Origin of the sequence: Streptococcus sp. SR1 (assembly GCF_000526075.1) — a bacterium.
In the GTDB taxonomy this organism is placed as follows: domain Bacteria; phylum Bacillota; class Bacilli; order Lactobacillales; family Streptococcaceae; genus Streptococcus; species Streptococcus halitosis.
The window spans coordinates 1-57,671 of sequence record NZ_JATR01000003.1 but is presented as its reverse complement, the minus strand read 5'-3'; the positions used below and the strand labels follow the sequence as shown (position 1 = coordinate 57,671).

52 protein-coding genes, 1 tRNA gene, 1 other RNA gene and 3 pseudogenes (1 of these 57 running past the window's edge) are annotated in these 57,671 nt (G+C 42.6%); 7 read left to right on the top strand and 50 right to left on the bottom strand.

What is annotated here, in order from left to right; translation table 11 throughout:
- Positions 1–1,136 carry the 5' portion of a carbohydrate-binding domain-containing protein gene (locus HMPREF1518_RS01230; protein ID WP_033583587.1) on the bottom strand. 112 nt of this gene lie to the left of the window's left edge, so the window shows 1,136 of its 1,248 coding nt (coding positions 1–1,136); its start codon is at positions 1,134–1,136; its stop codon lies beyond the left edge, outside the window.
- 284 nt (positions 1,137–1,420) lie between these two features.
- A complete protein-coding gene (locus tag HMPREF1518_RS01225) occupies positions 1,421–1,984 on the bottom strand; it encodes a sugar O-acetyltransferase (protein ID WP_033583585.1) in 564 nt (187 codons plus the stop codon).
- A gap of 175 nt (positions 1,985–2,159) precedes the next feature.
- On the opposite strand from HMPREF1518_RS01225, the gene HMPREF1518_RS01220 reads away from it, so the two are divergent.
- The 3 genes from HMPREF1518_RS01220 to HMPREF1518_RS01210 are packed head-to-tail and all read left to right on the top strand — an operon-like array spanning position 2,160 to position 4,427.
- Positions 2,160–2,465, top strand: coding sequence for a rhodanese-like domain-containing protein (locus HMPREF1518_RS01220; RefSeq protein WP_033583583.1), 306 nt, complete (start codon positions 2,160–2,162; stop codon positions 2,463–2,465).
- A gap of 20 nt (positions 2,466–2,485) precedes the next feature.
- Entirely contained in the window at positions 2,486–4,141 is a 1,656-nt protein-coding gene (locus tag HMPREF1518_RS01215; protein WP_033583581.1) for an FAD-dependent oxidoreductase, read from the top strand.
- On the top strand, positions 4,131–4,427 hold the full coding sequence (locus tag HMPREF1518_RS01210; RefSeq protein WP_033583579.1) for a rhodanese-like domain-containing protein: 297 nt from the start codon (positions 4,131–4,133) through the stop codon (positions 4,425–4,427). The genes HMPREF1518_RS01215 and HMPREF1518_RS01210 overlap by 11 nt, the downstream gene beginning before the upstream one ends.
- A 311-nt stretch (positions 4,428–4,738) precedes the next feature.
- Here HMPREF1518_RS01210 and HMPREF1518_RS01205 read toward each other — a convergent pair whose 3' ends face one another.
- The 14 genes and pseudogenes from HMPREF1518_RS01205 to HMPREF1518_RS01140 form a co-directional block, all read right to left on the bottom strand.
- The gene (locus HMPREF1518_RS01205; protein ID WP_033583577.1) at positions 4,739–4,996 is read right to left on the bottom strand and encodes a metal-sensitive transcriptional regulator; all 258 of its coding nucleotides are present in this window, start codon (positions 4,994–4,996) and stop codon (positions 4,739–4,741) included.
- Between the two features lie 196 nt (positions 4,997–5,192).
- Positions 5,193–5,735, bottom strand: a complete 543-nt coding sequence (locus HMPREF1518_RS01200; RefSeq protein WP_007522615.1) for a DUF3592 domain-containing protein — start codon at positions 5,733–5,735, stop codon at positions 5,193–5,195.
- A gap of 76 nt (positions 5,736–5,811) precedes the next feature.
- On the bottom strand, positions 5,812–6,450 hold the full coding sequence (locus HMPREF1518_RS01195; protein ID WP_007522613.1) for a hypothetical protein: 639 nt from the start codon (positions 6,448–6,450) through the stop codon (positions 5,812–5,814).
- Positions 6,451–6,466: 16 nt separating this feature from the next.
- The gene (locus HMPREF1518_RS01190) at positions 6,467–7,132 is read right to left on the bottom strand and encodes a hypothetical protein (RefSeq protein ID WP_007522611.1); all 666 of its coding nucleotides are present in this window, start codon (positions 7,130–7,132) and stop codon (positions 6,467–6,469) included.
- A gap of 1 nt (position 7,133) precedes the next feature.
- Positions 7,134–7,706: a hypothetical protein gene (locus HMPREF1518_RS01185; protein WP_033583574.1), complete on the bottom strand. Its 573-nt coding sequence runs from the start codon at positions 7,704–7,706 to the stop codon at positions 7,134–7,136.
- 317 nt (positions 7,707–8,023) lie between these two features.
- Positions 8,024–8,878, bottom strand: a complete 855-nt coding sequence (locus tag HMPREF1518_RS01180) for a VOC family protein (protein WP_033583572.1) — start codon at positions 8,876–8,878, stop codon at positions 8,024–8,026.
- Positions 8,879–8,988: 110 nt separating this feature from the next.
- The gene (locus tag HMPREF1518_RS01175) at positions 8,989–10,026 is read right to left on the bottom strand and encodes an aldose epimerase family protein (RefSeq protein ID WP_033583570.1); all 1,038 of its coding nucleotides are present in this window, start codon (positions 10,024–10,026) and stop codon (positions 8,989–8,991) included.
- Positions 10,027–10,172: 146 nt separating this feature from the next.
- Positions 10,173–11,203 (bottom strand): annotated as a pseudogene (gene lacD / locus HMPREF1518_RS01170) (tagatose-bisphosphate aldolase).
- Positions 11,204–11,213: 10 nt separating this feature from the next.
- Positions 11,214–12,380 carry an SIS domain-containing protein gene (locus HMPREF1518_RS01165; protein ID WP_033583568.1) on the bottom strand — a complete coding sequence of 389 codons (1,167 nt, stop codon included), beginning with the start codon at positions 12,378–12,380 and terminating at the stop codon, positions 11,214–11,216.
- Positions 12,381–12,484: 104 nt separating this feature from the next.
- On the bottom strand, positions 12,485–12,889 hold the full coding sequence (locus HMPREF1518_RS01160) for a PTS sugar transporter subunit IIA (protein ID WP_000167445.1): 405 nt from the start codon (positions 12,887–12,889) through the stop codon (positions 12,485–12,487).
- 3 nt (positions 12,890–12,892) lie between these two features.
- Positions 12,893–13,714: a PTS system mannose/fructose/sorbose family transporter subunit IID gene (locus tag HMPREF1518_RS01155; protein WP_000185293.1), complete on the bottom strand. Its 822-nt coding sequence runs from the start codon at positions 13,712–13,714 to the stop codon at positions 12,893–12,895.
- Positions 13,701–14,606 (bottom strand): PTS mannose/fructose/sorbose/N-acetylgalactosamine transporter subunit IIC, encoded by a 906-nt coding sequence (locus HMPREF1518_RS01150; protein ID WP_000615901.1) that lies wholly within the window; start codon positions 14,604–14,606, stop codon positions 13,701–13,703. Before HMPREF1518_RS01150 ends, HMPREF1518_RS01155 begins: the two co-directional genes overlap by 14 nt.
- Before the next feature lie 26 nt (positions 14,607–14,632).
- A complete protein-coding gene (locus HMPREF1518_RS01145) occupies positions 14,633–15,109 on the bottom strand; it encodes a PTS sugar transporter subunit IIB (RefSeq protein WP_000156968.1) in 477 nt (158 codons plus the stop codon).
- Positions 15,106–16,893, bottom strand: a complete 1,788-nt coding sequence (locus HMPREF1518_RS01140; protein ID WP_033583566.1) for a glycoside hydrolase family 35 protein — start codon at positions 16,891–16,893, stop codon at positions 15,106–15,108. The genes HMPREF1518_RS01145 and HMPREF1518_RS01140 overlap by 4 nt, the downstream gene beginning before the upstream one ends.
- A gap of 321 nt (positions 16,894–17,214) precedes the next feature.
- Between HMPREF1518_RS01140 and HMPREF1518_RS01135 the strand changes: the two genes are divergently transcribed.
- Positions 17,215–17,931, top strand: a complete 717-nt coding sequence (locus HMPREF1518_RS01135; protein WP_001007181.1) for a GntR family transcriptional regulator — start codon at positions 17,215–17,217, stop codon at positions 17,929–17,931.
- A gap of 294 nt (positions 17,932–18,225) precedes the next feature.
- The gene (gene strH, locus HMPREF1518_RS01130; protein ID WP_033583564.1) at positions 18,226–21,981 is read left to right on the top strand and encodes an LPXTG-anchored beta-N-acetylhexosaminidase StrH; all 3,756 of its coding nucleotides are present in this window, start codon (positions 18,226–18,228) and stop codon (positions 21,979–21,981) included.
- Between the two features lie 57 nt (positions 21,982–22,038).
- Here the strand turns inward: strH and purB are convergent, their stop codons facing one another.
- From purB to HMPREF1518_RS01095, 8 genes and pseudogenes are all read right to left on the bottom strand, one after another.
- A complete protein-coding gene (gene purB, locus HMPREF1518_RS01125; protein ID WP_033583562.1) occupies positions 22,039–23,337 on the bottom strand; it encodes an adenylosuccinate lyase in 1,299 nt (432 codons plus the stop codon).
- A 60-nt stretch (positions 23,338–23,397) separates the two neighbouring features.
- A complete protein-coding gene (locus HMPREF1518_RS01120) occupies positions 23,398–24,807 on the bottom strand; it encodes a hypothetical protein (protein ID WP_004262537.1) in 1,410 nt (469 codons plus the stop codon).
- Positions 24,808–25,168: 361 nt separating this feature from the next.
- Positions 25,169–26,260, bottom strand: a complete 1,092-nt coding sequence (gene purK / locus HMPREF1518_RS01115; protein WP_033583560.1) for a 5-(carboxyamino)imidazole ribonucleotide synthase — start codon at positions 26,258–26,260, stop codon at positions 25,169–25,171.
- A complete protein-coding gene (purE, locus tag HMPREF1518_RS01110; RefSeq protein WP_000802563.1) occupies positions 26,247–26,735 on the bottom strand; it encodes a 5-(carboxyamino)imidazole ribonucleotide mutase in 489 nt (162 codons plus the stop codon). Before purE ends, purK begins: the two co-directional genes overlap by 14 nt.
- A gap of 19 nt (positions 26,736–26,754) precedes the next feature.
- Complete coding sequence (locus HMPREF1518_RS01105) at positions 26,755–27,948, bottom strand: ATP-grasp domain-containing protein (protein ID WP_033583558.1); 1,194 nt, start codon at positions 27,946–27,948, stop codon at positions 26,755–26,757.
- A 54-nt stretch (positions 27,949–28,002) separates the two neighbouring features.
- Entirely contained in the window at positions 28,003–29,262 is a 1,260-nt protein-coding gene (purD, locus tag HMPREF1518_RS01100; RefSeq protein WP_033583556.1) for a phosphoribosylamine--glycine ligase, read from the bottom strand.
- Between the two features lie 121 nt (positions 29,263–29,383).
- Positions 29,384–29,458, bottom strand: a pseudogene (locus HMPREF1518_RS11080) (IMP cyclohydrolase); the annotation flags it as partial.
- Between the two features lie 59 nt (positions 29,459–29,517).
- The gene (locus HMPREF1518_RS01095; protein WP_007522577.1) at positions 29,518–30,027 is read right to left on the bottom strand and encodes an HXXEE domain-containing protein; all 510 of its coding nucleotides are present in this window, start codon (positions 30,025–30,027) and stop codon (positions 29,518–29,520) included.
- A gap of 167 nt (positions 30,028–30,194) precedes the next feature.
- Between HMPREF1518_RS01095 and HMPREF1518_RS01090 the strand changes: the two genes are divergently transcribed.
- On the top strand, positions 30,195–30,737 hold the full coding sequence (locus HMPREF1518_RS01090) for a TetR/AcrR family transcriptional regulator (protein ID WP_000456532.1): 543 nt from the start codon (positions 30,195–30,197) through the stop codon (positions 30,735–30,737).
- Positions 30,738–30,919: 182 nt separating this feature from the next.
- Here HMPREF1518_RS01090 and purH read toward each other — a convergent pair whose 3' ends face one another.
- From purH to HMPREF1518_RS01015, 15 genes and pseudogenes are all read right to left on the bottom strand, one after another.
- On the bottom strand, positions 30,920–32,467 hold the full coding sequence (gene purH, locus HMPREF1518_RS01085) for a bifunctional phosphoribosylaminoimidazolecarboxamide formyltransferase/IMP cyclohydrolase (protein WP_000166543.1): 1,548 nt from the start codon (positions 32,465–32,467) through the stop codon (positions 30,920–30,922).
- A gap of 15 nt (positions 32,468–32,482) precedes the next feature.
- Positions 32,483–33,028: a phosphoribosylglycinamide formyltransferase gene (purN, locus tag HMPREF1518_RS01080; protein ID WP_007522571.1), complete on the bottom strand. Its 546-nt coding sequence runs from the start codon at positions 33,026–33,028 to the stop codon at positions 32,483–32,485.
- Positions 33,025–34,047 (bottom strand): phosphoribosylformylglycinamidine cyclo-ligase, encoded by a 1,023-nt coding sequence (purM, locus tag HMPREF1518_RS01075; RefSeq protein ID WP_033583554.1) that lies wholly within the window; start codon positions 34,045–34,047, stop codon positions 33,025–33,027. Before purM ends, purN begins: the two co-directional genes overlap by 4 nt.
- A gap of 214 nt (positions 34,048–34,261) precedes the next feature.
- Positions 34,262–35,704, bottom strand: coding sequence for an amidophosphoribosyltransferase (gene purF, locus HMPREF1518_RS01070; RefSeq protein ID WP_000220657.1), 1,443 nt, complete (start codon positions 35,702–35,704; stop codon positions 34,262–34,264).
- Positions 35,705–35,797: 93 nt separating this feature from the next.
- Positions 35,798–39,523 carry a phosphoribosylformylglycinamidine synthase gene (locus tag HMPREF1518_RS01065; protein WP_033583552.1) on the bottom strand — a complete coding sequence of 1,242 codons (3,726 nt, stop codon included), beginning with the start codon at positions 39,521–39,523 and terminating at the stop codon, positions 35,798–35,800.
- 14 nt (positions 39,524–39,537) lie between these two features.
- Positions 39,538–40,245, bottom strand: a complete 708-nt coding sequence (gene purC, locus HMPREF1518_RS01060) for a phosphoribosylaminoimidazolesuccinocarboxamide synthase (RefSeq protein ID WP_033583550.1) — start codon at positions 40,243–40,245, stop codon at positions 39,538–39,540.
- A gap of 166 nt (positions 40,246–40,411) precedes the next feature.
- A pseudogene (comB, locus tag HMPREF1518_RS01055) lies at positions 40,412–41,762 on the bottom strand (competence pheromone export protein ComB).
- 12 nt (positions 41,763–41,774) lie between these two features.
- Positions 41,775–43,928 carry a peptide cleavage/export ABC transporter ComA gene (comA, locus tag HMPREF1518_RS01050; protein WP_033583548.1) on the bottom strand — a complete coding sequence of 718 codons (2,154 nt, stop codon included), beginning with the start codon at positions 43,926–43,928 and terminating at the stop codon, positions 41,775–41,777.
- Between the two features lie 435 nt (positions 43,929–44,363).
- Complete coding sequence (locus HMPREF1518_RS01045) at positions 44,364–44,552, bottom strand: hypothetical protein (protein WP_033583546.1); 189 nt, start codon at positions 44,550–44,552, stop codon at positions 44,364–44,366.
- A gap of 38 nt (positions 44,553–44,590) precedes the next feature.
- The gene (locus tag HMPREF1518_RS01040) at positions 44,591–44,761 is read right to left on the bottom strand and encodes a H354_08695 family bacteriocin-like peptide (RefSeq protein ID WP_007522555.1); all 171 of its coding nucleotides are present in this window, start codon (positions 44,759–44,761) and stop codon (positions 44,591–44,593) included.
- 231 nt (positions 44,762–44,992) lie between these two features.
- The gene (locus HMPREF1518_RS01035) at positions 44,993–45,169 is read right to left on the bottom strand and encodes a class IIb bacteriocin, lactobin A/cerein 7B family (protein ID WP_007522553.1); all 177 of its coding nucleotides are present in this window, start codon (positions 45,167–45,169) and stop codon (positions 44,993–44,995) included.
- 441 nt (positions 45,170–45,610) lie between these two features.
- Positions 45,611–45,847 carry an acyl carrier protein gene (locus tag HMPREF1518_RS01030; protein ID WP_000136441.1) on the bottom strand — a complete coding sequence of 79 codons (237 nt, stop codon included), beginning with the start codon at positions 45,845–45,847 and terminating at the stop codon, positions 45,611–45,613.
- Between the two features lie 4 nt (positions 45,848–45,851).
- A complete protein-coding gene (plsX, locus tag HMPREF1518_RS01025; protein ID WP_033583543.1) occupies positions 45,852–46,844 on the bottom strand; it encodes a phosphate acyltransferase PlsX in 993 nt (330 codons plus the stop codon).
- A complete protein-coding gene (recO, locus tag HMPREF1518_RS01020; RefSeq protein ID WP_000616151.1) occupies positions 46,841–47,611 on the bottom strand; it encodes a DNA repair protein RecO in 771 nt (256 codons plus the stop codon). The genes plsX and recO overlap by 4 nt, the downstream gene beginning before the upstream one ends.
- Entirely contained in the window at positions 47,608–48,777 is a 1,170-nt protein-coding gene (locus tag HMPREF1518_RS01015; RefSeq protein ID WP_033583540.1) for a pyridoxal phosphate-dependent aminotransferase, read from the bottom strand. The genes recO and HMPREF1518_RS01015 overlap by 4 nt, the downstream gene beginning before the upstream one ends.
- A 148-nt stretch (positions 48,778–48,925) precedes the next feature.
- Here HMPREF1518_RS01015 and HMPREF1518_RS01010 point away from each other — a divergent pair, with 148 nt between their 5' ends.
- The gene (locus tag HMPREF1518_RS01010) at positions 48,926–49,936 is read left to right on the top strand and encodes a YeiH family protein (protein WP_033583539.1); all 1,011 of its coding nucleotides are present in this window, start codon (positions 48,926–48,928) and stop codon (positions 49,934–49,936) included.
- A gap of 29 nt (positions 49,937–49,965) precedes the next feature.
- Here HMPREF1518_RS01010 and HMPREF1518_RS01005 read toward each other — a convergent pair whose 3' ends face one another.
- The 11 genes from HMPREF1518_RS01005 to HMPREF1518_RS00960 form a co-directional block, all read right to left on the bottom strand.
- The gene (locus tag HMPREF1518_RS01005; protein ID WP_033583537.1) at positions 49,966–50,403 is read right to left on the bottom strand and encodes a CoA-binding protein; all 438 of its coding nucleotides are present in this window, start codon (positions 50,401–50,403) and stop codon (positions 49,966–49,968) included.
- Positions 50,404–50,522: 119 nt separating this feature from the next.
- A complete protein-coding gene (locus HMPREF1518_RS01000; RefSeq protein WP_000010177.1) occupies positions 50,523–51,491 on the bottom strand; it encodes a ribose-phosphate diphosphokinase in 969 nt (322 codons plus the stop codon).
- Positions 51,492–51,705: 214 nt separating this feature from the next.
- On the bottom strand, positions 51,706–52,200 hold the full coding sequence (locus tag HMPREF1518_RS00995; protein WP_033583535.1) for a beta-class carbonic anhydrase: 495 nt from the start codon (positions 52,198–52,200) through the stop codon (positions 51,706–51,708).
- A 72-nt stretch (positions 52,201–52,272) separates the two neighbouring features.
- The gene (gene radA, locus HMPREF1518_RS00990) at positions 52,273–53,634 is read right to left on the bottom strand and encodes a DNA repair protein RadA (RefSeq protein ID WP_081730775.1); all 1,362 of its coding nucleotides are present in this window, start codon (positions 53,632–53,634) and stop codon (positions 52,273–52,275) included.
- 13 nt (positions 53,635–53,647) lie between these two features.
- Positions 53,648–54,187, bottom strand: coding sequence for a histidine phosphatase family protein (locus HMPREF1518_RS00985; RefSeq protein ID WP_000691249.1), 540 nt, complete (start codon positions 54,185–54,187; stop codon positions 53,648–53,650).
- A 1-nt stretch (position 54,188) separates the two neighbouring features.
- Positions 54,189–54,632: a dUTP diphosphatase gene (locus tag HMPREF1518_RS00980; RefSeq protein WP_000701988.1), complete on the bottom strand. Its 444-nt coding sequence runs from the start codon at positions 54,630–54,632 to the stop codon at positions 54,189–54,191.
- Positions 54,633–54,690: 58 nt separating this feature from the next.
- An RNA gene (gene ffs, locus HMPREF1518_RS10490) (signal recognition particle sRNA small type) lies at positions 54,691–54,784 on the bottom strand.
- 32 nt (positions 54,785–54,816) lie between these two features.
- Entirely contained in the window at positions 54,817–55,284 is a 468-nt protein-coding gene (gene tadA, locus HMPREF1518_RS00975; RefSeq protein WP_033583534.1) for a tRNA adenosine(34) deaminase TadA, read from the bottom strand.
- A gap of 197 nt (positions 55,285–55,481) precedes the next feature.
- Positions 55,482–56,768, bottom strand: coding sequence for an adenylosuccinate synthase (locus tag HMPREF1518_RS00970; protein ID WP_033583615.1), 1,287 nt, complete (start codon positions 56,766–56,768; stop codon positions 55,482–55,484).
- 242 nt (positions 56,769–57,010) lie between these two features.
- The gene (gene comW, locus HMPREF1518_RS10955) at positions 57,011–57,247 is read right to left on the bottom strand and encodes a sigma(X)-activator ComW (protein ID WP_000939505.1); all 237 of its coding nucleotides are present in this window, start codon (positions 57,245–57,247) and stop codon (positions 57,011–57,013) included.
- A 266-nt stretch (positions 57,248–57,513) separates the two neighbouring features.
- Positions 57,514–57,587: transfer RNA gene (locus HMPREF1518_RS00960), tRNA-Asn, on the bottom strand.
- Positions 57,588–57,671: the final 84 nt, after the last annotated feature.

Below are 57,671 nucleotides of genomic sequence, written 5' to 3'. Positions count from 1 at the left end.
TTGAGGTAGATATCTCCACCTGTGTAGGTCGCAGTTCCATCAAAGTCAAAACCTGTCTGACCAGTCATTTTAATGGTTCCGCCTGTGACCGTGATATTGCCGTTTGAGTCAATTGGGTCTGTATCCCCTTGACCAACTTCTACTGTCAGGTTACCACCGTTCATGGTAAAGAAAATCTCACTTTGTTGGGCGTTTTTATTAGCTGCATTGACTCCATCATCTGTCGAATAGATGGTAATGTCCCCACCGTTGATAGTGATGGACTTACCTTCAAGTCCTTCTGTCGAATTCTTGACGGTGTAGGTCCCACTATCGATGACGAGGTCTCCAGAAGCGTGGATGCCATCATCTCCTGCTGTAACGGTGATGTTGTTATTAGATAGGTACATGGTTCCGACTGAAGTATCCTCATCATTATCCACCTTGACTCCGTCTTCTTTAGCATCAATGATCATGGTCGTACCAGTGATGTTGAGCTCATCATTGACATTAAAGGCATCGCCAACTGCTGTGATGTTATAGGTTCCACCAGTGATGTGGAGGGTGTCGTTGGCCTTAATACCATTATTTTTCTTTCCTTCTACATTAAGAGTTCCTTTCCCGTTGATGGTTAAATCCACCTTAGAAAAGAGAGCTGCGTCGGCTTTTTCGTCACTGTTCGAGCTTGAGTCAGAGAGACTGTTGGTGGTTCCTTCTGCCAGAGTCAGGTAGACGTGGCCGACTGATGTCGCAGATATCGCTGCATTGGTATTGGTCATGGTTGCACCTTTTAGGACTAGGTGAACATCTGCTGACTTATCTGCCTCGACCTTGATCTGAACTCCGTCAGACTGACCTGAAATTACATAGGTGCCAGATTTTGTGATGGTCACTGTTGAGCCAGAAACTGTCACGCCATCTCCAGAGACGTTTGCAGATGAGCCAGATAGCTCAATCTTAGAAGCTGTGCTTTCATCATAAGAAGTATCATAGTCCTTCTCTGTAAAATAGGATGATTGATTTGTCTTTGTTGAAGTTGTTGTGGCACTATTTGTCGTTTCATTGGTAGTGGATGTAGTTGTTGACTGGGCACATGCTGCCATCAGCACCATTGCCGTTAAACTCGTTGCGAGTAGGGTCCATTTTTTTGATTTCATACCTTTTTCCTCTCCTTCGTATGATATAGCTAGACAGTCTACTGAAGATTCCTGAAACAAAACTAAAACTTTTCTGAAAGTTTCCTTAAATTCAGTTTGGATTAGATTTCGCCTAGTAATTTTTTAGAAAGGGCTGCTAAAACAATTTTTGAACTCTAGACTACCTTTAATAGATTTTTAAAACCAACATCCCTCAGTGCGATGTTTCCTTGACCAAGAAAGCAAAAAAGAAGAAAAATTTATAAGATTAGAGTTCATAAAAAGAACAGCCCTAGCTGTTCTTTTTAATTTTCTTTTACAGGAATTTCCTTGATAACACGTGCAGGATTGCCAGCTAGGACGACATTGTCTCCAAAGGACTTGGTAATCACGGCCCCTGCTCCAGCGACGACATTATTACCCAGTGTCACCCCAGGAAGGACAATGACGCCACCTCCAGCCCAGAAATTGTCTCCGATGATGATGGGCTTGCCGTATTCGACACCTGAATTACGTTCATCCGGATCTAGTGGATGGAGGGGAGTTAAAAACTGACAGTTGGGACCAAGCATAGCGTTGTCTCCGATGCGAATCTGACAAACATCCAGCATGGTCAAGTTCCAATTAGAATAAAAATTTTCCCCTAGATGGATATTGACCCCATAATCGACCACCAAGCGTGGATTGACATAGAGATTTTGCCCAGTTGAGCCAAACCAAGTCTTGATAATATCCGCTCCCTTCAAGGGATCTTCTTCCTTGTTAAAGGCAGCCTGTTTCTGACGTGCTGTCTGAGCCAAGGCCCGTAACTCTGGGTCAAATGGATGATAGGGGTCCCCTGCTATCATTTTCTGGTATTCGCTAGCCATCTCATCACCTCACACTTACTTTGGACCCATCATATCAAAAAGCCTTTGAAAGGTCAAGAATAGCCTGCTTTCTGGACTCTCGAAACTAATTCCCTCCCAAGTCAAAACAACTTGCTTGACAAAATGTTGACTTCATGGTTTAATATACCCCATAAGGGTATATTTGGAGGTGCCTATGTTTCACTTATTTACAAAAATTGACAGTATTTCTACCAGCGAGTTAGAAGCTAAACTCAGAGAACCGATTCAGCTACTGGATGTTCGGACGCCTACGGAATTTCACAGAGGTCATATCAAAAATGCCAAGAATGTCCCTCTAACCGAAATCGGTTCCTACACACCTGCGACAAAAGAAACACTTTATGTCATTTGTCATTCTGGTGTGCGAAGCAAACTAGCCGCTAAAAAGCTTAAGAAAAAAGGCTACGATGTCATCAATGTCCGAGGCGGTATGAGCGCTTGGACAGGCAAGGTCATCTAGAAGTATAAAGGAGAAAGTCAATGAAAATTATCATTGTCGGAGGAGTTGCAGGCGGTATGTCAGCAGCAACCCGCCTCAGACGTCTCATGGAAGACGCTGAAATCACTATTTTTGAGAAAGGTCCCTTTGTTTCCTTTGCAAACTGCGGACTTCCTTACTATGTTTCAGGAGAAATTGCAAACCGTGATAGTTTATTGGTCCAAACTCCTGAAAGTCTCAGGGCACGCTTTAATCTCGATGTGCGGCCATTTCACGAGGTTATCCAGATTTCGCCAGAAGAACACACTGTGACGGTGCGACACGATGAACAGGAATTCACGGAAAGCTACGACAAGCTGATCCTCTCTCCAGGAGCTAAACCGTTTGTTCCTGCCATTGAAGGTTTGGCAGAAGCTAAGAACGCCTACACGCTCCGCAATGTTCCCGATCTCGACGATATTATGGCGGCCTTGGACAATCATCCAAAAGAAGCTGTCGTCATCGGTGCAGGCTTTATCGGGCTTGAAATGGCTGAAAATCTGGCGAAACGGGGCTTGCAAGTCACCATCGTGGAGAAAGCACCACATGTCTTGCCACCATTAGATCAAGAAATGGCGGCCTTTGTCCAAGCAGAATTGGTCAAAAACGGCATCCGCGTTATCACTTCCCAGTCTGCGACTCGATTTGAAGACCAGGGAAAAGTCATCGTTCTCGAAAACGGTCAAAAGATCACTTCTGACCTCACCATCCTTTCTGTCGGTGTTGAACCTGAAAATGAACTAGCTAAAGTTGCGGGGATTGAACTGGGACTACGTGGCGGTATCTTAGTCGACGAACACTACGAAACCAGTCAAAAAGATATCTTTGCAGTCGGGGATGCCATCGTCGTCAAGCAAGAGATTACAGGCCAAGATGCCCTCATCTCTCTCGCTTCTCCTGCCAATCGGCAAGGACGCCAAGTGGCGGACGTCATAGCAGGACTCGGTCGTACAAACAAGGGCAGCATCGGCACTGCTATCGTTCGTGCCTTTGATATGACAGCCGCTTCGACTGGTCTCAGCGAACGCATCCTTCGCATGAATCAACTCCCTTACAAGGCGCTTCATGTCAGTGGGAAAGACCACGCTGGTTATTATCCTGGCGCTACTGATCTCACCTTGAAACTCCTCTTTGACCCGACCACTGGAAAAATCTACGGTGCTCAAGGAGTTGGGAAGAAAGGCGTTGACAAGCGAATCGATATCCTGGCAACTGCTATCAAGGGAAATCTCACCGTCTTTGACTTACCAGAATTGGAGTTCACCTATGCACCACCATTTGGCTCTGCCAAGGATCCCGTCAATATACTGGGCTACGCAGCCTTGAACCTTATCGAAGGTCTCAGCGACAATATCCAATGGTACCAGCTCGAAGACGAACTGGCTAAGGGCAAGAAATTCTTAGATGTACGGACAAGTGGCGAATTCCAGAGTGGTCGACTCAGAGTCGATACCATCCACATCCCCCTAAACGAACTACGGGAACGCTTGGACGAACTGGATAAGAACCAAGCCTACATCGTTAGCTGCCACAGCGGTTTGCGTAGCTATATCGCAGAGCGTATCCTCAAACAAGCAGGATTTACCGTCCAAAACCTTGACGGCGCTTATTCACTATACAAAATGGCTAAACCAGAAGGAGTCGAATATGGTAACTAATATCAGCATGGCTGACTTTTATGAAAAATATCAAAATGAAAATCTAGATCTTATCGATGTTCGTGAAGTACATGAATTCCAAGCAGGACATGCACCAGGTGCAAGAAATCTGCCTTTAAGCACCTTGGAACAAGGCTACAAAGAACTCAAGCCTGACCATGCATACCATGTTATCTGTCAAGGTGGAGTACGTTCTGCATCTGCCTGTCAATTTCTCAGTGCCCAAGGCCTCACCGTTATCAACGTAGAAGGTGGTATGAATGCTTGGCCCGGTCAAGTAAAATAAGCAAAAGAAGCTGAGCAACAACTCAATTTCAGGAGAAAATGAAGTAATACTCAATGAAAATCAAAGTGCAAACTAGGAAGCTAGCTGCAGACTGTACTTGAGTACGGAGGTGAAGCTGACGTGGTTTGAATTTGATTTTCGAAGAGTATAAATCTCCCCACAATAAAACGCATACTATCAAGGTTTTTCAACACCTGATAGTATGCGTTTTTTAATTTTAAAGACTTTTTACCCAGCCTCTTTTGATTCAAATTAAACTATTCTATTAATAGTTAGATATACCTTTGCAACTATCGTCTCAAAAAATTAGTTCATTTCCGTTTAATCAAGTAGCGGATGGCCTTTTCTAGGCGTTCCTTTTGAGCCTCGGGATCATCTAGTGGTTGGTTGATGCAGGCGGTGAGATTTTCCGTAATCATCATCTCAATCACGCGCTCAACACTGGAGCGAACTGCTGTCAACTGAGTAATGATATCTGCGCAGTCACGATCTTCATCGATCATCTTTTGAATCCCACGCAACTGGCCCTCTGAACGTTTCAGGCGTGTTATATACTTTGAGTTTGTCATTGATTTATCCTTGGTCACTTTTTCTTCATTATATCTCGAATACGGTTCTTTGTCAAAATTCTCATCCTATCTGTCTTTATAGGAGGCAAGCTTTTCTCTGGATTGGATAGAAAAATCTGCTGAACAGGAAAAAGGAGAACTAAGGCTGTTCTCCTTGAAGTACGATTGGGAAATCAAGTTTCCGATTAGTTATGCCTTATATCTTGGACAAAAAGGCTAGGATCACTATCCCATAGACTAGAACTAGAGCCAGCCCAAATCCGATACCAAACCACTTGTAAAACTTGTCCATTCCACTGTAACGTTCGACATAGGCCCTGGCCGGCTTGTCTGGATCATACCAGACCGTCAGCTCCGAATGAAGGGGGAAATGGGTCTGCATCAAGCGTTTGAAGGAAACAAAGGAGTTACTGTAGCGAGTGATTGAAGGCGCTAGCATATCTTCTCTTGTATAGTCCTTTAAAAATTTAGTAGTCCCCCACGGAATTGTGACCGTTTTGAACATAAAATACTGCAAGGTTTTCTTATAAGCAATCCCATCCACCGTGTATTCGACGATAGGTGGATACCCCTCACGAAAACGGCTATAGCCGATAACCGTTCCAGGAACGGATGACTTGGCAAGGCGGACCAACTTCTGATCCCGAAGATAGAGGAAAAGAAAGGTCCCACACACAAATACAAAAGATAGGAAGATGACGATTGTTCCAACTATCAAACCAATCACTTCTTTAGTCATATGAACTCCTCCTGTTATTCTATACAGTAAAATCTCAAAACTAACTCATCCAGAAAAGACATCGAAGCCCTGGAGTCTACTCTTCGGATTTTTCTTTTGACTGTTTTTCTCTTAAATCTTTCACAGATTTCGATATGATATCTCTCACCTGTTCGTCAGTAAGTCCTGGAATCTGGTAATAGGGATTATTGGACTCGCTTTTTGACGGTTTTGTTCCTGAATTTTCGGTTTTAGAACTTTGTTCAGTCGAAGACGAGGATTTCGACTCTGAGGAACTGGACGACTCAGACTCAGAAGGCTTGGACGTTTCAGGCGTTTTAGAATCAACCTTAGGTGGCTTGTTTACTTGGTCGTTCGGCTGTTTCACAGGTTTATAGAATAGCCCAAAAGACAACAGCAAGGCTATCAAGATCCCAATACCAGCCAAGGTTCTTTTATTTGCTTCAGCCGAGGGAACCTTTACTCCCTTTGTACTGAGTATTTTCCATTCTGGATGCTCTTTTTCTATAGCTTTTTTCTGTCTCCTAAGAGGACCAAGTAGAAAATGATTAAAAGGCACAATCGTTACCATAGCCACCGTTATAAGCGGGACATAATTGGAATGACTTGATACCAGTAGAACATCGAGGATAGCGAGAAGAATGAAGAGGAAACGCCCCACAAACTTACGAACTTGATGCTCTTTTTTGATTTGCAAATATCTCTCTTGTGACATCATTATCTCCTCTTTTCTATTTCTCTTCCCTAAATAATACTTTTCCCTGCTTGTATTTTCGTACGGCTAAAATCCAGCGGATTGGATTGTTTTGAAATAGTAGAAGAACCACGCTAATTGGGACGATCGTTGCTCCGATTGGTACCATGAACATGGACGGCTTAAACCATTCCTGTTCATAGTAAGGAATGAAAGTCGCAGGTATAGCAAAAAATACAACAATAACAAAAACAAATAGAAGAACGAGGATAACAAATAGATACAAGATGATTTTATCAACTGTTGGTTCCTTATCTGGTGACTTCCTCCAAAAAGTACTACTTTCAACCGCATCTTTAAACTGTTCTTCACTTGCTGGAACAAGCGACTTAGCCCCACTGTAGAAAAGTTTTTCAAATCCATAAACACTTCCGATAAAAACAAAAAGGATTGCGGCTAGATGGATAGGAATCATCCACTCACTCAATCTAAAGGGCATTATCAAGGAACGAATCCAAATACTGATGATAGCAACTAGCAAGAAAGCAAAAAAGAGAATCCAAGACCACTTGGATTTCTTTGAACTGATGGCGCCTTCACTATCTGGCAAGTTGCTAGATTCTGTCGTTAATGCCTCTCTCGTCCTTGTGTTATAGTAGATGGATTGCTGGCTTCCTTGGCCTATATAAATGATTTTTCTCATCTTACATTTCTCCCTCTTTTCCTCGGCTATCGTCCTGTAATGTCTCCATCAGCTCTTTGAACAGTCGTTTGCGCGTTTTCATCTGAAATTCATAGACAATATAAACAAGTGAAAAAATCCCTAACATATACATCATCAAGAACAGAAAATCAGAGTAGGTAAAATAACGATAGATGGAAAACAGAATCATGAGAAAACAAAAAACCTCAACTAGGACTGTCCATCTAGATTTTCTTCTAAGTGTTTTAATATTGGCTTTTGTTAACCTAACTTTTCTAAATCTATCTGTCTTCATTTTACGTCGGGTAGATTTGGCAAGGAGAATTGTCCCGAAAATTAAAAACAGAGACATCAAGATAAAGAAAAGCAGATTGAAAGGTGATGAGACATCTCCAAAGGTTTGGTTGAGCAACTTCGACAGCCGTTGCAAGGAAAAGACTGCAATAGGAGCTGCAATGGCTGAATAATTCATGCCTTGTTTTACTTCATAGAATACTTGATTTCTCAGATCATAATAAATAAAATAGTCCTCCAGAGGGCCCATATTGATTAATTTTTTTACACTTGTGTCCATCTTATTTCCCGTCTCCTAAACTCAATACGGATGTTCAAACAGAGTTCGACTTTCTCTTAAAAGCTTCGTGACAACGATTGCGAGCATTCTAGCCGATTTTTCGGCCTTTGCCTTCCTAGAGAAAGAAAAGTTTATTAGTATTATAGCATGAACCCCCAGAAAAGGGAAAATATCCCTGACCGATACCTTAGCTAGAGTCAAAAAAGGCTTCGTCATTTCATTTCGTCATTTCATACAAAAGCGAACAAGTCCGCGTTCTAAAAACAGAATGCGAGCCTGTCCGCCTTTTTCTATGTATATGATGTGTTTTCTTCATCTCATCGTGCCAAGCGAATGCGGGTCACAATCCCGTCTGGGTCTATAAGATCCAACTCACTCGAATGTAACCACTTGATCGGAGCTTCCACCTCTTGTGCTTGCTCAACGATGGCTAAGAGTTCTTCCTTGCTTTCGACCTCAAGGACGTAGTAGGACAAGCCCGGCAAGCCTTGTTCACGCGGAGCTAGCCCTTTTCCAGCCCATTCGTTGACAGCCAGGTGGTGATGGTACTGACCAGCCGCTATCCAACTAGCACTAGGAATGCTAAATTTATCTTCTAGCCCTAACACCTTTTGATAAAACTGACTCGCCGCGCGGCTATCCTTCACCGATAGATGGATATGCCCCATTCTCGTCCCTTCAGCTAGGATAAAGGGATCCACCTTTTCCCCTAACTCATAGATATCCTGTGCCGCAAGGGCTTCGGTCACACCGATAATGCGGCCGTCTTCTCGAATATCCCATGAAGACACTGGCTTATCACGGTAGAGTTCAATGCCATTTCCTTCCAAATCCTCTAGATAAAGAGCCTCGCTGTATCCATGATCTGCACCCCCAACCAGAGGAATGCGTAAATCACTTAGGTGTCTCAAGACATCTGCCAAGGCTTTTCGTGTCGGCAACAAAATCGCCAGATGGTAGAGTCCATAATACTCCCTTACTTCCCCTGTCTTTTCTGCCTGAATCAAGTGAACCAAGGCTTTTCGACCAAGTCCCAAAATCGCTTCTGTCTCTGTTTGGGATAAAATCTCCAAGCCAATAATCTGGTGATAAAAAGCCGTTTGACTCGTCAAATCCTTGACATTTAAAACAGCCTCTGCTAGATAAATGTGGCTTTGGTATGCATAAGTCATCGGGTGTCTCCTTTCGTTTGTTGTAACTTAATTAATTACATCAATTATACACTATTGAGATAGAATGTCAACGAAGACAACTCAAAAGAGCTGGAAACCAGCTCTTCTTTTTATTTAACAACAAGCTCGTAACGAGTTTTGCTGGTGAAGGTTTCCCCTGCTTTGAGAATGACTTGGTCTTTGAGGTCGCTATGAATAGCATCTGGTAAAGCCTGCGCTTCAAGGGCAATCCCATTGTGCTGTACCATTGGCTGACCTCCTATGATGACACTCTCATCCACAAAGTTTGCTGTGTAGACCACAAGGCAAGGGGCCTCTGTCTTGAAAAGCAGGAAACGACCTGAGTTTTGATCATAAAGGAAACCAGCATTGTCATGACCTGCAGGGAGAGCAAATGGGTGATCCAAACCAGATACCAACTGGATTTGCTCATCGTTCTCTGCAAAGATATCCTTGAGCAAAGCACCATTGTAGATGTGTTTCACCACATCGCGATCAGCATCTGGAGTCTTAGCTGGAACACCGTCTGGAGCGATTGGGTAAATGCCCTCCGTATTTAGCTGGAAGACATGGCGATCAATTGTCTGCGTGAAATCACCAGATAAGTTGAAGTAGCTATGATTAGTTGGATTGACCAGCGTATCCTGATCTGTCGTCACCTTATAGCTGACTTCGTAGGCACCAGTTTCTTCCAAGTGGTAGCTAATCCAAATCTTGAGATTACCAGGAAATCCTCCTGTCCCGTCTGTACGCTCTGTGTAGAGAGTCAATCCATGGTCGCTCACCTCAACCAATTCAAACAAGCTCGAATCCCAACCTGTTGAACCACTATGGTTGCAGTTGCTAGCATTATTAACTTCAAGCTCATAGGTCTGGCCATTGAGTTCAAATGTCGCTCCAGCAATACGGCCTGCTACCGGCCCCACACTAGCTCCATGCTTGGGACTATTCCCCACATAACTCTCAAAATCATCAAAACCCAAGATGACATTAGCAAAATTACCAGCCTTGTCAGGTGTGACATAGCGCAAAATGGTCGCACCATAAGTCATAACTTCAAGCTGGTAACCACCATCAGTTTCAAAGCGATAGGCCAAGACATCCTTGCCCTCATGATTTCCAAATACACGCTCTGTGTATGCTTTCATTTTCATCTCCTTTTTTCTATTTCTATTAAGTAAACAAACCATAGAAAGTGTATGTACCATCTATGGTTGTAGTTTCTATTTTCAGAATCCTTTGTCAGAAAACCTTAAGTAGCTTCTTAACAAAAAGGGATTCTTCTATTCTTATTTTATGCTTCTACACGTTCAGTCCATGAAGTCGCTGTTGTTTGAAGAACCTTGTTGAGTTCGTCAATGTTCTCAAATCCAGTTGTGCGAAGCCAGTCGCGAGCTGCTGCTTCACCATCTTTGATGTAAGCTTCAACTGATCCAGCCCATGTAGCACGGCCACAAAGAACACCATTGAAATTCGCGCCTGATTCGTGGGCACAGACAAGGGTTTCTTGGAAGAGTTTGGCTGATACACCTGCACTCAAGTAGATATATGGCAAGTTAGTCGCTTCATCTTGTGCTTTGAAGAAAGCTGCTGCTTCTTCGCGTGTATGCACGATTTCACCATCACCAAAGCCTTCAACGTATTTGACGTTGACTGGAACTTCCACTTTCAAGACATCGATGTTGAAGCGTGGGTCTGAGAAGACCTTCATAGCACCGATAACCTTGTGTGGTTTTACTTTTGCGTATTCAGCAGAGCCAGCGTCAGCGATTTTTTCATCGTAAGCGAGGATTTCAAGGAAGAATGGAATGTCTTCCGCCACACACTCTGAACCGATGCGTTCGATGTAGGCTTGTTTACACTCGAACCGATGCGTTCGATGTAGGCTTGTTTTTCTTGGTTGAGTTCGTCAGAGCTGTCTACGTCATAGTAAAGCAAGAATTTGACTGCATCCGCACCTTGTTCTTTGATGCGTTTGGCAGACCAAACATCCAAACAGTCAGGCAAGCGTTTGGTACTTGTTGTGTCATAACCCGTTTTCTCATAAGCAAGGAGAAGACCAGCATTTGGATCAAGCGCTTTTGTAGCTGGAAGGCCATATTCAGGGTCGAGAAGCATAGAGGATGCGTATTTTGTCAATTCATCTGCAACCAAGACCTTGAGTTCTTCCATTTGAGCGACTGTTGGCTCTTCTGTTTGGTATTGAGCCATGAGGCGTTTCAAAGCGCCACGTTGGTCAAAGGCAAGAGCTGAGATAATGCCGTTCTCGTCAGAGAGTTTTTGCAAGCAAGCTACTTTATTGGGACTTAATTGTAATTTACTCATAGACACTTCCTTATTTTTGATAGTCATGAATGATCACACCTTGTACCACACGGTTTACAGTGCCAGTAGGAGATGGTGTATCTGGTTTATTTTCTACCTTGAGTGAAGTCAATAGGGCAAAGAGTTGGGCATAAACGATGTAAGGGAAGACACGGTAAATATCGTTCAAGACACCGCCACAACCAAGTGCTACTTCTTTGACATTTTCAAGACCAAAGGCTTGATCACTCAAGAGCACAACACGACGAGCAATCTGATCACCAGCCACTTCACGAACCAAGTCCAAGTCGTACTTGCGAGTGTAGTCTGTCGTTGTACCAAATACCAAAACAACGGTATCTTCGTTGATCAATGATTTTGGACCGTGACGGAAGCCAACTGGGCTTTCATACATGGTAGCCACTTGACCAGCTGTCAATTCCAAAATCTTGAGCTGAGCTTCATGAGCAAGTCCAAAGAAAGGACCAGCGCCCAGGTAGATAACACGGTTAAAGTCAAGGTCAACAAGCTCTTTAACATCTTCTGCATTGTCTAGAACTTTACGCGCAAGGCTAGACACAACTTCAAAACGTTCAGCTTTCACAGCAAATTCTGTAGGATCAAAAACCAAGAGAGCTGTTAGCATCATGGACGTAAAGCTAGAAGTCATGGCAAATCCAGCGTCATTGGAAGCAGCTGGTTGCAAGAGTAAAAGATTGCGCTCATCGCCATGAGCTTGAAGAGCCAATTTACCATCTGCAGCACATGTAATGGTCACTTGATAGAGGTCATCAACCAAGGCTTTGGCCAAATCAACCGTCGCCACACTTTCAGGTGAATTCCCACTACGAGCAAAGGAAACAAGGACAGTCGCCACATCTTTTTTCAGATAGGTTTCTGGATTGGCAACAATATCAGTTGTCGCAATGGCATTGAAATTCCATTTGCGTTCATCATAGACTTCCTTAAAGTATGGTACCAAGGTATCTCCCACATAAGCAGAAGTACCAGCACCCGTCAAGATGACCTTGATATAGTCATGCTTATCAGCGATCCCTTGTAGGAAGGCTGCAATTTCTTCACGTTTTGCTTGATAGGCTTCAAAAGCCTCTTTCCATACATCAGGCTGTTGGTAGATTTCACGAGTCGTGATTTCTGCACCCAGTTCAAGTAATTCTTCTTTTGTGTAATTTAGCATAGAGTTCCTCTAATCTATTGTCGTTTCATTCCTATTGAAAATATGGGAATGGGAGTGACTCCCATTCCCATGTATATTCTATATAAGATGCTCTAAGTCACATCTTATTCATCTTCATCGTCGTCGAAGCTTGCCAATAAATCATTAACTTTCACAATGCTTTCTGAAGCACGACTCTTATAGTCCGCATCCATTCCAGTTAGGCTTGCATTGATAAATTCAATGACCATCGGAAGGTTCATTCCTGCATACAGTTCAATGTCACGACCTTCCATAATCAGACGGCTCACCACGTTACATGGAGTTCCGCCAAGAAGATCCGCAAAGACTAGGAAATCATCCAATCCTTCAACAGCAGCTTCAAATTTTGCAGTAAATTCTTCTGGTCCATCTTCTGGAAGAAGAGCAACCGCATGAATGTTGTCTTGTGGTCCCATAATCATCTCTGTGCTACCTTTAAGTTCTTCACAGAAACGACCGTGGCTCACTAAAATCAATGATTTAGTCATAAATTATGCGCCCATTCCAAGTGCAAATTTACCAAAGGCAGAAAGAGCCAAGGCAAGCACGATAATGATACCGATAGCTTTTGTAGAGTTCATACCTTTCTTACCAAGCAACCAGAAGATAAATGCAGTGAAGATTGCTGGAAGCAAACGTGGGAAGATTGAGTTCAAGATGTCTTGGAAGTCAATCATCTTTTCACCGATTGGTAATTTGTATGAAATTTCAAAGTTGATCATTGTTGCTACAAGAGCACCCATCATGAATACACCAAGTACAGATGCAGCTTCAATCAAAGCTGTCAAAGTACTTTGCATGTTGTTGATAAGGTTAACCCCTTCTTTGTATGCAAATTCCAACTGTTTCCAACGGAAGATGTCATACGCTACTGCAACTGCAATCCAAAGGAAGATACCCCAAGGTTGACCAGCAATAGCCATTGTTGCAGCGATAGATCCCATGATAGCAGGTACAAGTGAACCAAAGATAGTATCTCCAAGAGGAGCGAATGGTCCCATCAAACCTGTCTTGATACCGTTAACCGCATCTTTTGAACCAACGCCATCTTTTTCTTCCATAGCAAGGTCAAAACCAGCGATAATTGTGTGGAAGAATGGTGAAGTGTTGAAGAATTGAGTATGAACTTTCATCATTTCTTTCAACTCAGGAGTTCCATCTCCATACATTTTACGCAATTGTGGCAAGATCATGTAAAGGTAACCTGATGCTTGCATACGTTCGTAGTTCCATCCCAATTGGAAAGTGAACAAGCTACGTTTGTTAATTTGATTAAAATCTTCTTTTGTTAATTTGTAATTAGAATTCGTCATCTTCAATTTCCCCACTTTCTGATGGTGTAGAAGGTGCTGCTACAGCAACTTTTTGGCTGTTCTTGAAGTGAACAACCGCAAGGAAGATACCTACGATAGAGATACCGATCATAGACAATCCTTTGAAGTTGTTAACAAAGCCAATTTTTTCAGCAACTTCAGCAGGAAGAGTGCCAATGATTCCAGCAACTGCTCCACCAAGACTTGTTACGTTTGAGTAAAGAACAGTCAACATAGCTGTCAAACCGAATCCCATAGCAAGGTAGTGAAGGTTACGTTTAACTGGAAGGTAACGAAGCAAGATTGCAAATCCAAGACCTGGAAGCATACGACCTGCAAGTGTCAAACCGTCTGCAACCCATTGGTATTCTTTAACAAGGTTTACAACACCTTGTACGAATTCTCCACCAAAAGCAAGAGCGAAGAATACTGGAAGGGCACGAGAAAGAGCCCATGGAAGCGCACCAAGTAGGTAGTTGCGTTCGATACCTTTGTAGTCAAAGCGTTCGATCGCAGCATCAATACGGTGTGCAAAGAAAGTAGTTGTCATACGTCCAAGAACGTCGAAGTATGTCAAAAGTGCCGCTACTGGTACAGCGATTGTTGTAATCGCAAGGTCTGTATCAATACCTTGAGAGATAGAGAATGCTGTTGCAAGAACCGCACCAGAAGTTGCGTCGATACGAGAAGCACCACCGAAGGTACCAACCCCGAGAACGAACAACTGCAAGCTACCACCGATAAACAAACCAGTTGTCACATCTCCCATGATTAAACCAGTAATGAAACCAGCGAATACAGGGGAACCTGCAGATGAAACGATTGTCAACTCATCACAGATTTGATAAGCTGAGTACAAAGTGAGAAGTAAAATTTGCCACGGTTGTATCATAACAATGACCTCCTAAAAATTTTTTCCTATTTTAATAAGCTCAAAAAGTCTGAAACTGGATCATTTGGAACCATTTGAGCAGTGAGTTTCACACCTTTTTCTGCTAGTTTGTGGAAATCTTCCACATCCTTGTCTACCACATTGATAGAACGTGTGATAGAGCGAGTTTCTGGTGTTTGAGACATATTGCCGACGTTGAGTGTTTCAAGCGGAACACCTGCTTCGACCAAACCAAGGAAACGGTCTGGTTTACGTGCAACGATAAAGAGACGTTGGCTATCGTATTTACCAGCAAGGATATTTGCTGCTGCTTTCTCAACTGGCAAGATACTGAGTTTCACACCTGGTGGTGTCGCAAGTTTCAAACCACTCTTTTCAATATCGTTGTTAACAACTTCGTCGTCTACAACCATAATGCGTGAAACATTTAGTTTTCCAGCCCAAAGATTGGCTACTTGACCGTGGATCAAACGTCCATCGATACGGCATCCTACAATTGTCATAAGTTTTCCCCCTTTATGTGTTTTAGTGTAGGTTTACGAGTTAAGTGAATCTCTTCTTTATATTCGCCCTCAGTTTCAAAGATGATGATGCGGTTAGCACCTTCCTTGAGATAACTATGAGGGATATAAAGTGAGAGGGTCGGGCCGACGTTCCAGAAACGCCCTAGGTGACGCCCGTTGACAAAGGCAACTCCCTTACCAAACTCAGACAAGTCTAAGTAGGTATCCTTCGGCTCTTCAACAGTAAAGTCGAAAGCGTAAAAGGCTGGTTGTCCTTCTGTCCATCCTTTTGAAAAATCAATCTTCTCAGGATTATCCAGTGGCAGTGGATATTGTTTCCAATTCAGTAAGAAATGTAGATCCTTGCAGACACCTGTTCGAATTCCTTTACGCTGCGTATCTGCCAAAAACTTATGTCCGTAGTTGACACGCCCCATATTTTCAATCAAGATGTCAATCTCTGAAAAGCCTTCTCGGTTGCCTTGACAGTAGATGTCTTCGCCAATCTCTGTCTGGTATTGAGTAGCAATCCATTGACCATCTACAAAGAGTTGAGCTCGGTCACGTCCATCGATGATACGGAGACGTTCCTCTTCTGCATCCCAACTTGCCTCCGTGCGGTAGAGAAGGTAGCCATAACTTTGACCAAGTTCTTCCATCGCTTTTGGATAGAGGCTTTCAGTAGGACTAGAGAGACTATCCAGGGTTTCAAACAAGGAAACTTTTTCGACCAATGGAATGGACCCTATCTCCATGCTTTCCTTATAGAGTGGTTCCAACTGTGGATACTCTGGGAAGTGGGTTGCCATCATCTTCTTGACTGCTAAGTATTTAGCAGTTGGATTTCCTTCTTCATCGAGAAGGGCATCATAGTCGTAAGATGTGACTTGCGGCAAATCCAGAGTTCCTCGAGCCGAGCAACCATTCATGAAACCAAAGTTTGTACCACCATGGAACATGTAAAGGTTGATAGAGCCTTGCTCCAATACCTCTCGAACAGCTTCTGCCAATTCTTTAGGATCACGAGTGATGATGGGTTCTTTCCAACGGTTGAACCAACCATCCCAGAATTCCATACACATGAGGGGCCATTTCTTGCCATGCTCATCAAAGAATTCCTGCATCTGTGAAAAGTTGTACGGAGCTTTAGAACCGAAGTTTCCTGTCACAAAGAGGTCGTCTTCAATCAAGGTTCCGGCTTTCAGAGTAGCCCTCCATGGGCCATCTGAAGTAAAGAGTGGGCAATCAATCCCTCGTTCTTCCATCAATTTTCGAATTGCTCGTAGATAAGACTTATCTTCTCCATAAGAGCCATATTCATTTTCGACTTGCATCATGAGAATGTTTCCGCCGTTATCCAACAAGCGAGGCACAAGCCTTGGCAATAATTGGTCATAATAGCGAGCAACAGCCTCGATGTAGGCCGGGTCGGACGAGCGAATTCGCATGTCCTTGGTCAAGAGCCAAGCCGGCAAGCCACCAAATTCCCATTCCGCACAGATAAACGGAGACGGGCGTACAATGGCATAGAGACCTAGATCTTGTGCAATTTGAAGAAATCTCTCCAAATTTCTGGCACCTTCAAAATCAAACTCCCCTTCAACAGGTTCGTGTAAATTCCAAGCCACATAGGTCTCGACTGTATTAAAGCCAAGCGCCTTTAAGTTATAGAGAGAATGATACCAATCCTCTGCTGGAATCCTAAAATAATGAATGGCGCCGGACAAAATCTTGAACGGTTTTCCGTCTAAATAGAAATCGTCCTCAATTTTAAATCTGGTCATGTTATTACCTCTGACGAATTAAGTTTGCGCTTTCATTTATTATAATATTAACTATAATCAAATCTTTTGCATTTGTCAATAGGTTTTAGAAAATTATTTAAAATTTTTCTATTTTTTTACTTACCGTTTACCGAAATTATCTAAAAATAGCATGAAAACGATCTTTTTATGTATGATAATTCACAAGAACATCAAATGAATTTTTTTACATGTAAAATAACATTTTTAGTCTATTATTTTAATTTTTTGACCTTAATACTACTCTTTTCTTTATATTTGTGGTAAAATCAAAATTGGAGAAAGAGAATCGAGGTAAAATTTATGGCTATTCCTAAATACCAATATATTAAAGATGAATTAAAAAACAAAATCATCTCTGGTCAATTTGCAAGTGGAGATAAATTTTATACAGAAGCCGAATTGATCGCGATGTACGATGTGAGTTCAATCACAGTTGTTCGTGCCTTAAATGACCTTGCTAAAGACGGCTACATTGTCCGCCAACAAGGTAAAGGTACTTTCGTTTCACGTGCCCGCAAGCACAAACTCGTTGAGTTTTCAGATGTCGAAATCTTTGAAACAAAAGACGATAAAGTTACTGTCCTTTCTATCGAGCGCGGAAACAAACTTGAATATTTAGATAAACTTGGACTACGTGGAGATCAATTCTACTATAAGATTGAACGTATTCGTCAGACAAACGACGTAACATACATCTACCACACATCTTATATTCCTGAGCAATACATCAATGCCAACTATCCAAATCTTGACTATTATAGCTCTATCTATACACGTTTCAAATTGGATTACCGCATTCACATGAGTGATGAACATTTTGAGGAAATCAACGAAATCGCATTCCCAACTCCAGAGCATGCTGCTTCTGTACTCGGAATCGATACACAATTCCCAACTGTCTTCCAAACGAAGACTACAAAACTTGAGGCCACTGGCCAAGTCCTTGCCTATAGTGAAACTTATAAGCGAGCAGACTACTACAAAATCAAATTCATCTCATGTAACCGAGGTCATTAAGAAAAAGCCTGAGCCTAGCTCAGGCTTTTTCTATATTCATTATAGCACGAGAAAGAGGTTGTGAGAACGCTATGAAGGGTTCTTATTTAATTAGTAGCGTTTTTACTAAAAACAAGTTAAATATTCGCTTTCTCTTTCTTATTTCTGGAAATAATTTTCTTCTAAATCTTATGATTTCCTCTATTTATTATAGTTCTTATATAAACCCACTTGACATTTTACTCCTTAGATAATAAAATAAAATCGGTTTTATGTAAACGCTATCATACATAATAATAACAAGGAGGTTTTGTCATGAAACTAGAAAAGAAACAGCGCTTCTCCATCCGTAAATACGCGGCTGGGGCAGCTTCTGTACTGATAGGATTTGCTTTTAGCGCACAAGTCGTATCTGCCGACGGGATTACTCCAGCTCCAACAGCTGAGGTAACTGTTCAAACTATTCAGGAGAGTCCTCAAGCAGTCAAGGAAGCTGTAGACTCCAAGGTTCCAGAAAAACTGGAAGAAAAGGCTGACAAGCCTGTAAAAGAGGAGGTCAAAGAAGACAAGGAGGCTCCTCGAACAGTTGCTCCAAAAACAGAAGAGTCAAGCGCACCAGTTGTGACAGAAAATGCTACTCCAACTCCTACTGCCGAGAAAGAGAGTCCTGCCCCAGCTGAAACTCCTGCCGAAAGTACTCCTTCAGAAAAGAAAAATGAAGCCGTCACACCTGCAGTGGCCACTCCTAGCACTGAACGTGTATCTCAAGTAAATGAAAAACTGGCAAAAAGAAAAATGATCTCAATCGACGCTGGACGCAAGTATTTCTCTCCAGACCAACTCAAAGAAATCATCGACAAAGCCAAACACTACGGTTATACTGATCTTCATCTACTAGTTGGAAATGACGGCATGCGTTTTATGTTGGACGACATGACGATCAAAGCCAATGGCAAAACCTATGCAAGCGACGATGTCAAACGTGCACTCGAAAACGGAACCGATGCCTACTACAAGGATCCAAACGGCAACCATTTGACAGAAAGTCAGATGACGGACTTGATCAACTATGCTAAAAACAAAGGCATTGGTCTCATCCCAACTGTAAACAGCCCTGGTCACATGGATGCGATTTTGCATGCCATGAAAGAACTAGGCATCCAAAAGCCGAACTTCAACTACTTTGGTAAGGAATCTGCTCGTACCGTTGACCTTGATAACAAAGAAGCTGTTGCATTTACCAAAGCCCTGATCGACAAGTATGCAGCATACTTTGCTGGAAAAACTGATATTTTCAATATCGGGCTAGACGAATATGCCAACGACGCTACAGATGCCAAAGGATGGAGCGTTCTCCAGGCTGATAAATACTATCCAAATGAAGGCTACCCTGTAGGAGGATATGAGAAATTTATCGCCTACGCCAATGACCTTGCTCGCATCGTCAAATCTCACGGTCTCAAACCAATGGCCTTTAACGATGGTATCTACTATAATAGCGACACTAGCTTTGGAACTTTTGACAAAGACATCATCGTTTCTATGTGGACTGGTGGATGGGGCGGATACGACGTCGCTTCTTCTAAATTTCTAGTTGAAAAAGGCCACCAAATCCTTAATACCAACGATGCTTGGTACTACGTTCTCGGACGAAATGCCGATGGCCAAGGCTGGTACAACCTCGACCAAGGACTCAATGGTATCAAGAACACTCCAATCACTTCTGTACCAAAATCTGATGGGGCTACTATCCCATTCATCGGTGGTATGGTAGCTGCTTGGGCGGATACCCCATCTGCACGCTATTCACCATCACGCCTCTTCAAACTCATGCGCAGCTTCGCAAATGCCAATGCTGAATACTTCGCAGCTGACTATGAGTCTGCTGAACAAGCTCTGAAAGAAGTACCAACAGACCTTAACCGCTATACTGCAGAAAGTGTCGCAGCTGTAAAAGAAGCTGAAAAAGCTATTCGCTCACTCGATAGCAACCTCAGCCGTGCTCAACAAGACACCATTGATCAAGCAATCGCAAAACTCCAAGAAGCTGTAAGCAATTTGACCTTCACACCAGAAGCTCAAAAAGAAGAAGACGCGAAACGCGAAGTTGAAAAACTTGCCAAGAACAAGGTAATTTCCATCGATGCCGGACGTAAGTATTTCACGCTCGACCAACTCAAACGCATCGTAGACAAGGCGAGCGAACTCGGCTACTCTGATGTCCATCTCCTTCTTGGAAATGACGGACTTCGCTTCCTCCTTGATGACATGACCATCACAGCTAACGGCAAAACTTATGCAAGTGACGATGTCAAGAAGGCCATTATCGAAGGAACAAAAGCTTACTACGATGATCCAAACGGAACCACTCTTAGTCAAGCTGAAATCACTGAATTGATCGAGTACGCAAAATCAAAAGGCCTCGGACTCGTCCCAGCAATCAACAGCCCAGGTCACATGGATGCCATGCTCGTCGCTATGGAAAAACTTGGAATCAAGAATCCTCAAGCCAACTTTGACAAGGTCTCCAAAACAACTATGGACCTCGAAAACGAAGAGGCCATGAACTTTGTCAAAGCCCTCATTGGCAAGTACATGGACTTCTTTGCAGGCAAGACAAAGATCTTCAACTACGGTACAGACGAATATGCCAATGATGCTACCAACGCCCAAGGCTGGTACTACCTCAAATGGTATGGACTCTATGGCAAGTTTGCTGAGTACTCTAACACCCTTGCTGCCATGGCCAAAGAAAGAGGCCTTCAACCAATGGCCTTCAACGATGGTTTCTACTATGAAGACAAGGATGATGTTGAGTTTGACAAGGATGTCATCATCTCTTACTGGTCTAAAGGATGGTGGGGCTACAACCTTGCATCTCCTCAGTATCTTGCAAGCAAAGGCTATAAATTCCTTAATACTAACGGAGACTGGTACTACATTCTCGGGCAAAAACCTGAAGATGGTGGCGGTTTCCTCAAAAAAGCAATTGAAAACACTAAAAAAACACCATTTAACCAGCTTGCATCTACCAAATATCCTGAGGTAGACCTTCCAACAGTTGGAAGCATGCTTGCCATCTGGGCAGATAGACCAAGCGCTGAGTACAAGGAAGAAGAAATTTTTGAACTCATGACTGCCTTTGCAGACAATAACAAAGACTACTTCCGCGCTAACTACAATGCCCTCCGTGAGGAGCTTGCTCAAATCCCTGCAAGCTTGGAAGGATACAGCAAAGAAAGTCTCGATGCCCTAAATGCAGCTAAAGAGGCTCTCAACTACAACCTCAATCGCAGCAAGCAAGCTGAGTTAGACGCTCTCGTAGCCAAGCTCAAAGCAGCCCGCCTAGGCCTCAAACCAGCGGAAACTCACTCAGGAAGCCTCGATGAAAACGAACTAGCTGCCAATGTTGAAACCAAACCGGAACTCATCACAAGAGCAGAAAAGATTCCATTTGAAGTTATCAAGAAGGAAAATCCAAATCTCCCAGCCGATCAGGAAAAGATCATCACACCAGGTGTAGAGGGCGAACGCACTCATTACATATCTGTCCTTACTGAAAATGGGAAACAAACAGAAACGGTTCTAGATAGCCAAGTGACCAAAGAACCTGTGACACAAGTGGTTGAAATCGGTGCCCCTATTACTCACAAAGGAGATGAACACGGTCTTGCTCCAGCCGCAGAAGCAAAACCTAGACTGGACATCCAAGAAGAAGAGATTCCTTTCACTACCGTGACACGTGAAAATCCGCAATTGCCAAAAGGACAAAGTCAAGTCGTCGTTACTGGTGTAAATGGTCGTCGTACGATTTTCTACTCTGTCAGCACTACTGCTGACGGCAAGGAAGAAAGAACCCTTGTCAATAGTGCGGTATCTCAGGAAGCGGTCGCTCAAGTTGTCGAAGTCGGAACTGCCGTTGAGAAAGCTGAGCAATCTGAACCAACTACTAGCAAAGCAGATGAAAAACAACTCCCTGCAACAGGAAGTCAAGACTCTGCAAGCTTGGTCGCAGTAGGACTCATGGCCACACTAGCAGCCTACGGACTCACTAAGAGAAAAGAAGATTAAACCCCTTCGACAAGAATACAAAAAAGCGAGATTGAATCTCGCTTTTTATTGTTAGGATTAATCACCAAGTCCGATACGTTCAAAGATATCATCCACTCGTTTGGTGTAGTATGCAGGGTTGAAGATTTCGTCGATTTCCTCTTGAGTCAGGCGTGATGTCACTTCTGGATCTGCTTCGAGAAGCGGTTTAAAGTCTACTTGGTTATCCCAAGAGTAGGCTGTTTTTGGTTGCACCAAGTCATAGGCTTGCTCACGTGTCATGCCTTTTTCAATCAAGGTCAACATGGCACGTTGGCTAAAGATAAGACCGAAAGTTGAGTTCATGTTGCGGATCATATTTTCTGGGAAGACCGTCAAGTTCTTGACGATATTTCCAAAACGATTGAGCATGTAGTCAATCAAGATAGTTGTATCTGGTGTGATAATACGCTCAGCTGATGAGTGGGAAATATCACGTTCGTGCCAGAGAGCGACGTTTTCATAGGCTGTCACCATGTGGCCACGGATAACACGCGCCAGACCAGTCATGTTTTCAGAACCGATAGGGTTACGTTTGTGTGGCATTGCTGAAGATCCTTTTTGACCTTTAGCAAAGAACTCTTCCACTTCACGTTGTTCCGATTTTTGAAGACCACGAATCTCAGTCGCCATACGTTCGATTGAAGTCGCAATGCTGGCAAGAACTGCAAAGTACTCAGCGTGAAGGTCACGAGGAAGGACCTGTGTAGAGATTTCTTGGGCACGGATACCAAGCTTGTCGCAGACGTATTTTTCAACGAATGGTGGGATGTTAGCGAAGTTCCCAACCGCACCCGAAATCTTACCAGCTTCCACACCAGCAGCCGCATGCTCGAAACGCTCCATGTTGCGCTTCATTTCGCTGTACCAAGTTGCCAATTTAAGACCAAAAGTTGTCGGCTCAGCGTGCACACCGTGGGTACGCCCCATCATGATGGTGAACTTGTGCTCCTTAGCCTTATCAGCGATGATATTGGTAAAGTTTTCAAGGTCACGACGGATGATATCGTTGGCCTGCTTGTAAAGATAACCGTAGGCCGTATCCACCACGTCGGTAGAAGTCAACCCATAGTGAACCCACTTGCGCTCTTCACCAAGAGTCTCAGAAACCGCACGCGTGAAAGCAACCACATCGTGGCGCGTCTCCTGCTCAATCTCCAAAATACGGTCGATGTCAAAGTCCGCCTTCTCGCGAATCAAAGCCACATCTTCCTTAGGGATTTCTCCCAACTCAGCCCATGCCTCGTCAGCCAAGATTTCCACCTCAAGCCAAGCACGGTATTTATTTTCTTCACTCCAAATGTTCGCCATCTCAGGGCGAGAGTAACGGTTGATCATGTTATTAATTTTTCCTTTCCTCTTATTTTTCACTTATGTGGACTGTAACAAGAAAATTACTTATAAAAGTTCGATGTGATGTCGATAATCTCTTGTTAATAATTTCTTACTTATAGAATCTCCATCACCATTTAATAAATAGTCTATTGTATCTTTAACACGATCTGATGAGTATGTTTTTGTGCTTAATTCCGTAATTATATCCTTTAATATCTGAACTTGATTGGAAGTCAAAGACTGATTAAATTCTTGCCTTTGAATATATAAATAATTCAAAAATAGCTTAACTTGATCTTGATTAAGAATGTTAAAGAATTTTTGGTAATATGGAAGTCCACTCCTAGACACTCCATAAAAATTACCTAATCTACAGATTAAAACCACTGAAATTAATTTTTCTGCTACAGAGTCTGGAATATCACTGGATTGCTCAATATAAGACATGATATCTTTTATTTTTGGTCCTTCGTGATAAAAATTATCGTATGAGTAATGTATATTTTCAAGTTCATCTATCATTGAACTCAAAGCAATACTCCTCGTACTATTTGATTTATATCTATTACCATCACAAATATCGAAAAATTCCTTTGCTTTCGACTCTTTATCTTTTTCAAGATTTAAAGAATATGAATCAATATCTAACCCCAGTTCGTATTTCATTCTATCGTCCGAATTTTTCCAAACAATCGGAGCAATCATTCTAATATTATTTGTTAAAGCATCAGATTGAGAACTTACATATTTTTTAAAGAGAATCTTTAATAAATTATTAGTTAAAGTTACTGAAATATCTTTTATTTTATTATCCAGTTGTGATAAATAAGCATCATCTATATTCAAGCCTTCTTGGCCAATTCCATTAATAATCTTCTTTACTTCTAATGAATTCGGACTAGTCTCATCTAAAAACACATTTTTAATGCAATCCTCAACCCAACCTACCAATATTAGGGGGCCAATCACTTCTCTTGTAGGATGTGAACCGCCAATATTATTTCTCATATCTAAAATATGAAGTAATTTTTTCTTCGTAATTTCAGATATTATTTCTAATTTACTACAAGCTTGAACTAGCTCTATGTCTTTTAGTAGGACAAAATCTTCTCTTCCAGAAAAAAAGGTTCGTTTATTACCGGAGACAGCACTATCAAAAAACAAATCTAGACCATATGACTCTGCTTTATTCCTAAGTGTTTCTACAACCTCATTCCATAAATCATTTAAGGCTGAATCAAAACGACCAATAGCAACGCTCGAAATAAATTTTGACATATATAAAGCATTTTTCCTATGACTTTCTGGAATAGAATTTAAAAGATCAGGTAAGTTAGCAGATACTCTATTTTTATCAGCAGTTGATGCGATAACATCTTCATAAGGAAGACCAAATTGTTTTAAATAATTCTCAAATGGAGAAGATTCAACTATTTGCAACGAATCCACTGGTTGTTCAATAATATCAGTCATAACAATACTCCTTTTTGTAGCTCTAAAACTTATCAGTAGTACTATACTCAATAATAAAATAATTTAATCAACTTTGGCATAATATTAAGATTATAGCTTCTGGATAATTTCTGAGTCTACTACCTTTCTATATTTTTCGTAAAAATGGTTAACAATTATTTGGAGATACTTTTAGTAAATATTATACCCCTGAAATAAAATTTTTTATTATATCTTGCCATTTATTTAAAAACCAACTATTTTTCATCAATATAAAAAATACTTTTCAAAACAATAATTACAAATCGTATATCATTAAGTAAAAGCTTGAACAGTTAGTCATACACAAATAATACTAAAATTATCACAAACATTAACTGTTCTAAAAATCAATCCCTTTACCAAATTCTTCAACCTTATCCGGCACATCACTAAACAAAGTCACATGCCCCATCTTGCGGTTGTGCTTCGCTTCTATTTTACCATACATGTGGAGGTGGACGCTTGGATTTTCTGTGACATATTTTTCAGCGACCTCGACGTGTTGGCCGAGAACATTAAGCATGACAGCAGGCGCATGCAGTTTAATGACTGGCAACGGTGCTCCGAGAACACCTAAGATATGGGTGTCAAACTGCGAGAAGTCACAGGCTTCGATAGAGTAGTGTCCTGAGTTGTGTGGACGTGGCGCAATTTCATTGACAATGATGTCATCAGCCGTCGCAAACATTTCCACACAGAGCGTTCCAGACAAGTTGAGTTGCTCAGCGATTCTCACGGCCATGGCTTTAGCCTTGTCTGCTAGACTTTCTGAAATGCGAGCAGGCACGATGGTCTTAGACAGGATATTGTTGCGGTGGATATTTTCCTGAACAGGGAAAACCGTCACATCCTTGCCATTTCCTGACACTATGACGGAAATTTCAAGATCAAAGTTGACAAATTCTTCCAAAACACAGTCTGCTGAGTCAGCTAGCGCATAGGCTTCTTCCAAGTCTGCTTCTGAACGAATGACCTTTTGCCCATGCCCATCGTAGCCACCTGTCGCAGTCTTGAGGACATAGTTTTTCGACAGGTCCATATCTGCCAAGTCTTGGCTAGAAGTCACAACCTTGTAGGGTGCCACGGTGACTTGAGCCTTGTTTGCGAGAAAGTCCTTTTCAAAGATGCGATTTTGAGAAATGCGGAGCAGGTTCGTTCCTTGAGGGAGTTGTCCCTCCTTGATGACAGCATCCAAACCGTCAGCATCGACATTTTCAAATTCATAAGTGAGGACATCGCAACGCTCAGCCAACTGACGGAGGGCATCCACATCATTATAAGGAGCCACGATTATCTCCGCCACGCGAGAGGCTGGGCAATCCGCCGCAGGATCCAGCGCGATGACCTTGTGCCCCATATAAATGGCAGAAATAGCCATCATCTGACCCAGCTGACCGCCACCGATAATTCCGATTGTTTTAGATGAGCTCATTTGTAGACTCCTCTGCGATTTTTCCTTGTTCTTCTGCGAAATCTGCCAAAGCTGTCGCGATAGCCTGATCCTCTACTGACAGGAGACGGAGGGCAAAGAGTGCCGCATTGGTCGCACCCGCTTCACCAATGGCCATAGTTGCCACTGGCACACCACCTGGCATCTGTACGATAGAGTAGAGCGAGTCCACGCCACTAAGAGCACGTGATTTGACTGGTACACCAATGACTGGAAGGGTTGTTTTGGCAGCTACCATACCTGGCAAATGGGCTGCGCCTCCAGCGCCTGCGATGATAACCTTGATGCCACGGCTACGGGCTTCCTCCGCATGTTTGAACATGAGGTCAGGTGTACGGTGGGCAGAGACAACTTTCTTTTCGTAGGCCACGCCGAAGCGGTCCAGGACCTCGGCGGTTTTTTGCATGGTTGCCCAGTCGGATTTTGAGCCCATGATAATGGAAATAATTGGTTTCATATTTTCTCCTCTGAATAAACTAATTCTTTTGCTCAATATTTTTTACAGTGGCTGATTCAACACTATAATGTTTAACAGTCTGATTAACCAGATTTTCAACGCTCTTAGGTTTTAGCAATAAACGAAGTATAATTGTCACAAGAGGTATAATGCTCGGCAAGTCCTTCCAAACAGGTGTCAACACTTCTTCACTATCACGTCTTAAAAGCCAGTACTTTATTGTCTGCAATATTTTTCTTCTACTTTTCGTCTTCTCAGCAGTTCCAATAATCAAAGCCATCAGACTATGCGTCTCAACACCTGCTTGACCAAGAATGACCTCAGATTTAGCGTAGCTGTGACTGGCTAGTTCTATCATGATTTTTGGAAAATTAACTCCTGCTTTATAGGCGTTAGCAGGCTCTACCATTCTAGGATTACACTCTATATAGTAAAATTGGTCTCCCCTATGTATAAAATCTAAAGTTAGACAACCATGCCATTGTATATATTGTCCTAATTTTTCAACATGCTCTCTCGTTCTTTTAGATTCTATGCTTAATCTTGCCGCAGCAGAACCACCCGCGCCAGAACCTACTTTTACACTAGAATGCACTGCGAGTAATTCTCCATGATCAAACACTGCTTGAACCTGACCATAGTCTCCAACTATGTCTTGCTGAACCATCCATTCCTCATCACTCGCTGTTAATCTGCTCGTCACTTCAGCCAAATCTTTCTTACTTGAAATCTTATAAACCGAGCGACCGGCAGTACCATAATCTGCTTTCAGCCAATAAGGATAGTCTAGCCGGATGGAGTCTGCATCTTTCACGTGCTCCCACTTAGGTGTGGGGAGTCCTAACAAATCCGCAGTTTCAGCAAAAGCAATCTTCCCAGCTAACTTTTCAAACTGCTCTTTATCAGCAAGGGCGATTGGTAGCGATTGAGGTAAAAATTGCTTTCCATTTGCTAATAACCAGCCTTCCTCATGTGTTGGCAAAATGGCCTTGTAATTGGTTTTACGAAGCAACTGACTAACCTGTCTCAAATAATCTACAGGAAAACGGTTCACATCAACTATCGGAACTCTATGGGTTAGACGACTGAAGTGTGCAATGGAAAATCTTCTAGGAGATAATACATCAATTTTATAGCCTTCTTTCAACAAAACTGTCAAAGTTTCTCGTGAGGTCAAGCTTGAACCTTCTAAAAATAGCAGCCTATTTTTCATTTTTCAAACACCTGAATTCTATATTTAAGTCTCACGGCTAAAAGTTTCATTGATTTACAAAGCCTTACCACCAATGTCATGCCTATAAAAGAGGCCTGTGGTGTCTTGCCTTTTGAGTTGGTCGTAGATTTTTTCCTGCGCAGCTGAGACGGTATCTGCTGTGGTGACCAGCATGTACACTCGTCCACCATTCGACAGCAGTGCTCTGCTATTTTCCACAAACTTAGCCCCAGCATAGTAGGTTATGATGTCGCCAGCTGTCTTCTCCGGCAGAGGCTTGCCTTTTTCATAGTCCAGCGGGTAGCCGTTTGACGCGACAACCACGCCCAGAGTCACACCCTTATCCGTCCAAGTGATGTTGGGCTCCTTGCTATCGAGGATATCCGTGATATTTTGTGCAAAATCGGAGGTCAGACGAGGCAAGATAATCTGAGTTTCGGGATCTCCGAACCGAGCGTTGAACTCGATGACTTTAGGACCATCTGCTGTCAGGATAAGCCCTGCGTAAAGGATGCCCAGATAAGGACACCCTTCTTGGATCATGCCCTCAAGGACAGGCTTGACAATGGTGTCAACCGCCGTATCAACCACGCTCTCTGGCAAGTGGGGAACTGGCGCATAAGCTCCCATACCGCCCGTGTTAGGCCCCTTGTCACCATCATAGGCACGTTTGTGGTCCTGAGCCGTTGGCATGATGTAGAACTTGTCCCCATTGACAAAGGCAAAGAGAGAGAACTCTTCTCCGTCAAGGAATTCCTCGATAACCACACGCGCACCAGAGTCACCGAATTTATTGTCTAAGAGCATCTCATGAGCGGCTTCGACCGCTTGCTCAACCGTCTCAGCAACGACGACACCTTTTCCAAGTGCTAAACCATCTGCCTTGACAACGATAGGAGCGCCTTTCTCCTCGATATAAGCCTTGGCCTCCTCAAAATCTGAAAATGTGCCATAGGCTGCTGTCGGAACGTCATATTTGACCATGATTTCCTTAGCAAAATCCTTGGACCACTCCAGCTCCGCTGCAGCTTTGGTCGGGCCAAAGGCTTTGAGCCCAACTTGATTAAAGTCATCCACGATACCTGCAGCCAGGGCATCATCTGGACCGATGAAGGTCCAAGCAATATTGTTGACCTTTGCGAAGTCAATTAACTTAGAATGTTCGGAAATAGAGATATTTACCAATTCCAGACCATCCAGAGTCATTCCGTCATTCCCAGGAGCTACAAAAACCTTTTCAACGTCTTTTGACTCAAGCAACTTCTTAGCAATTGCATGTTCACGACCACCCGAACCGACAACTAACAGCTTCATCTCTCAACCTCTTTTGCGAATTATTTACTAATATTATATCATAAACGTTCGTTTTAATCTTGTTTTACTTAGCATTTTAAGCCAAAAAAGGAAAGAAACTGTTTTCTTCCCTTTTGTTTTCTTAATGTCTAAAATGTCTTACTCCTGTGAAGACCATAGTCAAGCCGTATTTGTCCGCCGATTCGATGGATTCTTGGCCACTCATTAACCAGTTATATCAGAAAGGTTAAAAAGTAGCTCTCATTTAATCGTTTTTCATTTCGCATATTTTTCTAGATGTGTTTGGATTTTTGGCATGATGAGATGCATTATTTTAAGATTCGTAAAAGCTATTATCATGGCTAATAAAAGATAGACAAAGACTGATAACAAAGGAACGTCAGAAGACCAATAGTGGGAAATAATCATTAGAACTATTGGCAATTCTAGGGTTACTGTGACGACTCCAGGAACATAACCCCTAAATTGCATGCACATGATATAATGGATTATGAAATGAGATGTATAAGCTATTACAAAAGATAAATAGAGTAAAGTGTTGTGAGTTATTTGGCAGAATCCAGAAATAAACATCAGGATGATAAATTCCTCCAACACACCTACTGCAAAAGCGGAGCCTTGCGTAACGGAACCAAAGAACGGTTTCTTAAAAGTTTCTAATTTTTGATGATACCGTGTTTTCCACAAGGGCATAAAAATCATTTCTTCAAAATCGTGTAAAATAAATAAAATAGGTAGCATCCAAACATTAAAAAGAATGCTCATATCTTTACCTCCTTAATAACAACTAACAATTGTACAATGTTAAGAATAAATGATAATCATATATCACGCGTAACACTTTTAGTATAAAGATAAACTGTTACAAAAACAAGAGGTTAAGAGAAATTGGCACAGTTTGACCAAAAGTGTGACAGGAAAGGAAAAATACCATGGAATATCAAACGCGACAATGGCTGGAGGAAGCCTTGTTCGATTTATTAGCAACTAAGAAATCCCTTCATAATATCAGCATTGCAGAACTCAGTGAGCATGCTCAGATTGCTAGACGAACGTTTTATCGTTATTACCATTCAAAAGAGGAAGTTCTTACGAACTATTTAGACCGCTTAATTCAAGACTATATTATCGAACTTCAAACAGCAAAACTGACTAATTTTGAAGATTTGGTGAACCTTTTCTTTCAGTATTGGAGCCAGTACACTGAGCCATTAAAAATTTTGCAGGACGCAAACTTGCTCGTGCTTATCTTGCAAAGGTCTTATGATAAGCTTTCTGCTGCTTATACCACTGTCATGGCACCTTGGCATGTCACAAACAGTAATCAAAGACAAATCACTTATGATAGTAGATTCATCGTTGGAGGTCTCTACAATATTTTTGATGAATGGTTAAAAACAGATTACCAGACAATGCCTGTTAACGAGCTAGTCACAACAACCTTAAACACCATAAAACGTATGAAAAATAGTTAAGTGAGAAACTGAGTTTTTCGAGATTAGTCATGAACAGCTCTAACAAATCATTTTAATAATTTCTAATACTAAAATGCTTATTGTTTTAGACATACAAAAAGAGAAGACAACTTACGTCTTCTCTCGTTGTTAGTGATAAATCATTCATCATAGTTGATAATGAGCTAATTTTTAAATACCCATCAATGTCTAAAATGTCTTACTCCTGTGAAGACCATGGTCAAGCCATATTTATCCGCTGCTTCGATGGATTCTTGGTCACGGACAGATCCACCTGGTTGGATGATGGCTTTAATGCCTGCTTTGGCGATTTCTTCCACGTTATCTGCAAATGGGAAGAAGGCATCTGAAGCAAGAACAGCGCCGTCAAGACGGTCTTTAGCTTGGTCAATAGCAATACGGACTGAAGCCACACGGTTGGTTTGACCTGGCCCAACGCCAAGTGTCATGTGATCATTGGTCACGATAATTCCGTTTGATTTGACGTACTTAATAGCCTTCCAAGCAAACTCAAGAGCAGTCGCCTCTGTCTCGGTTGGTTGACGTTTGGTCACCACTTGCCAGTCAGCTGGGCTTTCTTTGACAACGTCTTGATTTTGAACAAGGAGACCACCAACAACACCTGTGTATTCTGCCTCTACCTCACTAGCATCTTGAGCATCAAATGGCAAGGCAAGGATGCGCAAGTTTTTCTTTTTATTGGTCAAAATGGCTAGCGCTTCATCCGTATAGCTCGGTGCGATGATGATCTCGAGGAAAACGCCGTGCATCTTCTCAGCTGTCGCAGCATCCACCTCACGGTTAAGGACGACAATTCCACCAAAGATAGACACTGGGTCAGACTCATAAGCATAATCCCAAGCTGTTTCGATGTCATCAGCTTGACCAATTCCACATGGGTTCATGTGTTTGAGAGCCACAACGGTTGGACGGTCTTTGAAATCACGAATGATACGAATCGCCGCATCAGCGTCACGAATATTGTTGAATGACAATTCCTTACCGTTAAGCTGTTTAGCGGATGCAATGGAGTATTCCGTAGGAAGAGCTTTTTGGTAGAAGTCTGCATCTTGTTGAGGGTTTTCACCGTAACGCATGGGTTGCTTGAGGTCATAGGTCAAAGTGAGTTTTTCAGGTTTGCTTTCACCCACTTGAGCTGTGAAATACTCTGCAATCAAGGCGTCATAAGCCGCTGTGTGACGAAAAACCTTGGCTGCTAAACGTTGGCGAGTTTCATAAGTCGTTTCACCATTTGCTGCCAATTCATCAAGCACCACTGCATAGTCAGCAGGGTCTACCACAACCGTCACGCTGGCATGGTTTTTAGCTGCTGAACGAAGCATAGACGGCCCACCAATATCGATGTTCTCCACCGCATCAGCGTAGGTCACATCTGGTTTGAGAATCGTTTCCTTGAATGGGTAAAGATTTACTACAACGAGGTCAATCAATTCGATATTATTGTCCTTAGCCGCTTGAAGGTGGCTATCCAAGTCACGACGAGCGAGGAGCCCACCATGGATATTTGGATGGAGGGTCTTAACACGACCGTCCATCATTTCTGGGAAACCAGTCACATCATCGATGGCAACCGTGTCCACCCCAGCATTGTCAAGGACAACCTTGGTCCCACCTGTTGAGATAATGTCCCAACCAAGTTTTTTTAGTTCTTGGGCAAATTCAACAATGCCCGCTTTGTCTGAGACGCTGATTAAGGCGCGTTTAGTCATGTTTTTTCCTTTCATTTACTTGTCCAACAATTCTCTAATAGCCTCTGGATACAACTTGTACTCCGCTTCATGAATGCGAGCTTCAAAGTTTTCAATCGTATCACCAGCTAGACGTGGTACACGCACTTGTTTGATAACCTTTCCTGTATCCACTCCGGAATCCACCCAGTGAATGGTCACGCCGCTCTCAGCACCCCCAGCATTCCAAGCGTCCTCAATCCCATGAGCTCCTGGAAATTCGGGCAGGTAGGCTGGATGAATGTTGATAATTCGGCCCTCATAAGCTGCCAATAAGGTTGGCCCAACGATTTTCATGTAGCCAGCGAGGCAAACCAAGTCAATCTGGTGTTCTTCCAAGAGTTCGACAAGAGCAGCTTCGTAGTCCGCCTTGTTCTCAAACTCCTTGAGTTCAAAAGCATAGGACAGGACGCCGAGCTTTTCTGCACGCTCGAGCACATAGGCGTCACGATGGTCTGAAAAGACAAACTCTACCGGAAATTCTTCGGCAATCACCTGAAAATTCGAGCCATTACCAGAGGCAAAAACCGCTATTTTTTTCATTTGATGATGACACTTTCGTTTTCTTTCTTGACGATGCGACCAATTTCATAAACTGGTTCATCCAGCAATTCCTTGACGCGACCTACATTTTCAGGGCTAACTGCCAACATGAGTCCCACACCCATATTGAAGATTTCAAACATTTCCTCATGCTTGATTTGACCGTATTTTTCAAGGGCTTTGAAAATCGGGAGGACTGGAACTTTGCTTTCCTCAATCTCAGCAGCCAGGTCATCCGCAAACATACGAGGGACATTCTCGATAAATCCACCACCAGTGATGTGGGCAATACCGTTTACCAAACCTTCCTTGATGAGTGGCAAAACAGCCTTGACATAGATACGAGTCGGCTCAAGAAGGACTTCCTTGAGTTCCTTGCCTTCCAATTCTGGCAAGACTTCCTCACCCGTGTAGTCGGCAAAAACACGGCGAACCAGGGAGTAACCATTTGAGTGAATCCCACTTGACGCAAGTCCGAGAAGAACATCACCTTCTGCCACCTTTGAACCGTCAATGATTTGAGATTTTTCTGCCACACCGACCGCAAAACCAGCCAGGTCATAGTCATCTTCGCCATACATACCTGGCATTTCAGCTGTTTCCCCACCGATGAGGGCTGCGCCTGCCTGCACACAGCCTTCTGCCACACCAGCAACGACTTGTTCTAGTTTAGCTGGTTCATTTTTACCAGTTGCGACATAGTCGAGGAAATAGAGGGGCTCCGCACCTGCAGCGATAATATCGTTGACACACATGGCCACACAGTCTTGCCCAATCGTATCATGCTTATCATACTTGATGGCCAATATGAGCTTGGTCCCGACACCATCTGTCCCCGAAATCAAGACTGGCTCTTTGACACCTGTTTTTGAAAGGTCAAACATGCCACCAAAGCCACCAAGAGCTCCCATAACACCCGCACGCTCCGTACGAGCCACATGCTTTTTGATCCGCTCAACAACTTCATAACCCGCTTCAACATCTACACCCGACTGGGCATACGCATTTTTATTTGCCATTTTATTTTTCCTTTTCTTTGAGAAGATTGCGACGTATTTTTAGATAAACAATTATTTTATCTAAAAATACTAGTCAGGGCTCTAGCTTTGGTCCCATAAGACAAAGCGTCTACTGACAAATGCTTTAGCTTTTAGTCAGTAGTGAGACGTGGCGCATAAGCATTTTTATTTGTCATCTTCTCTTCCTTTCCTTTCATGGAGAGTCTTTATCCGTCTATTTGTAAAAACTGGTCTTATCCCCCAAGCTTCTACGATATTCTTCCTCATAGTCGTAGAGAGGAGTTGGGTAGTCGCCGTCAAAGTAAGCGACACAAAGACCACCGTTTGGCGCATCTGTTTCAATCCCGATAGAATCAATCAAGCCATCAATCGAAAGATAGGTCAGGCTATCCGCACCAATGATTTGGCGAGTTTCTTCGACCGTATGATTGGCCGCAATCAGCTCCTGACGCGTCTGGATATCAATCCCGTAAAAACATGGATAAGCTAGCGCTGGACTGCCAATAGCAACGTGAACTTCAGAAGCACCCGCTTCTTTCAAAAGCTGAACGATACGGCGAGAGGTTGTCCCACGAACAATGGAATCATCAATCATCACCACACGTTTGCCTTTGACAACACCCGAAACAGCAGACAGTTTCATCCGCACCCCTTGCTCCCGCAATTCTTGAGTCGGTTGGATAAAGGTGCGTTGCGTGTATTGGTTCTTGATGAGACCCATTTCATTTGGCAGACCAGATTCTTCTGCAAATCCCATAGCTGCGCTGAGCGAGGAATTTGGCACACCGACCACGATATCCGCTTCGTGCTTGAACTCACGCGCTAATTGGGCCCCCATACGTTTGCGAGCTGTATGGACGTTGACACCATGGATATTAGAGTCAGGACGAGCAAAATAGATATACTCCATAGAGCAAATCGCCAATTGGGTATCATTCGTATAGCTATCGTACTGGATGCCATTGTCATCCACAATCACAATTTCTCCTGGTTTTACATCACGAATCCACTCGGCACCGATGACCTCAAAGGCACAGGTTTCAGACGAAACCACCACCGCTCCATTGGCCATTTTCCCGATTGAAAGCGGACGAAAGCCATTAGGATCAAGCGCAGCAATCAACTTGTCTTCAAACAGCAGGATATAAGCAAATCCACCTTTGACAAGGCTGAGCGCCTCTTTGATTTTGCCCATCAAGTTCGGATTGTGACTTCGACGAATGAGGTGAGCCAAGATTTCCGAGTCCGAAGTTGAACTGAAAATAGCTCCTCTTTGTTCCAATTCTTTCTTGAGCGATTCGGCATTGGTCAAGTTTCCGTTATGAGCCAATCCAAACTGCATATCGTGAAAGCGGAAGAGGAAGGGCTGGATATTATCTACAGAAGCTTCGCCAGCAGTCGCATAACGAACATGCCCAATCGCGCTCGTTCCAGTCAGTTTATCCAAATTAGCTGGATTTCTAAACACTTCTGATAAAAGCCCCATATCACGATGACGCTTCAATTGCCCCTGATCATTGGAGAGGATTCCTGCCCCTTCCTGACCACGGTGCTGAAGACTATGGAGACCAAAATAGGTCAATTTAGCAGCATCTGGATGCCCCCAGATACCGAAAACACCACATTCTTCATTAAGAGATTTTACTTCGTATGTCATTTTTTATACCTAATTTTTATTTGTGTAGCACCAAGAGCTAAATCTACATGACTTTTACATTACTGATACTATCTATTAGAAAATCTGTAAGTCTTATTTTCCAGTAAAGTATTTAACCGCCGACGCGAACAGGTGCTGGTCTTTATTTCCTGGAATATTTTGGAAAAGACCATCTTCATAACGTTCTGAGTGTCCCATTTTACCGATGATTTGACCATTCTTGCTAGTAATTCCTTCGATGGCATTTACAGAACCATTTGGATTGTACTTAGAGTCCATGCTTGGTTTGCCGTCAAAATCAACGTATTGGCTGAAAATTTGTCCATTGTCACGGAGCTCAGCGAATTCCTCAGCCGTCACGACAAACTTCCCTTCACCGTGCGATACTGGAATGGCGTGGATATCGCCCACTTGCACTCCAGCCAACCATGGTGAGTTGGTATTGGCAATCCGAGTTTCCACCATCTTGGCCACGTGCTGGTTGGCATCATTGTAGAAGAGGGTTGGACTAGTGCTGCTTGCATCCTCGAAGTTACCGTATGGAAGAAGACCTGATTTGACAAGAGCCTGGAATCCATTACAGATACCGATAATCAAGCCACCACGAGCGATAAAGCTATCAATGGCTGCACGCACTTTTTCATTGAGCAAGATATTGACAATAAATTTAGCTGATCCATCCGGCTCATCCGCAGCTGAGAATCCACCTGCAAAGAAGAGAATGTTTGCCTTGCCGATATTGTCAACCATGGTTTCAACTGACTTGACAATGGCTTCTCCATTCAAGGTCACGAATGGCACCAAGTTGACTTCTGCACCTTCTTTTTCAAAAGCTTTTGCTGAATCATATTCTGAGTTGGTTCCTGGGAAGACTGGGATGTAAACCACCGGTTTTTCAATAGTTGCCTTGGCTTTGATGACTGCGTCAGAAGCGACAGCTGGCACTTCAGCCAATTCTTTAGCTTGAGCAAATTCAGTAGGGTAAACTTCTTCCAATTTTCCTTGAAAGGCACTGTCAAGTTTCTGTCCATCTAGCTTCACACCGTTGACAAGGAGTGTAAAGTCTGCTTTCGTTTGACCGATTTTCTCTGCTTCAGCGATTTCTTGAGGAGATGTGAAGACAAATCCGCCTAATTGAGCTGTCAAGGCTGTCTCAAGTTCAGGCAAGGTTACCTCTGCACCAATATGATTTCCAAAGGTAGCAAGAGCTAAGCTTTCAAGGACACCACCATATTTGACAGCTGATGCAGATGTTACTTTGTGGTCAGCTAGGATGGCTTCAAACTGAGCAAAGTTAGACTTAATCAAATCAAAATCAATCTCTGCAGAGAGGGCTTGACCTGGGATGTAGTAGATGTTTTCACCAACATTCTTGAACTCTGGAGAAAGCACCTTACGGCTATCCGCTGTCGTAACTCCAAAAGCGACCAAGGTTGGTGGTACGGTCAATTCTTCAAAGGTACCAGACATAGAGTCCTTACCACCGATAGATGGCAAGCCAAGCTGGATTTGTGCTTCGATAGAACCTAGGAGAGCTGCTACTGGCTGACCAAAACGCTCTGCTTGTTTATCCATGCGCTCGAAATACTCTTGATAAGAGAAGCGGGCCTTGGACCAGTTTGCACCAGTCGCAACCAAACGAGCGGTTGCTTCGATCACTGCATAGGCAGCACCGTGGTATGGAGACCATTCTGCTACATAAGGATTGAATCCTTGAGCCATAACAGACGCAGTATGAGTCACACCATGTTGAACTGGCAATTTTTGTACAGATGCCTCAGTCGGTGTGAGTTGGTAACGACCACCAAGCGGGTGATTGACTGTAGAACGACCGACCGAACAGTCAAAGATAGTTTGCAATCCTTTTTGACTCGCATGGTTGAGATCAGATAGAACCGCAAGGGTATCAGCTTCAAGTGTGTCAGCAGATGTTTGACGTTCTTCTGGAAGTTCGACATCCTTGTCCACCACCTTTGCATCAACGACTACACGCACACCGTTTGTATCAAGGAAACGACGTTCCAAGTCGACGATGGTTTCCCCATTCCAGTGCATGACAAGATTTGGTTTTTCAGTCACTGTTGCCACAACAACAGCGTCAATATTTTCTTTATTACATTCTGCAACGAAGGCATCTACATCCTCAGGACGCACCACAACTGCCATCCGTTCTTGTGATTCAGAGATCGCAATTTCTGTTCCATTCAAGCCTTGGTATTTAAGAGGAACCTTGTTGAGGTCGATTTCAAGACCATCTGCCAATTCACCGATAGCCACACAGACACCACCCGCACCAAAGTCGTTAGATTTCTTGATGAGACGAGTGACATCGCCATTGCGGAAGAGGCGCTGAATCTTGCGTTCTTCGATGGCATTTCCTTTTTGAACCTCGGCACCAGCAGTCTCCACAGACTCAACCGTTTGAACCTTAGAAGACCCTGTCGCACCACCGACACCATCACGTCCTGTCTTACCACCAAGAAGGATAATCACATCTCCCGCTTCCGGTTTTTCACGGACAACATTCTCTTTTGGAGCAGCCCCAACAACAGCACCCAGCTCCATGCGTTTGGCTACAAATCCTGGGTGGAAGTACTCACGAACGTAGGTCGTTGCAAGACCAATCTGATTCCCGTATGAAGAATAACCATGGGCCGCTGTTTTAGAAATCACTTGTTGTGGCAATTTACCAGCACGAGTTTCCGAAATCGGTGCTGTAATATCACCAGCACCTGAGATACGCATGGCTTGGTAGACATATGAGCGACCTGACAATGGGTCACGAATAGCACCACCGATACAAGTAGCCGCTCCACCAAATGGTTCAATTTCCGTTGGGTGGTTGTGGGTTTCATTCTTGAACATGAGGAGCCATGGCTCTTTCACTCCATTCACATCCACTTCGATTTCTACTGAGCAAGCATTGATTTCGTCTGACACTTCCATATCATCCAAACGTCCATTAGCACGCTCATAACGACCAAAAATAGTCGCCATATCCATCAAGGTTTGCGGTTTTTCAGAACGACCTAATTCCTCGCGCATAGCGATATATTTGTCATAGGTTGCCTGTAATTGTTTTTGAAATTTAGAAGCTGAGAAATCAATGTTCTTCAACTCAGTCTCAAAAGTCGTGTGACGACAATGGTCAGACCAGTAAGTATCCAAAACCTTGAGTTCAGTCTCAGTTGGCACGCGCCCGATTGACTTGAAATAGTCTTGGATAAAGAGCAAATCATCCACTTCCATAGCCATCCCTTGCTCGGCCTTGTAGCGGGCAAAGTCTTCTGCTGTATAGCTTTCAAAGAAAGTCAATTTTGGAATGGTCTTGTCTGACTCTGAAAATTCCTGTTTGGCAATCCCTGTTTTGATGTCCTTGAAACGTGAATCCACTGGATTGAGCAGGTAGTTCTTGACCGCGTCCAATTCAGTCGCATCAATATCTTTATTAACCAAGTAAAGTTGAGCTGTATTGACCGTTACGTCACTAGAACTTCCCAGCAAAAGCAAGGCTTCCTGTGAAGATGCCGCACGCTGGTCAAACTGCCCCGGCAAGCTTTCGATGGCAAAGAAAGCATAATTGGAAAGATCAGCCTGCACAACCGCTTCATCCAAGACATGGTCTGTCACCTGCTCAGAGAAGATATGTTTTTCTGCAGGTGCAAACAAGTCCTCTGACAAGTCAAAAACATCATAAACTTGCACAATGCGAATACTTTTCAAAGTTGACAGTCCCAAGTTGTGCTGGAGTTCTCTTACCAAACTCTCTGACTTGACCTGAAAATCAGCCTTTTTTTCAACAAAAATACGTTTATCCATCAATTCTTATTCCTTTATTTCAGCTCTTGCAATTTTTCCCAAACAACTTCGTAAACGTCTGTTAGTTCACCTAGACCTCTACGGAAAACATCCTTGTCCATGTGGTTACCATCCGCATCCCATAAACGGCAGTTATCTGGCGAAAATTCGTCTGCCAAGATAATCTTGCCATCCTTGTCAAAACCAAACTCTAGCTTAAAGTCAATCAATTTGAGGCCAATCTCAGCAAACCAAGCCTTCAAGAGCTCATTGATACGACGGGTTTCTTCCTTCAAGTAAACAATCTGCTGGTCATCCGCAATTTTAAGGAATTTCACATGCTCGTCATTGATAAAGGGATCATCCAAATCATCATTTTTATAGTAAAATTCGACAATTGGAGTCTCAAATGCGATACCTTCTTCTACGCCAAAACGTTTTGAAAAGGAACCAGCCGTGTAGTTGCGGAGCACAACTTCCAAAGGAATAATCTCCACCTTTTTATTGAGTTGTTCCGTGTCCGAAATTTTCTCCACAAAGTGAGTCGCCACACCAGCCGCATTTAATTTCTCAAAAATAAAAGATGAAATCTGATTATTCAAGACTCCCTTGCCCGCAATCTGCTCCTTCTTGATACCGTTGAAGGCAGTCGCCTGGTCCTTGTAAGTTGAAATAATGAGATTTTCATCCTCTGTTGTATAGATGTCTTTAGCTTTTCCCGAATAGATTAGTTGTTTTGACATTTTAAAGTTCGCCTTTCGTTTTACTTGAGCACATTCTACCACAAAAGTATGAAAAATTCAAGATTTTTACGAATAAATAACGTTTTCCTATTTTAAGCATAAAGAAAAACTGCAAGATAAGCTTCTCTTACAGTTTTAAAATCATTTAACTCTAAAAACACGAACATTACTCTTGGTTCAAAAATTGATCCAAATAATAACGTAGATAACTTTTCCTGCCTGTAATCATCTGCAGGCGACCTTCCACCCCATAGCGAAGTTGTTCTGCCTGCTCAGGAGTCAGACTGGTCTCCGCCTCTATTTTAAAGAAATTTCCCTTTTCAGTCTTGGTAGCTATCGCATCAATATTCGTAATGGCAGAAACAAGAACGAGCTCTTTGTTGGCATCTTTGCTTGTAGTGAAACGAACAGAATCACCGACCTTGAGCCTTGCAACATCTTTTGAACTGAGATAAGCTGTGAGTTTAGTTTTACCTTCTCGTTCCAAGGCTGGGTAGAGTTGAGCGAGCAAGGTGCCTTCTGCAACCATGGTAGAATCACTGGTTTCAGGATTAAGGTGAAGCACACCGTCCTCGCTTGCTATAATTTTCCCCTTGTCCAGCAGACCTCCTTGGACTTTCTTACCCGACTCTGCCTCCAAAATTTTCTGATCCAAAAGGGTTAATTCTTGACCGACTTTGACTAGGTGCTGAGACTTGAGGGATTCAAGCTGACTATCCAGTCCACTTGCGTAGGCTTGTTGAGCTCCAGAACCCGCATACTGCACACGATAAGTAGCTAAACCAGACTCTAGCTGGGCGATTTGTACATCCACCTGAGCAATAACTTGCGATTTAGCTCGTGGATCTTCTGCACCTTGATTTTTATAGGTCTGATAAAATGAGTAGGCTACATTTTGACTATCCAGTTGATCTCCTGTTTCAATCGCCGACTTAGCTGTCTGGTAATCGCGAATTTTAGCCTCTGTTTGACTAATGAGGTTGCCGATTTCGGCTTGGGTTTGACTAGCTGCCGCATTCTGCGAGGAGATGTTGGCATTTTGCTGCGAAACATTGCTCCTAAGACTACTAGCTTGGCTGAGATAGTCTCGAAACATCTCCTGATATCCAAACTTATCCTCCTCTGGAAAGTGGTTCCCCCCCTTCTTGCAGGCTCTTCTGCAAATACTCCAACTGCTTTTTTTGATCCTTGAGCATGTCCAACTGACTAGCATAGGCCTCCGCTTGGACAGCTTCCGCCCCTTGCTGGTACTGAACGAGTAGATCACCCTGCTTGACAAGTTTGTTCTCTTCTAGATAATTGGCCACAATACGTTGATTGCTAGTCGACTGGATGTTGGAAATGATTCGACTAGGTTCGATAGTAGCTCTAGTAGACAAACTAATCTCCTTCTCTGCAAAGACTGCAAATCCAAACAGAAACACGAGCAAAAGCGACATGGGTACAATCACGCGACTGGAAAAATTATGGTAACGACGATGGTAAAACTCTGCGCTTTCTAAAAATTCTGGTTTCATCTTCTCCTCTTTCTAGCTATTGACCAAATGGGCGTAAAATTCACCTCGGGCAAGCAAGTCTGCATGGTTGCCTTCTTCGACAATCTTGCCCTGATCCAAGACAACAACCTTCTCTGTCCGCTCAGCAATGGTCAAGCGGTGAGCAATGAAAATCAAGGTCTTGTCTAAAGCCATGAGATTATCCACGATCCGCTTCTCTGTCAAGATATCCAGACTGCTGGTCGCCTCGTCCAATATCAGAACAGGCGCATCCGTTAAAAGAGCACGCGCCAAAGCAATTCTCTGCCGTTGCCCCCCAGAAATACCTGCCCCATCCGAAGTCAATTCTGTCTGATAATTCAGCGGCATCCGCTCGATATCTTCTCGAATCTCAGCCAATTCAACCGCTCGTAAGATATCTTCCTGAGTCGTCCCTTCCTTGGCTCCAAGGAGCAGATTCTCCAAAATCGTCCCATTAAAGACATAGGGCTGTTGAGGTAGGTAGTTGATATACTGACGCAAGGATTTTTTATCAATCTGATTGAGATTGACACCACCCAGGCTAATCTCTCCCTGACTAGGGTCATAGAAATTAACCATCATCTTGGCTAAGGTCGTCTTACCTGACCCTGAAATCCCCACAAAAGCTACCTTAGACCCTTGCGGAATGGTCAAATTGATATCCGACAAGACATCACGACCATAGCCATACTTATAGTGAACCTGCTTGAAGGTCATCTCTCCCTTCATCATGCTCAAATCTTCTACCGTTTTCTTCTCCTCAAACTCCGAAGCTACTAGATAAACCTCATTTAAGCGATTATTGGCAACCTGCGCTGTCTGAAGTTTGGTTTGTAGGTTAATGATATTTTCCAAAGGATTGGTAAAGTAAACTAGCAGGGTGTTATAGGTAATCAGCTGGCCCAAACTCATTTTCCCATCCATGACCAGAATAGCTCCCAGCCAGAGAACGGCAACATTGAGCAGGAGCTGAGCAACTTTTTTCAGAGCCTTTTGCTGACTTTCTGCCCGACTATAGGTAAAGGATTTTTTCAGATAAGCTACAAATTCCTTATCAATCTTTTGATAGCGTGAGCTTTCACTGGTCAAGGACTTAATCGTCTCAATACCATTGATGTCCTCAATGATAGAGGAAGACAGAACCGCATTGGCTTCCATGGTATCCCGATTCATCTTTTCAAAAGGCTTCATAAAGGCAAAGATGATCACGGTATAGATGGGAAGTGCCAATAAAGTCATGAAAAAGAGATTGGTATTTTGTGAAAATAAAACAAGTGAGATAATCAAAATCGTCGACACATCCAAAAAGATAGACAGAATGGTCGACGCTAGCGCATCGATGATGCTATTGGCGTCCGTAAAGCGAGATACGATCTCTCCTGTCCTGCGTGTCGCGAAAAAGGACATCGGCAGATGAAAAACATGCTTGATATAGGACAAAATCACATCGATGGACAACCGTTGCCCCAGAACAAGTAAGAGGTATTCTTGCGCATAAGACAAAATCTGCTGGAGGATATAGACGATGACTAGTCCTATTGAGATAATGCCCAAGGTCGAGCGCATCTGGTCTGGCACGTAACTATCAATGATGGACTGAAGGTAGTAGGAACCCACAATATTGATCAAGGTTACCAAGAGTGTCGCTAGGACGATATTGGTAATCAAGCCACGCTGTTTGAGTAAGATCGGCAAGAAGGATAGGAGTCCCTGTTTTTTCTCCTTATGAGGTTTATAGTCCGGTGATGGTGCCATAAAAATACTAACCCCTGTCCATTCTTGCTCAAATCGCTCACGGGAAATCTTGGTCAGCTTAACACTAGGATCTGGATCAGCGATATGAATGTGCTTTTTATCCTGACCTATCACCACATAGTAGTGGAGCAACTTCCCTTCCTTGAGCACATGGGCCACAAAAGGAAAGGTCAAATCGGACAAATCAAAGAGTGTCATATCCGCCTTGATAGCCCGTGTTTCAAAACCAATCTCCTCTGCTACCTTTACAAGACCCAATGCAGTTGTCCCATCCATGGTCGTCTTGGCTAACTCTCGCAAGTGAGCTAAGGAGTAATAACTACCATAGTAGCCAAATACCATGGCCAAGGAAGCCACGCCACAATCCATCTGATCCACCTGGGGACGATAGTGCCTTTTCCCAAATTTCATATCCATCTCCTTTTTCTATTAATCTCTTTAAAAATTTGTAAGATTATTTTAACCAAATAAGGATAAAAACAGGAAAATATTCCTAAATAAACCATTTTTGTACCTAAAACGCACCTTAAAAAACATAAACTATCATTTAAATGTAAAAAGGCAGAACAAAAGTTCTGCCTGTTTAAAGTAACCGTTAAAAAATGAATGCCTAGAAATAAACTATTCTGAAATGATATTTCTATAAAGCGAGATAAATGTCATCAAGGATGATGAAATTCTAGGTATGTCAAAACATTCAAACCATGTAGGTAGATGTATCTTGTTTATATCAGCCATGAGTCTAATAATTAGATAAGCCATCGAGCTAAACAATACAGTGGTCTCTGGCCAAGATTTTCGTAGTAATTGAACAACTTTCATCTCAAACTCCAATCTGATGGTCCATCAATTCCCAATCGTACTTTCTTTTGTTTTGTACTTGTATCCTACATAAAATAGACCAAGTAGAATTGGATAGGTTTCTGGATAAAACAAGGTATTGATCGGATTTTTCATAATCAAATACGTTGCGATATAAATAATGATCGATACGACAAAATACCCCTCAGCAAATCCTAATAAGAATTGTTTCATAGCAGACTCCTATTTACTAAAAAACAATCTACTATTTTTTATCCACCTCGTGCTGCCGACTGATAACCATTATATGCCCCCCAAGCTAACAGTCCGATAGCCAAAATACCACCACCAACCACAAGTAACACTCCCCCACCATCAACTTCTTGCAATTCAATATCACTTAACGTAGTATAATTTTGTTCAATAGTTTGTAAATTTGACATATTTGTCCTCCATTTTAATAATAAAAATTAGTTTTCTTTTAATACACCGATAATAATCATCAATACACTCATAACAAATGCAGACAACAGGCCTTTAGTAGTACTGTTGAAAAAAGGTCTATCAAAAACGTAATAATTATATGCAGACAATCCTAAACCAACGGCAGTCACCACAATTGTAATAACGAGTAGTATAATCCAAAATGTTTTCTTGCTCATATTTATCAAAAACTATGGATGAGTAATGTAGTAGAATGTTTTACCAGCAGCTTCACCAACTTGATAAATCCCCCAGCCAATCGCAATACCCACAGAGACTACCTCCCAAGCAATCCCCCCATCCACATCCATCAACTCTTCTTCTGTAAGAGCTACAAAGTTCTGTTCCATTTTGTCAAAGTTTGTCATCTTTTTTCTCCTTTATTTCTATTTTTTAGTTTACGACTTCTAGATCTTAAACCATTTTTAAATCCAGATTGGGAAAATAACTGAAATCATTTCTCCCCTTCCTTTTCTTCTCACTTATCTATTCGAAAAATGATTGAAAATGAGCAGGTAAATTTCATTTATTTCAAATACCATTTGATAAACCATGGCAATAAGATTGGTAAATACATCGCGTAATCTCCTTCCCTTTTTCCTTACCTATCTATTCGAAAAACAATTCAAAAATGAACAATTCATTCATTTTTATTTTAAAAGCCACTTAATGAACCACGGATAAAGACCAGTCACATACATAAACATTCCTCCTTTTATCTTTCTCATCTCTTTATTCGTAATTCCCACTAAAAATTTTTCTTTTTTCTGCAAAACAAAAAAGCAACATGCAAATCATGTTGCTTTTTGCTATTCTTTACTTTTGACAACTGCTACCACATCTCCTACACTTTGCAGTTGGTCAATTTCCTCATCACTGATTTCAATTCCGAATTCATCTTCTAGTGTCAAGACGAACTCCATCAAGTCCACTGAGTCCGCATCTAGGTCATCTTTCAAACTCAAGGCTTCTGTTACGACAAAGTCCTCTCCCTGTCGCTCTTGGATAATGGTTACAATACGGTCAAAAATTTCTTTTTCTGTCATCTTTTTATTCTCCTGAAAATTCACGCGCAGTCTGGGCGACTACGTCTGTTTCTAGCATGGTACGAATCTGGCGAATCGTACTATACACAGCCTTGGCATCACTTGAGCCATGAGTCTTGACAACCGGTGCCTTAACACCAAACAAGACTGCTCCACCAACATCTGAATAGTTGAGTTGCTTTTTCAAACCTTTAAGGCTATCCTTGAGAAGAAGAGCACCTAGTTTCGCTCGAAGACCACCACCTGTGATAGCTGTCTTGAGCAAGCCCATAATTCCCATAGCTGTCCCTTCAATAGATTTGAGCACAGCGTTTCCCGTGAAACCATCTGCCACAACAACATCCGCAACGCCACTCATCAAATCACGCGCTTCCACGTTTCCGACAAAATTCAAGCTTTCATCAGCTGCTAGCAAGGCGTAGGTTTCCTTACGAAGAGGATCACCCTTGCTACTTTCTGTTCCATTATTGAGCAAACCAACACGTGGTTTCGAAATCCCACGAACATTTTTCGCATAAAAGGAACCCAAAACAGCGTATTGGTGCAGATGATGGGCTGTATTTTCCGCATTGGCTCCAAGATCTAGCATGTCAAAGCCTTTGCCATCAATGGTCGGTAAGGTCGACATGAGTCCAGGACGGTCGATATTCTTGATACGACCTACAATGAAGAATCCTGCAGCCAACAAGGCACCTGTATTCCCAGCCGAGAGGACAGCGTCTGCCTCTCCTTCTTTGACTGCCTTAGCCGCTAATACCATACTGGCATTTTTCTTCTTACGAATAGCTTTTGTAGGTTCATCATCAAAATCAATCTTCTCATCCGTATGGATAATGCTGACGCGTTCTGTCGCTGTTAGATATTGCTTGATTTTGCTTTCGTCTCCATAGAGTTGAATCTCAATATCTGAAAAGTCAGCAAGGGCTTGATTGACACCCTCAACGATAGCTTGAGGTGCATAATCGCCCCCCATAGCATCTACTGCAATTTTTTTCATTTGTCTTCCTCTTTTAGTAATTGCCCCCAGTCTGCTAGGGAATCAATAAATTTCTTTGATTTTAGGTGAATTCCAACATACTCTTCGTAGATTTGGTCTATAAACTTGCGCAAGTCTTGCTTGATTTCAGGCTTGAGCGAAATGGTCTCCAAGGTCTCAAAATCAATGGCTTGAAATTGATTGAGTAGATAAGGAATATTGGGATTCAGATGGCAACGTCTCTCATCTTCATGATAATGCTCTGGGCAAAGACAAGCTCCATATTTGAAAGAAAAGTCAAAGGCCTGACCGACCCGATGGCAAAAGACACACTCATTAAAATTGAGACTAATTCCAAATCGAGTCAAGATTTGAATTTCAAAAATATTGGTCAAAACCTGATAATCTAAACCCTCTTCCATCAACTCCAAAGTCTTTTGCAAAAAAGCAAACAAGGGAGCATCCTGCTGGTTATCCTGCAAACTAGCATCTGCAAGAGCTGCTACGTAGGTCGCATAGGCCATGACAAAGAGATCGCTATTAATCTTTGAAAAAGTCATCACCTCATGGTAGTCCTCGATATAGCTGAGCCCATCATCATTGATTCGCAAGAGAAACCGAGCCAACACCAAGGGCTGAATAACCGGAGCTAGTTTGGACTGACCAGCGTGTTTGACGAAAAACATGCGCTTGCCAGCCTGCTCGGTAAAAATCTTGACTAACTTGTCATCCTCACGAAAATTACGATTGTAGAGCACCAAGCCTTGACTCGTGATAGACTGAATCATGCTTCTTTCATGTACTCCTCAAGTCGTTTCATGGCTTCTTTGATAGTCTCCATGCTAGCTGCATAAGATAGGCGAACATAGCCTTCTCCGTAGCGTCCAAAGGCGGCACCAGGGATAAAGGCAACGGCCTTCTTATAGGCAAAATCCTTAAGAAAAGCAAAGGAGTCTTGATTGTAACCTGCTGGAATCTTAGCAAATATATAGAAGGCCCCATCTGGTTTGATAATCTCAAAACCAAGAGCAGTCATCTTTTCGATGATATAATCTCGACGCTGAATGTATTCCTTCTTCATAGGCTCTGCGTCGTTTTTACCAGCCGTCAAGGCTTCCACTGCAGCATGTTGAGCCATAGTGTTTGCGGCAGTGACCAAGTATTGGTGACTCTTGATCAACTGGGCTGTAAAGGCTGCAGGAGCAAAGATAAAGCCTAAACGCCAACCAGTCATAGCATGAGACTTAGATAAACCATTGATAATAATAGCCTGATCTCTCAGCATAGTTCCCAAAGATACATGGGCTTCGCCTGTATAGGTTAATTCTGAGTAAACCTCATCACAGACAACGAAAATCTCATACTTGCGTAAAACGTCCGCCAAGGCTTCCAACTGCTCCCGACTATAGGTAATTCCTGTCGGATTGGCTGGATAGTTGAGAATGACCGCCTTGAGCTTGTCGCCTTGCTCCAAAATAGCCTTTTCCAACATCTCAGGAGTCAAGACAAAACCATTTTCAGTCGTATCAATCTCGACAACCTCTGCCCCAACTAGATTGACAATCGGCTCATAACCTGGATAGGCAGGAGCTGGCAAGAGCACCTTATCTCCCTCTTCCAAAATAGCTGTCAAAGTAGCCGATAAAGCCTCTGTCGCCCCAATTGTAACCAAGATCTCATTTTCAGGATTGTAATCTAGCTGGTATTTTTCTTTTACAAAATCACTGGCTGCCTGACGTAATGTTAACAGACCACTCATCCCTGTATAGTAGGATTGGTTCTGGTCGATGGCTCGCTTAGCCGCTTCCTTAACATGATCTGGCGTTGTAAAATCAGGTTCTCCCAAGGTCAAACGCAAGACCCCAGGAATCTCCGAAATAGCCTGGTCAAACTGACGAATCAACGAAACTTGAATCTTATCTAATTGTTTATTAAAGCGCTTAGTTAAGTCCATAGATACCTCCTACTCTCAAAACGTATCTCTATTATACTACAAAAGCCCCCCGACCGCAAAAATACATTATAGAATAGCTTTCCACTTTCTATTTTACTTTTCCTGTTTACAGGTCTATAATGGTAACAGATTATGATTGGAGGTTTTTATGTCATTTCTATCAAAAAATGGTGCAGGCATCTTCACCTGCCTTTTGATTTCTCTTCTCGCTTGGTATCTGGGTGGGTTCTTTCCTGTTATTGGTGCACCTGTTTTTGCAATCTTTATGGGAATGCTCCTACACCCCTGGCTCTCGCCCTACAAACAACTAGATGCTGGTTTGACCTTTAGTTCTAAAAAATTACTCCAGTATGCCGTCATCTTGCTTGGTTTTGGTCTCAATATCTCGCAAGTATTCGCGGTCGGGCAATCTTCGCTCCCTGTTATCCTCTCCACCATTTCGATTTCCTTGATTGTCGCCTACCTCTTCCAGCGCTTTTTTGATTTGGATACTAAATTGGCTACCTTGATTGGAGTGGGGTCTTCGATTTGTGGTGGTTCTGCCATTGCTGCGACAGCACCCGTTATCCATGCCAAGGAAAAAGAAGTAGCCCAAGCTATCTCCGTTATCTTTTTCTTCAATGTCTTAGCGGCACTCATCTTTCCGACCCTGGGAACTTGGCTACACCTATCCAACGAAGGCTTTGCCCTCTTTGCGGGTACTGCGGTCAACGATACTTCTTCTGTAACGGCCACAGCTAGCGCCTGGGACAGTCTTTACCAAACCAATACCCTTGAGTCCGCAACCATTGTTAAACTCACGCGCACCTTAGCGATCATTCCCATCACTCTCTTTCTCTCCTACTGGCAAAGTCGCCAGCAAGAAAATAAACAAGGCGTACAACTGAAAAAAGTTTTCCCACTTTTTATCCTTTATTTTATCCTGGCCTCCCTCTTAACGACTCTCCTTACCTCTTTCGGTGTGCCCAGTAGCTTCTTTACCCCTCTCAAACAACTCTCTAAATTCTTTATCATCATGGCCATGAGTGCCATCGGTCTCAAAACCAATCTGATTGCCATGGTTAGATCCAGTGGTAAATCTATCGTCCTCGGAGCCCTTTGCTGGATTGCCATCATCCTCACCAGTCTTGGCATGCAAGCATTGATTGGTACTTTATAACACAAAAAAGGTAGCCCATGGCTACCTTTTTATTGCTCAAGAATTAAGCGAGTATGTTCTCTCTTGATACAGCGATTCATCACAATGTCATCGCATCCCCCAGCACGCAGGATTTCTTCCGCTTCTAGATTTTCTAGCCCTAGTTGTGCCCAAAAAATCTTGGCATCAGCCTTGAGAAAATCACGCGCCACATCTGGTAAAAACTCGCTACGTCGGTATACATTGACAATGTCCACAGGAAAAGGAATCTCAGCTAGACTCGCATAAGCCTTTTCTCCCAAGATTTCCCCACCTGCAGCCTTGGGATTAACTGGAATGATTTTATAGCCCCGAGCTTGCATTTCCTTGGTTACTCGATTACTAGTTGTTTCCTCACGGTCAGACAAACCCACTACCGCTAACGTTTTACTGGTCGCCAGATACTGACGGATTACACCATCACTTGGATTGATAAATTCTTGACTCATAGAGATCCTCCTTTTTTCTCAGTATAGCATATTTTGAAAAGGCTTGCAGATTTTGACTATAAAAATCTCCTAGCAAGAAAAGAAACTTGCTAGGAGAACGATCTATTTCAAGTGAAAGATTAAATCTTTTTCTCAATACAAAATAGAGGAGAAAGAGGACGCTTTTCGTGGATACGAACGATGGCATCTCCTAAGAGGTGGGCAATAGAGATCTGTTCAATCTTATCAATCAAACGCTCTTCTGGTAGGTAGATGGTATCCAAAACAACCAATTTTTTAATAGCTGATTTTTGGATATTGTCCATAGCTGGCCCAGAAAGAACTGGGTGCGTACAGCTTGCATATACTTCAACAGCACCTGCTTCAGCAAGAGCGTCCGCTGCATGACAAATAGTTCCAGCTGTATCGATCATATCGTCAATCAAGATACAAGTCTTACCTTCTACTTTACCAATGATGTTCATCACTTCACTGGTATTCATCTTGTCTACACTACGGCGTTTGTCAATAATCGCAATCGGAGTTTTCAAAAACTCCGCCAATTTACGAGCACGAGTCACCCCACCATGGTCTGGACTGACAACCACGTAGTCAGAGCCAACCATGCCACGACGTTCAAAATAGTCCGCAATCAATGGAGCACCCATCAAGTGATCTACAGGAATATCAAAGAATCCCTGAATCTGTGCAGCGTGCAAATCAATCGTCAACAAACGATCTACCCCAGCAACTTCTAGCATGTTTGCAACGAGTTTTGCAGTGATTGGCTCACGCGCGCGCGCTTTTCTATCCTGACGTGCATAGCCATAGTAGGGCATAACAACATTGACAGATTCTGCACTAGCACGCTTCAATGCGTCCACCATAATCAAAATTTCAAGTAAATTATCATTTACAGGTGAACTAGTTGATTGTAGGATAAAGACGTGTTTTCCACGGATTGATTCTTCTATGTTGACTTGAATCTCCCCATCTGAAAATTGGCGAACAGTCGATTTCCCCAACTCTATCCCAATCTCTTGCGCCACACGCTCTGCCAATTCTCTATTAGAAGAAAGGGCAAACAGCTTTAAATCAGAAAAAGACATGATTTCCTCCGGTATTTATGTATCACTTGTTTTTTACACAACATTTTCCATCTACCATTGTAGCGCTTTTTCCTTTATTTTTCAATCAAAAATAAAACAAGAGCAAACATTTATACCCTTGTTTTATACTATTTTATATTAGCTATATTAAAACTAAAAATCCTACATTTTAACAATCGATTTTATGCTAGGATGAGATTTTTTCGAGACAAAGTTAGTATACCTCTCTCATACTTCCTGTATCCACATCATAGACAGCACCTGAAATAACCACATCATCAGGAATTAGTGGAGATTCTTGAAGCAATTGCATATCCTCTCTCACGCTCTCTTCAACATCCTGAAATGGTAAAAAGTCTTGACCAGACACATCAACTCCAAGCTCGAGTTTCAAATGTTCATGAAAACTTTCATTTTGAAAGGTTTGAGCTCCACAGTCTGTATGGTGAAGCACCACGATTTCTCTTGTCCCCATTTGTTGCTGGGAAATCACCAGTGAACGAATCATGTCCTCAGTTACTCGACCACCCGCATTCCGCAAGATATGAGCATCCCCAAGGGCCAAACCTAGAGCTTGCGCAACGTGTAGACGTGAGTCCATACAGGTCACGATAGCTACTCTGGTTTTGGGTTTAAGTGGCAGATTTAACTGCCCATGTAGGGCAACATAAGCCTGATTGGCTTGCATAAACTGTTCAAAATACGACACGATTCCCTCCTCAAAAATTTGACAATCAAATATTTCTCCTATCTTATCATTTTTAAGAAGATTTGTCACGGATTATGCAAAGACCTTTTTCAAAACTTCCTGAATCGTTGTCACACCAATGACTTCAATTTCCTTGGGTGGAGTGATTCCTGTCAAGGAATTCTTGGGTACATAAATCTTGGTAAAGCCCAGTTTTGCCGCTTCATTGATGCGTTGTTCGATACGATTCACGCGTCGAATTTCTCCGGTCAGGCCCAGTTCACCCACAAAACATTCCTGAGGATTGGTAGGCTTGTCCTTGTAGCTTGAAGCAATGGCAACCGCAACAGCTAAGTCAATGGCAGGTTCATCCAATTTGACACCGCCAGCAGATTTGAGATAGGCATCCTGATTTTGCAAGAGAAGCCCTGCACGTTTTTCCAAAACAGCCATAATTAGACTTGCACGATTGAAGTCAAGCCCTGTCGTCGTACGCTTGGCATTTCCAAACATGGTCGGTGTCACCAATGCTTGAACCTCCGCCAAAATCGGACGGGTACCTTCCATGGTTACCACGATGGATGAACCAGTGGCCCCATCCAAACGCTCTTCTAGGAAAACTTGACTCGGATTGAGCACCTCAACCAATCCGCCCGACTGCATCTCAAAGATGCCAATCTCATTAGTGGAACCAAAACGGTTTTTGACTGCTCTCAAGATACGAAAGGTATGGTGACGTTCCCCTTCAAAGTAAAGCACCGTATCCACCATATGTTCCAACATACGTGGACCAGCCAAGGTTCCTTCCTTGGTCACATGCCCTACGATAAAAATAGCAATGTTATTAGTCTTCGCCAACTGCATGAGTTCAGCTGTCACCTCACGCACCTGAGAAACAGACCCCTGCACCCCTGAAATTTCAGGAGACATAATGGTCTGGATAGAGTCGATGATGAGAAAATCTGGTTGGATGCGCTCCACCTCAGCTCGAACGCTCTGCATATTGGTTTCTGCATAGAGATAAAACTCGCTATCAATATCTCCCAAGCGCTCTGCTCGTAGCTTAATCTGCTGAGCAGACTCCTCCCCACTGACATAGAGAACCGTACCCACTTGGGACAACTGGGTTGAAACTTGTAGGAGAAGGGTTGATTTCCCGATTCCTGGATCCCCACCGATAAGGACGAGACTCCCTGGTACCACTCCACCTCCAAGCACACGGTTGAATTCCTCCATCTCCGTCTTGGTTCGATTGACGTTGATTGAAGTCACCTCAGCCAGTTTCATAGGCTTGGTTTTCTCACCTGTCAAGGACACACGCGCATTCTTGACCTCTGCACCCTCAACCTCTTCTACAAAAGAAGACCAAGACCCACAGTTAGGACAACGTCCCAGATATTTAGGGGAATTATACCCACAATTTTGACATACAAATGTCGCTTTTTTCTTTGCGATGATAAACCTCTTTCTATATCTCTAACTCACACTCAATCACTTGGCAAAAATCAATCTTCTCATTTGGCACAAACTGGCGCATGAGCATTCCGTGAGTTACAATGATAATAGTTTTATAATTTTTATATTTTTCCAAAGTTCTTAAAAAACGATGACGCATCTCTAGATCAGTTTCATAGCGATAAGGAGAATCTTCAGATAAACCTCCTTGATGTTTTAGATAATATTCATGAGCTACCAATACACTAGTTAAATCAGAGTTAGTGCCATCTAAGTCTGGACGCCACTCATGAAAAAACGGCTCCACAAATAAGTCCAATCCTGTTTCAACTGCTATATAATGGGCTGTTTCTAAAGCCCTCGTCACAGACGATGAAATAATAATCTCTGCCTTTCCAAAACATGCAGTTTTAGCAACTTCTTTTGCCAGACTGCGACCTTTTCCTGTCAATGGTGCTAAATCACGACCAAAACCACTATAGAGTTGCGGATTTTCAAGTTTATCAAGCATACTATAATCTGGCTCCCCGTGGCGTACAAAGATAATTTTCATCTTAGTGCCCAGTCGAACCAAATCCACCTGTCCGAACCCCGTCTGCCTCATCTCCGTCTGCAATTAAGAAAGGCGCAAAGACAGCCTGAACCACACGTTCCCCAACTTCAAGAACTACTTCCTGGTCCGTAATATTTTTCATCTGAGCAAAGATATGTCCCTCATTCCCGGGATTGCCATAATAATCCCCATCAATAACTCCAACTGAGTTAATTAAAACCAAGCCCTTTTTACGAGGGTTTGAAGAGCGATCATAAAGGTAGAGGACCTCAGTTGGTTGCATATAAGCCTTAACCCCTGTCGGAACTAAGACAATCTCTCCTGGTGCGATCACCGTACGCACGGCAACCTTTAAGTCATAGCCAGCCGCATGAGCTGTCTCACGCTTGGGCAATAAATTTTCATCTGTAAAACTCGAAACCAATTCAAAACCACGAATTTTCATATTTTTCTCTTTTCTATTATCATTATTCTAGGCTATTTTATCTTATTTATTCGAAAAAAGCACGAAAAAAGAGCACACAATTCACATCGCTTAGGGCTGCTGGATTCCTCCCCTGACCCGCTTCACGCAGAACTGTTGCTCCACTATTTATTATACCACATTCCCCTCTGTTTTTAAAGAGAAATTATTTTTTCCGTCGATTTCGGAAAAAATCCTGCATAATCGCTGCACACTCACTCTCCAAAACTCCCGTTTCAACCTTTACACGATGATTGAGACGCTCATCTGTCAAAATATCATACAAACTTCCAGCTGCACCAAATTTCTGATTCTTAGCCCCGTAGACTACGTTTGGAATACGGGCAAGCCCGATTGCCCCACTACACATCACACAGGGCTCTATGGTCACAAAAAGGGTGCAATCTAGTAAACGCCAGCTCTCTTCACTCAGATTAGCATTTTCAATAGCCATGATTTCTGCATGCATGACTGCCCGTTGCAACTCCTCACGAGCATTATGCCCCCTACCAATGATTTCTCCATCCTTGACAATCACACAGCCAATTGGAATTTCATCGTGTTCTAGAGCAATTTCTGCCTCTTTCAAGGCCTCTCTCATGAAGCTTTCTTTTTCTTCAACTGTATAATTCATTGATTATTCCTTTTCCTACTTGTCGATTCTATTATATCATGATTCCCAAGACAAAAAAAGCCACCGAATGCGGTGACTTAATAGGGAGATTATTATGAAAAAGAAAAGTTTAGGATATTTGTTACAACAAGTTAGGAGGTCTTCTTGTAACTGTCTATAGTATACCCGACCTATCTTAAACTAATCTTAAAAATCTCCTATGACCAAACACTTTCTAAAATATTAGTTTGTTCACGATCAGGACCTACTGAGAAAGTAGAAATACGAACCCCAACCAACTCGCTTACACGACGAACATAGTTACGTGCATTCTCAGGAAGGTCTTCTAAATTACGGACTCCAGTGATATCTTCTGACCAACCTGGCAATTTCTCATAGATTGGCTTGCAGCGTTTCAACTGCTCAAGACTAGCAGGATAGTAGTCAATACGTTGACCATCAAGATCATAGGCCACACAGATTTTCACAGTATCCAAACCACTCAAAACATCTATAGAGTTCAATGAAAGATTGGTAATCCCAGATACACGGCGGCTGTGACGCATCACAACTGAGTCAAACCAACCCACACGACGTGGACGACCAGTTGTTGTACCGTATTCATGACCTACTTCGCGAATGCGATCTCCCACTTCATCAAACAATTCAGTCGGGAAAGGTCCGTCCCCTACACGACTCGTATAGGCTTTACAAACACCTACAACCTTGTCAATCTTACTTGGACCAACACCAGACCCAATTGTTACACCACCAGCGACAGGGTTTGAAGAAGTAACAAATGGATAAGTACCTTGGTCAATATCCAACATAACACCTTGCGCACCTTCAAACAGCACACGTTTGCCATTATCAAGCGCATCGTTCAAGATAACAGAAGTATCTGTCACGTATTGCTTGATTTGTTGACCATACTCATAATACTCTTCAAAAATATCATCAACTGAAATAGGTTCACTATCATACAATTTTTCAAACAAACGATTCTTTTCCGCAAGATTGCGTTCCAAACGCTCACGGAAAATTTCTTTATCCAAAAGATCTGCAATACGGATACCTACACGGGCTGCCTTGTCCATATAGGCTGGACCGATTCCCTTTATTGTAGTACCAATCTTATTGTCACCTTTAGCCTCTTCTTGCAAGCGATCCAACTCAATGTGGTAAGGCAAAATAACATGCGCACGATCAGAGATACGTAGATTATCTGTTGTAACACCTTCTTCATGCAGATAAGACAATTCTTTCACAAGAGATTTAGGGTTTACAACCATACCGTTTCCAATAACTGAAATTTTTTCAGGGAAGAAAATTCCAGATGGAATCAAGTGCAACTTAAACTTTTTACCATCAATAACAATGGTGTGACCTGCATTATCACCACCTTGGTAACGAGCAATCACTTCCGCATTGGCTGAAAGAAAATCTGTAATTTTTCCTTTACCTTCATCGCCCCATTGGGTACCTACAACAACAACTGAAGTCATAATAAATTTCGTCTGAGCTACTAGGAGCTCGTCCTTTCTCATACACATGGCAGGAATTTCACCCACAATTATATCTTACAACTTATTATAAGAAAAAAACACTTTTTTATCAAGAAGAAACAGTAGAAAAGATTTGGGATTTCTGTAAATAACAAAATCCAAAACCTTAAAAATTAAATAAAATCCTAAAAAATATAAAATCAATACAGATTATTGTTCGTGATATATGATTTATGAGTTTCTTATTGGATAAGAGTTGTACCACCTTGCAGGAATTCATCTAGATATAGACGATAAGCTGTTTTAAAGTGATATAGTGAAAAGTCCCTGTCACTTTTTATTTTAAATCGGATTAAATAATATAGTAAAAAACGAAGATGAAGTGATTCCCACTCAGCACAACTCTGGCCTAAAGAGGCATATTCTTGTTCAACTAGTTTCAAAAAAACAAATGCTCGGTCATAAAATTTCTGAAGCATATAAAAATTCCCTTTCTTATTACTAACACTAGTCTAACAAAAAAAGGAACTAAAAAAGCTTCAAATCCTATAAAAGAAGAATTTAAAGCTAAACGAACTAAAAATAAAATAAAGAGGTAATTATAGGTACAAAAACTAAGACTTAGATTTTCAACTATCTACTTCACTTAAAAGTCATAACTACCCGTCTATGTACTTCACCTGACGGAGCAAGACGAACTAATAGTCACATAAAAAAACGTTCAATTGAACGTTTTTTGTCAGTACTCCGCCAGTAGGACTCGAACCTACGACATCATGATTAACAGTCATGCGCTACTACCAACTGAGCTATGGCGGATAAAAGCTAAGCCGTACTTCCATATCTCACAGGGGGCAACCCCCAACTACTTCCGGCGTTCTAGGGCTTAACTGCTGTGTTCGG

What these genes read in the sequence shown, in the direction of transcription:
- HMPREF1518_RS01145 (WP_000156968.1), bottom strand. Translation starts at nt 15,109, where the DNA reads ATGACAATTGTAGGATGCCGTATCGATGGACGTTTGATCCACGGTCAA.
- HMPREF1518_RS01215 (WP_033583581.1), top strand. Translation starts at nt 2,486, where the DNA reads ATGAAAATTATCATTGTCGGAGGAGTTGCAGGCGGTATGTCAGCAGCA.
- HMPREF1518_RS01205 (WP_033583577.1), bottom strand. Translation starts at nt 4,996, where the DNA reads ATGACAAACTCAAAGTATATAACACGCCTGAAACGTTCAGAGGGCCAG.
- purB (WP_033583562.1), bottom strand. Translation starts at nt 23,337, where the DNA reads ATGATCAACCGTTACTCTCGCCCTGAGATGGCGAACATTTGGAGTGAA.
- HMPREF1518_RS01200 (WP_007522615.1), bottom strand. Translation starts at nt 5,735, where the DNA reads ATGACTAAAGAAGTGATTGGTTTGATAGTTGGAACAATCGTCATCTTC.
- strH (WP_033583564.1), top strand. Translation starts at nt 18,226, where the DNA reads ATGAAACTAGAAAAGAAACAGCGCTTCTCCATCCGTAAATACGCGGCT.
- HMPREF1518_RS01185 (WP_033583574.1), bottom strand. Translation starts at nt 7,706, where the DNA reads ATGGACACAAGTGTAAAAAAATTAATCAATATGGGCCCTCTGGAGGAC.
- HMPREF1518_RS01000 (WP_000010177.1), bottom strand. Translation starts at nt 51,491, where the DNA reads ATGTCTTTTTCTGATTTAAAGCTGTTTGCCCTTTCTTCTAATAGAGAA.
- HMPREF1518_RS01150 (WP_000615901.1), bottom strand. Translation starts at nt 14,606, where the DNA reads ATGATACAACCGTGGCAAATTTTACTTCTCACTTTGTACTCAGCTTAT.
- HMPREF1518_RS00985 (WP_000691249.1), bottom strand. Translation starts at nt 54,187, where the DNA reads ATGAAAATTATCTTTGTACGCCACGGGGAGCCAGATTATAGTATGCTT.
- HMPREF1518_RS01030 (WP_000136441.1), bottom strand. Translation starts at nt 45,847, where the DNA reads ATGACAGAAAAAGAAATTTTTGACCGTATTGTAACCATTATCCAAGAG.
- plsX (WP_033583543.1), bottom strand. Translation starts at nt 46,844, where the DNA reads ATGAAAAAAATTGCAGTAGATGCTATGGGGGGCGATTATGCACCTCAA.
- HMPREF1518_RS00980 (WP_000701988.1), bottom strand. Translation starts at nt 54,632, where the DNA reads ATGAAAATTCGTGGTTTTGAATTGGTTTCGAGTTTTACAGATGAAAAT.
- HMPREF1518_RS01045 (WP_033583546.1), bottom strand. Translation starts at nt 44,552, where the DNA reads ATGAAACAATTCTTATTAGGATTTGCTGAGGGGTATTTTGTCGTATCG.
- purK (WP_033583560.1), bottom strand. Translation starts at nt 26,260, where the DNA reads ATGAGCTCATCTAAAACAATCGGAATTATCGGTGGCGGTCAGCTGGGT.
- HMPREF1518_RS01010 (WP_033583539.1), top strand. Translation starts at nt 48,926, where the DNA reads ATGTCATTTCTATCAAAAAATGGTGCAGGCATCTTCACCTGCCTTTTG.
- HMPREF1518_RS01165 (WP_033583568.1), bottom strand. Translation starts at nt 12,380, where the DNA reads ATGCTAAATTACACAAAAGAAGAATTACTTGAACTGGGTGCAGAAATC.
- purH (WP_000166543.1), bottom strand. Translation starts at nt 32,467, where the DNA reads ATGACTAAACGCGCCTTAATCAGCGTCTCAGACAAAGCGGGCATTGTT.
- HMPREF1518_RS01220 (WP_033583583.1), top strand. Translation starts at nt 2,160, where the DNA reads ATGTTTCACTTATTTACAAAAATTGACAGTATTTCTACCAGCGAGTTA.
- HMPREF1518_RS01180 (WP_033583572.1), bottom strand. Translation starts at nt 8,878, where the DNA reads ATGACTTATGCATACCAAAGCCACATTTATCTAGCAGAGGCTGTTTTA.
- recO (WP_000616151.1), bottom strand. Translation starts at nt 47,611, where the DNA reads ATGATTCAGTCTATCACGAGTCAAGGCTTGGTGCTCTACAATCGTAAT.
- HMPREF1518_RS01190 (WP_007522611.1), bottom strand. Translation starts at nt 7,132, where the DNA reads ATGAGAAAAATCATTTATATAGGCCAAGGAAGCCAGCAATCCATCTAC.
- HMPREF1518_RS01140 (WP_033583566.1), bottom strand. Translation starts at nt 16,893, where the DNA reads ATGACCAGATTTAAAATTGAGGACGATTTCTATTTAGACGGAAAACCG.
- HMPREF1518_RS01040 (WP_007522555.1), bottom strand. Translation starts at nt 44,761, where the DNA reads ATGTCAAATTTACAAACTATTGAACAAAATTATACTACGTTAAGTGAT.
- HMPREF1518_RS01160 (WP_000167445.1), bottom strand. Translation starts at nt 12,889, where the DNA reads ATGACTAAATCATTGATTTTAGTGAGCCACGGTCGTTTCTGTGAAGAA.
- HMPREF1518_RS01195 (WP_007522613.1), bottom strand. Translation starts at nt 6,450, where the DNA reads ATGTCACAAGAGAGATATTTGCAAATCAAAAAAGAGCATCAAGTTCGT.
- HMPREF1518_RS01175 (WP_033583570.1), bottom strand. Translation starts at nt 10,026, where the DNA reads ATGAAAGCATACACAGAGCGTGTATTTGGAAATCATGAGGGCAAGGAT.
- HMPREF1518_RS01120 (WP_004262537.1), bottom strand. Translation starts at nt 24,807, where the DNA reads ATGACTGATATTATTGAACAACCAGTGGATTCGTTGCAAATAGTTGAA.
- purM (WP_033583554.1), bottom strand. Translation starts at nt 34,047, where the DNA reads ATGGCAAATAAAAATGCGTATGCCCAGTCGGGTGTAGATGTTGAAGCG.
- HMPREF1518_RS01090 (WP_000456532.1), top strand. Translation starts at nt 30,195, where the DNA reads ATGGAATATCAAACGCGACAATGGCTGGAGGAAGCCTTGTTCGATTTA.
- HMPREF1518_RS01005 (WP_033583537.1), bottom strand. Translation starts at nt 50,403, where the DNA reads ATGAGTCAAGAATTTATCAATCCAAGTGATGGTGTAATCCGTCAGTAT.
- HMPREF1518_RS00970 (WP_033583615.1), bottom strand. Translation starts at nt 56,768, where the DNA reads ATGACTTCAGTTGTTGTTGTAGGTACCCAATGGGGCGATGAAGGTAAA.
- HMPREF1518_RS01065 (WP_033583552.1), bottom strand. Translation starts at nt 39,523, where the DNA reads ATGGATAAACGTATTTTTGTTGAAAAAAAGGCTGATTTTCAGGTCAAG.
- purE (WP_000802563.1), bottom strand. Translation starts at nt 26,735, where the DNA reads ATGAAACCAATTATTTCCATTATCATGGGCTCAAAATCCGACTGGGCA.
- HMPREF1518_RS01015 (WP_033583540.1), bottom strand. Translation starts at nt 48,777, where the DNA reads ATGGACTTAACTAAGCGCTTTAATAAACAATTAGATAAGATTCAAGTT.
- HMPREF1518_RS01225 (WP_033583585.1), bottom strand. Translation starts at nt 1,984, where the DNA reads ATGGCTAGCGAATACCAGAAAATGATAGCAGGGGACCCCTATCATCCA.
- purC (WP_033583550.1), bottom strand. Translation starts at nt 40,245, where the DNA reads ATGTCAAAACAACTAATCTATTCGGGAAAAGCTAAAGACATCTATACA.
- purF (WP_000220657.1), bottom strand. Translation starts at nt 35,704, where the DNA reads ATGACATACGAAGTAAAATCTCTTAATGAAGAATGTGGTGTTTTCGGT.
- HMPREF1518_RS01105 (WP_033583558.1), bottom strand. Translation starts at nt 27,948, where the DNA reads ATGAAAAATAGGCTGCTATTTTTAGAAGGTTCAAGCTTGACCTCACGA.
- HMPREF1518_RS01155 (WP_000185293.1), bottom strand. Translation starts at nt 13,714, where the DNA reads ATGACGAATTCTAATTACAAATTAACAAAAGAAGATTTTAATCAAATT.
- tadA (WP_033583534.1), bottom strand. Translation starts at nt 55,284, where the DNA reads ATGAATTATACAGTTGAAGAAAAAGAAAGCTTCATGAGAGAGGCCTTG.
- comA (WP_033583548.1), bottom strand. Translation starts at nt 43,928, where the DNA reads ATGAAATTTGGGAAAAGGCACTATCGTCCCCAGGTGGATCAGATGGAT.
- HMPREF1518_RS01135 (WP_001007181.1), top strand. Translation starts at nt 17,215, where the DNA reads ATGGCTATTCCTAAATACCAATATATTAAAGATGAATTAAAAAACAAA.
- HMPREF1518_RS01035 (WP_007522553.1), bottom strand. Translation starts at nt 45,169, where the DNA reads ATGACAAACTTTGACAAAATGGAACAGAACTTTGTAGCTCTTACAGAA.
- comW (WP_000939505.1), bottom strand. Translation starts at nt 57,247, where the DNA reads ATGCTTCAGAAATTTTATGACCGAGCATTTGTTTTTTTGAAACTAGTT.
- HMPREF1518_RS01095 (WP_007522577.1), bottom strand. Translation starts at nt 30,027, where the DNA reads ATGAGCATTCTTTTTAATGTTTGGATGCTACCTATTTTATTTATTTTA.
- purN (WP_007522571.1), bottom strand. Translation starts at nt 33,028, where the DNA reads ATGAAAAAAATAGCGGTTTTTGCCTCTGGTAATGGCTCGAATTTTCAG.
- purD (WP_033583556.1), bottom strand. Translation starts at nt 29,262, where the DNA reads ATGAAGCTGTTAGTTGTCGGTTCGGGTGGTCGTGAACATGCAATTGCT.
- HMPREF1518_RS01210 (WP_033583579.1), top strand. Translation starts at nt 4,131, where the DNA reads ATGGTAACTAATATCAGCATGGCTGACTTTTATGAAAAATATCAAAAT.